The sequence below is a fragment of the Candidatus Pelagibacter sp. PS_31 genome, from assembly GCF_059417865.1.
This window is the reverse complement of the sequence record NZ_CM182069.1, coordinates 521,604-578,171: the sequence shown is the minus strand read 5'-3', so window position 1 is coordinate 578,171 and position 56,568 is coordinate 521,604. Positions and strand designations below refer to the sequence as shown.

Below are 56,568 nucleotides of genomic sequence, written 5' to 3'. Positions count from 1 at the left end.
TGATAATGCAATATTTGGTACTGGTAAATTTTACAAAGAGAAACAAGTTGAAAAAAAAGAGGATATTTATGAAAATATCGATGAGATGTTAGGTGGAACACTAAGTCCAGACGAAGAAAAGTAAAAAGTTACTTTAAAAATAAATTTAAAAGAGGTATAAAATATTATGAGCATTGGAATTTGGCAAATAGCAATCGTAGTTATTCTTGTTGTACTTTTATTTGGTAGAGGCAAGATATCTAGCTTAATGGGCGATGTAGCCAAAGGTATAAAAAGTTTTAAAAAAGGTATGGCTACAGACATTACAGACGAACCTGAGCCTAAAAATGTTTCAGAAAATAATCAAGATAGCAAAGACAAAGAATAGATTAAATGCCCACTATTGGCTGGTTTGAGATTTTAATAGTAGTTGCTGTTGCAATCATTGTTATTGGACCCAAGGACTTCCCCTATATGTTAAAAAAAGTTGGTTCGTGGATTGGAACCACAAAAAGATATATTAGCAATATACAAAATGAGGTAGCTGACCTTGATATCAATTCTAATGAAATAGAAAAACCTATAGAAGAAAAAAAAGATAATGACAAAATCTGAAAATGAAGGCGGTTTTGTAAGCCATCTAACTGAACTTAGAAAAAGATTAATTCATTCTTTTATTTTTTTATTCATTTTTTTTATTGGATGTTATTTTTTTTCAGAACATTTATATGGTTTTTTAGTTGAGCCTTTTGCTAAAGCAGTAAATGAAAGTGGAACTGATAGAAGGTTAATTTTTACAGCTTTGCAGGAAACATTTTTAACATACTTAAAGGTATCTTTTTTTGCAGCATTCTTTGTTACATGTCCCTATATATTGGTACAAATATGGAAATTTATTGCACCAGGACTCTATAAGCATGAAAAAATTGCAATTGTTCCTTATCTAGTTTTAACGCCTATATTATTTTTTCTAGGAGGCATGCTTGTTTATTATTTAATAATGCCACTAGCTATTAAGTTTTTTCTCTCTTTTGAGAGTACAGGAGCTTCAACAGGATTACCCATTCAATTGGAAGCTAAAGTTAGCGAATATCTTTCTCTGGTTATGAAATTAATTTTTGCATTCGGTATAAGTTTTCAGTTACCTGTTGTCCTTAGCTTATTAGCTAGAGTAGGTATTGTTGATGCTGAATTTCTTAGAAAAAAAAGAAAATATGTCGTTGTAATGATTTTTGCTGCAGCTGCACTATTAACACCACCTGATCCCATAACTCAAATTGGACTAGCAATACCATTATTGATTTTATATGAATTATCTATATTTTCTGTAAACATTATTGATAAGAAAAATAAAAAAAATGCATAATATTAAAGAAATTAGAAATGATGTTGAGGCTTTTAAAAAAGCTTTGAATAAAAGATTTATAGAAATAGATGTAGATAAGATTTTATCGTTGGATGAGAATAATAGAGAGTACATCCAACAAAGAGAATTACTTGAAAAAGAAAAAAAAGATATCTCAAAGTCTAAAGATCAATCACTTTTTGAAAAATCAAAAAAGATAACTGTTGAAATAGATAATATTAGTAAATTACAAGCTAGTGTTAAAAATGAATTGGAAACAATTTTGTCATCAATACCAAATATACCTCATCCAGACGTTCCTACAGGTAAAGATGAAAACTCAAATGTAGAAATTTCTAAATCAGGAACAATACCAAATTTTAAATTTAAACCTAAATCACATTATGTATTAGGTGAAGACTTAAACATGCTTGATTTTGATCTAGCAACGAAAACTACTGGTTCAAGATTTGTTTTTGTAAAAGATAAATTGGCCATGCTAGAAAGAGCTTTATCAAATTTTATGCTTGATACACATGTGAATACTAATGGTTATGAAGAAATATCCCCGCCATTAATTGCAACAGATGCTACTATGTATGGTACGGGACAATTACCTAAATTTGATAATGACCAGTTTGAACTTAAATTAGACGACTCTAGTGACAGAAAATTTTTAATTCCAACTGCTGAAGTTATTTTAACCAATATTGTAAAAGACCAAATTATTGATAAAAAAAAACTTCCAATGCGAATGGTTGCCTCAACACCCTGTTTTAGAAAAGAAGCTGGAAGTTATGGTAAAGATACTAAGGGAATGATTAGACAGCACCAATTTTACAAAGTTGAAATGGTGAGTATTGTTGAAATTGATAAGTGCTTACCAGAACTTGATAGAATGACTGATTGTGCAACTAAAATTTTAGATTTACTAAAACTTCCATACCGAAAAATTGTTTTATGTACTGGTGATATGGGTTTTAGTGCTGAAAAAACTTTTGATATTGAGGTGTGGCTTCCATCAGAAGATAAATATAGAGAAATCTCAAGTTGCTCTTCATGTGGATCATTTCAAGCTAGAAGAATGAAAGCCAGATATAAAAACGAAAAAAAAGAAACTGTGCTTGTTGGCACCTTAAACGGCAGTGGTTTAGCAGTTGGTAGAACATTAGTTGCTATATTAGAAAATTATCAACAAGAAGACGGGTCTATTCTAGTGCCAGAAGCTTTAAAGCCTTACATGAATAATATTGAAAAAATCGTTAAGATTTAAAGTTGTTTTAATTAGATAGATGTTGTAAGAATTCACTTTAATTAAGGAGAATTATGGATCAAGGAATAGGCCAATTTATACCACTAATTTTAATTTTTGTTATTTTTTACTTTTTTTTAATAAGACCTCAACAAAAGAAAGTTAAAGAGCATAAAGCCATGGTAGAAAACTTATCAAGAGGAGATAAGGTTGTAACTTCTGCTGGTATTATAGGGACAGTTGAAAGAATTATTGATAATGAAAAAGTTGAAGTGCAAATTGCTGACAACGTTAAAGTAGAAATTATTAAATCTACAGGTATTCAAGGATTACTTAACTCCCCTGAAGTAAAAAAATAACATTTTACTAAAGTGTTATACTTTTCCAAATTAAGAATTACCTTAGTTTCTTTAGTATCAATTTTTTTTATTTTTATTGCTGCATCAAATTTTCAAAACCCTGAAGACAGTTTTATTTCTAAAAAGATAAATCTAGGTTTAGATTTACAAGGCGGATCATATCTTTTGCTAGAAATTGATAATGAACCCGTTGAAATTCAAAAATTACAAAATACAACAACTGTTATTAGAAATTTTTTAAAAGATAAGAAAATATCTTTTAACGATCTAAGAATTGAAGATAAAAAAATAATATTCAGTATACCCAATGATAATATTGAGTTGGTTCAATCTTTTTTTCTTGATAAAGAAAGTGATATTAACCCTTATTATTTTCAATACAAATCACATCAGTTTGATGTAAATATTCAAGATAATGAATTTACGCTAACTCTATCAAAATATGGACTTATTGAAATTAAAACATCTTCACAAGATCAAGCTATAGAAATAGTTAGAAGAAGAGTTGACGAAGTAGGTACAAATGAACCCAATATTCTGAAAAGAGGTAATAATAGAATTCTAGTTGAGCTTCCTGGTCTTGATGATCCCATGCGTATCAAATCACTTTTAGGAAAAACTGCAAATTTAACATTTAGATTTGTCACTCAAAATAATAATGACACTTTTGGTACTGAAATGCTTCAATTTGAAGATGGAACTAGCGAAGCAATGGTTAGCAAAAGAATAATCTTAAATGGTGAGAATTTATTGGATGCTCAACCACAAATGAATAATCAAACCAACGAAACAGTAGTATCATTTACACTTGATAGAGTGGGGGCAAAAAGATTTGGTAAAGCAACTAGTACAGGAATTGGCAAACAATTAGCAATTGTTCTAGATGGTAAAATTGTTAGTGCTCCAGTAATAAGGGATACTATAGCAAGTGGAAATGGTCAGATCAGTGGAAATTTTACATTTCAATCTGCAACAGACTTGGCATTACTTCTAAGATCAGGAGCGTTACCAGCGCCACTTAACATTATCGAAGAAAGAACAGTTGGACCTGACCTTGGTCAAGATTCAATTAATGCAGGAGTTATCGCCCTTATGATTGGTTTCTTATTAGTGATAATTTTTATGTTTGTTAAATATAGAATTTTTGGTCTAATTGCTAACATAACACTATTAATTAACTTATTTTTTTTAGTCGGTATTTTAACTTTATTTGAAGCAACATTAACACTTCCTGGAATAGCAGGTATCATTTTAACGGTTGGTATGGCAGTTGACGCTAACGTGTTAATTTTTGAAAGAATTAAAGAAGAATGCAAGAAAGAAAAAAATAATATTATAGCCTTTGATACAGGTTATGTGAAATCAAAAACTGCAATTATAGACGCAAATATAACTACATTAATTGCAGCTGTAATCTTATTCTTTATGGGCTCTGGACCAGTTAAAGGTTTCTCTGTGACTTTAGCTGTAGGAATTTTTACAACACTGTTTTCAGTTTATTTTATTGCAAGAATGCTTACTGGCCTTTATGTCGTTAGAAATAAAGAAAAGACTAAACTAATATAATGATTAATTTTAATAAATTTTATAAACTATTTAATCTAATTTCTTTAAGTTTAGTTATTGCATCTGTTCTATTATTATTTTTTAAAGGACTTAATTTTGGCGTAGATTTTAAAGGTGGAACTTTAATAGAACTAAGGTCTAACGATAAAAATATTAACGTTACTTCTTTAAGGCAATCTTTTAACAAAATGAAATTAGGAGATTTTAATATTAAAAAATTTGGCAATGAAAATGATTTTTTAATCAAAATAGAGAAAAAAGATACAAGTGCAAATGCTATAGAAGTTATTAAAAAAGATTTAACATCTTCATTGGGGAGTTCTTTTAATTTCAGAAGAGTTGAAAATGTAGGTCCAAAAGTTAGTTCTGAATTATTAAAGTCTGGTATTATTGCAATTGCACTATCTCTAGCTGCAATGTTATTTTACATATGGATAAGATTTGAATGGCAATTTAGCTTAGGTGCTATTTTAGCCCTATTTCATGATGTCATTATAACACTTGGTCTTTTTTCACTATTTAGTTTGGAAATAAATCTATCAATAGTTGCCGCCGTTTTAACTATAGTTGGTTATTCAATGAATGATACCGTTGTCATTTATGACAGAGTTAGAGAAAATTTAAGAAAGTTTTCTGATATCAAGATTTATGAACTTACAAATATCTCAATCAATGAAACACTTTCTAGAACTATAATTACATCAGTCACGACATTGCTTGCTTTAGTTTCAATTTATTTATTTGGTGGAGAAATATTAAAAGGTTTTTCACTAGCTATGATAATGGGTGTAGTATTTGGAACTTATTCTTCAATTTATATAGCTAATCCTATACTTGTGAAACTTAGAGTGTCCCAAAAAACAATCCTAAAAGAAGATACAGAATAGATTTAATAAAGATTTTGAGCTGCTACCATTGAAAGTAACATTGGTAACGATAAAAGAGTATTTGTTCTTGAAAACAACATTGCTGTTCTAGCTGATTTTGCTTTAACATCAGGTTCGCACTCAACAATACCTAGTGCTCTTTTTTGATTTGGCCAAATTATAAACCAGACATTAAAAGCCATGTATAAGCCAAGCCACATTCCAATACCAATAGCTGTACTTTTTCCACCACCTAAAGTCATAGCATCATGCAAATAACCATTTAAATAAGCTAAAATTAATCCAGACAATACTGTTAGTAAAGCTGCCCATCTAAAATAAAACAAAGCTGCTGGCGCAATAACTTTACCTATAGCAGGTTTTTGTTCGTCAGGAATTTTAGGCATGTTTGGAATTTGTACAAAGTTAAAATACCAAAGAAGTCCAATCCACATAATAGCAACCGTTACGTGAATAAATCTTGTTAACCAGCTCCAAAAAATTGTATCAAAATCAAAACCACCATTATCAAAAAATAATCCTAGAAAAAGGATAATAGCTAAAGCTAATGATGCATGAATTGTCCTTGGAAGAGATGATAGTAAATTACCCATAATTAGAATCACTATACACTAATTTTTTAAATCTTTAACTTCTTTTTAAATTTTTCTTCCAGCATAGGTTTTAAGAATTCCCCAGTGTAACTACCTTTTATTTTTATAATATCCTCAGGTTTACCTTCTGCGATAATATTTCCTCCTTTGACACCACCCTCAGGACCCATATCAACAATATAATCAGCCGTTTTAATCACATCTAAATTATGCTCAATAACAACAACAGTATTTCCTAGAGCCACAAACGTATGTAGTATTTCTAATAATTTTTTAATATCATGTTGGTGAAGTCCAGTAGTTGGTTCATCTAAAATATACATAGTTCTTCCTGTAGATCTTTTCGATAGTTCCTTGGCCAACTTAATACGCTGAGCCTCTCCACCAGATAATGTTGTAGCCTGTTGTCCAATCTTTATATAACCAAGCCCAACTTTTTTTAATGTTAATAGTTTGGTTTTTATATTTGAAATATTTTCAAAGTATTCACATCCTTCATCAACAGACATATTTAATACATCGGCTATACTTTTGTCCTTAAACTTTATTTCAAGAGTTTCTCTATTATACCTAGTTCCCTTACATTCATCACATTGTATATAAACATCAGGTAAGAAATGCATCTCGTATGTAATTACGCCATCGCCTTCACAAGCTTCACATCTTCCACCTTTAACATTAAATGAAAATCTTCCAGGTTTATATCCTCTTGTTTTTGACTCAGGTAGTGCCGTAAACCAATCTCTAATAGGCCCAAAGGCTCCGGTATAGGTTGCTGGATTTGATCTTGGTGTTCTTCCAATTGGTGATTGATCTATATCAATTATCTTATCTATAAGTTCAACACCCTTATAACCTTTAAATGCTTTTGGAACTTTTCTAGCTTTGTTATTTAAGGTTAAATTTAATGCATGATATAATGTTTGCAATATCAATGTAGATTTACCACTGCCAGAAACTCCAGTAACACAAGTAAAGCTTCCTGTTGGAATTTTAAGATTAACGTTATTCAAATTATTTCCACTAGCTCCATTAATTTCTACAAATCTACCATTCTTAGCAAGTCTTCTAATTCTTGGAATTTCTATATATTTTTTATGAGATAGGTATTGACCAGTGATGCTATTTTTATTTTTAAGTATCTCGTTATAAGTTCCTTGTGCAATGATCTCACCACCGTTAGTACCAGCTTCTGGTCCTAAATCTATTATGTGGTCAGCATTTTCCATAGTTTCAGTGTCATGCTCAACAACGATTACTGTGTTTCCAAGATCTCTTAGTCTTTTCAATGCATTAATTAGTTTAACATTATCTTTTTGGTGCAAACCTATAGAAGGTTCGTCAAGAACATATAATACTCCTGTCAATCCTGAACCAATTTGCGAAGCAAGCCTAATTCTTTGTGCTTCTCCACCGGAAAGAGTCCCGGACTCTCTTGATAAAGTTAAATACTCAAGCCCAACATTTAAAAGAAACGTTAACCTCTCATTAATTTCTTTTAGAATATGTTCTGCTATTTTAAATTGTCTTTTATCAAGATTTTGTTCCAACCCTTTAAACCAGTTAGCAGCATCTAAAATAGATTTTTTTGTAACATCGCTTATATTTTGATTATCAATTTTAACACATAAAGCTTCCTCTTTTAGTCTATTACCATTACAACCTTCACATGCAGAATCCGATTGATATTCCGCTATAGCTTCTCTCTTCCACTCACTGTCAGATTCAAGAAATCTTCTTTCAAGATTGTTTATGACACCTTCAAAAGTTTTTTTATGAGAGTATTTTTCATATCCATCATCATAGACAAATTTTATTTCTTCCTCGTCTGATCCAAATAAAATCACATCTTTAAATTTTTTGGGTAATTTTTTCCATTTTTCATCTAAAGAAAATCCATAGTGCTTAGCAATAGAGGCTAATGTTTGAGCATAATATAGTGTGGTTGATTTAGCCCACGGTTCTATAGCACCATCAGCTATACTTTTTTTTTCATCAGGAACTACTAAATTTGGATCTACATTTAATTTAATACCAATACCTTCACATTCAGCACACGCCCCATATGGACTATTAAAAGAAAAAAGTCTTGGTTCAATTTCTTCGATTGTAAAACCACTTTCTGGACATGCAAATTTCGTTGAGTAAATTAATTTTTCAATTTTTCTAAATTTTTGAGGTAAAGTTTCGTCTTCGTACTCAACAAATACAAGACCATTTGATAAATTTACAGCTGTTTCAATACTTTCAGCTAAACGATTTCCTAGATTTGAGTTCAAAACAATTCTGTCAATTAAAACAGATATATCATGCTTAAGTTTTTTATCTAATTCAGGTGCTTTATCTATGTCATAAAGAACCTCATCAATTTTAATTTTTCTAAAGCCTCTTCTTTTATAGCTTAAAATATCTTTTCTATATTCACCTTTACGGCCACGGACCACTGGCGCATATATATAAATTGTAGATTTTTTGGGAAGTTTTTTTATTAAATCGACAATCTGTGTAATTGTTTGTGATGTTATTGGTTTTCCAGTAAAGGGTGAATAGGGCACACCAGCTCTCGCATAGAGCACTCGCATATAATCATAAATTTCTGTAACTGTAGCAACAGTTGATCTTGGGTTCTTTGATGTATTTTTTTGTTCAATAGCTATCGCTGGACTTAATCCTTCAATAAGATCAACGTTAGGTTTTTTCATTTTATCTAAAAATTGACGAGCATAAGCAGATAAACTTTCAACATATCTTCTTTGTCCCTCTGCGTAGATAGTGTCAAACGCTAATGAAGATTTTCCAGAACCGGAAAGTCCAGTAATAACAACAAATTGATCTTTGGGTATTTCTACAGAAACATTCTTTAAATTATGCTCCTTTGCACCCTTGATAACTATCTTTTTGATCATAATTTTAGTTGCTTTAAATTAATTAAATTAATATTGAGTTTATATTGTGATATAAAAACTAAATAAATAAATAAACACTTATAAAATATTATGGCTGGAAGTTTAAATAAAGTATTATTAATTGGGCGTTTAGGCGCAGACCCTGAGATTAAACAAATGGTAAACGGCAAAAGCGTTGCAAGATTGAGTTTAGCAACAAGTCAATCATGGAAAGACAAGACAACAGGTGAAAAAAAAGAAAAGACGGAGTGGCACCGAATAGTTGTATTCAATGATGGGTTAGTAAATGTTGTTCAACAATATTTAAAAAAAGGAGCTCAAATTTATGTTGAAGGACAAATAGCTACTAGAAAATGGAAAGATGAACAATCTGGACAAGACAAATATTCTACAGAAATTGTAATTCAAGGATATAACTCCTCACTAACAATGTTAGGTGGAGGCAATACAGGTGGTGGAATCCAAAATGATAACACACAAGCACCTGCTAATAATTTTGAAGATAGTCCACAAACTTCAAATGATATGGATGACGAAATTCCATTTTAGTTTCTATGAAAGACACAGAAATACCTAAAGATAAAAATATTAAACTTATCTCAATGCATGATGAGATGAGTTCATCGTATTTGTCATATGCGATGAGTGTAATTGTGAGTAGGGCTCTTCCTGATGTTAGGGACGGACTTAAACCTGTTCATAGAAGAATATTATTTGCCATGTATAAAGGTGGTTACGATTGGTCAAAACAATTTAGAAAATCTGCAAGAATAGTTGGAGATGTAATTGGTAAATATCACCCACATGGAGATCAGTCTGTTTATGACGCTCTAGTTAGAATGGTTCAGGATTTTTCTATGAGTTTACCTCTTGTTCAGGGCCAAGGTAACTTTGGATCTATTGATGGAGATCCAGCTGCGGCTATGAGATATACTGAGACTAGATTGGCTAAAGTTTCGCAATACTTAATAGACGATATTGAAAAAGATACCATCGAATACAAGAGTAACTACGATGAAACAGAAAAAGAACCATCAGTTTTACCCGCTCAATATCCCAATTTATTGGTTAATGGAGCTGGTGGTATAGCAGTTGGAATGGCAACAAGCATACCTCCACATAATTTAGGTGAAATCATTGATGGAACATTAGCCTTAATTGAAAATAAAGATATTAAGATTAAAGAATTAATGAAACACATTCCAGGTCCTGATTTTCCTACAGGTGGTGTCATCATTGGGAAAGAAATTATTAAAGCAGGATATAATGTGGGTCGTGGGTCATTTAAAATTAGAGGTGAAATAAGTGTTGAAGCACAAAAAAATGGTAGAGAAAGACTAGTTATTACATCTGTACCTTATCAAGTAAATAAATCAGTTTTAAATGAAAGAATTGCCCAACTCGTTAGAGAGAAAAAAATTGAAGGAATAAAAGATATTAGGGATGAGTCTAATAGAGAAGGGATTAGAGTAGCAATTGATTTAAGAAATGGTGTTGAGCCAGAAACTATTAAGCGATTACTTTATAAAAATACTTCGATAGAAAGTTCTTTTGGTTTTAATACTTTAGCAATCGTTGATGGCAAACCTAAAATATGTAATTTAAAAGAGTTTTTAACAAATTTTTTAACGTTTCGTGAAGATGTTGTTATTAAGAAAACTAAATTTGACTTAAAAAAAGCAGAGGACAGAGCTCATATTTTGATTGGGTTATCTGTATCTGTTGAGAATTTAGATAAGATTATAAAAATTATACGGTCTTCAAAAACTCCTGATGATGCTAAAAAATCATTATTAAACACTAAGTGGAAAATTAATAAATCTTTAAAGTTAATTTCACTTGTCGAAGACAAGAAGGGGAAAAATTTATACTCATTATCTGACCCTCAAGTAATTGCTATTTTAGAACTTAGACTTCAAAAACTTACAGCTCTTGGTATTAATGAAATAGAAGTCGAAATCAAAAAATTAGCTGATTTAATTAAGGGATATAAGAAAATAATTAATTCCAAAAAAGAACTTTTAAACGTAATAAGTGAAGAGCTTAAAACTATTAAAGAAAAATTTGCTGTACCACGAAGAACTAAAATTATAGATGCTATTTTAAACTATGATATTGAAGAAACTATTCAAAAAGAGTCTGTTATTATTACAGTTACACTTCAGGGATATATTAAAAGAGGAGCATTAAGCAGTGTTAAACAACAAAAAAGAGGTGGCAAGGGTAAATCTGGGATTACAACGAGAGATGAAGATTCTGTAGTACAAACTTTATCAGTTAACACACACACTTCTGTTCTTTTCTTTTCGACAGAAGGACTTGTCTACAAAATTAAAGCTTGGAAGATACCTGAGGGTTCAACTACATCAAAAGGTAAATCTTTATTTAATATCTTACCTTTAAAAAATCATCAATCAATCAGTTCAATTATGCCATTCCCTGATGATGAAAGTGATACGAAAAATCTTCAAATTGTTTTTGCAACTGCAAAGGGCAAGGTTAGAAAAAACAGTCTAGAAGACTTTTCTTCCATTAATTCAGCTGGAAAAATTGCAATAAAATTAGATCCCAATGATAAAATCGTAGGAGTTGAAATTTGTAAAGATGATCAAGATGTAATGCTAAGTACAAAAAATGGTAAATGCATTAGATTTGAATCAAAAAAACTAAGAATATTTAAGGGTAGATCCTCAAAAGGTATAAAGGGTATAGAGCTATCTCCTAATGATGAGATTGTTTCTCTTTCAATAACAAATAAAGAAAAAATAAAAAAAGATACTAAACCTGATGGAAGATTTGTTTTATCAATTACAGAAAATGGATACGGCAAAAAAACTTTAAACAATGAATATAGAGTTACCAATAGAGGTGGTAAAGGCATAATTGGAATTGTTAATTCACCTAGAAATGGCAGTATATGTTCGTCATTTCCTGTTATAGAGGGAGATGATGTGATGATTTCAACAAATAAAGGTAGAGTGATTAGAGTTGCCGTTAAAGAAATCAGAACAGCGGGAAGAAATACTCAAGGTGTAAGAATTATTAAATTATCTGGTGATGAAAAAGTTGTTTCAGCAATAAAAATTGATGATAACTTGGAGTAATGAAAAAGGTTGCCGTATATCCAGGAACATTTGACCCAATTACCTTTGGTCATATTGATGTTATAAATAAAGCTTTAAAATTATTTGATAAAGTTATTATTGCTGCTTCTGATGGTGCTAATAAAAATTATCTTTTCAATTCACTTGAAAGAGTACAATTAATTAAAAAAGCCTTATTTGTTGATTTAAAGTTTGATAAAAAGAAGATTGAAGTTATTTCATTTACATCATTAACAACTGATTTATGCAAAAAATACAAATCTAATATTATTTTAAGAGGTTTAAGAGCAGTATCTGATTTCGAATATGAATTTCAACTAGCTGGAATGAATAGAAAATTGAACAATAATATAGAAACAATTTTTTTAATGTCTGATGTTGAAAATCAAATCATTTCATCAAGATTTGTTAAAGAAATAGTTAGACTAAAAGGCGATATCAAAAAATTTACTACAAAAAGCACAATAAAATCTTTAAAAGAAAAATATGAATAAACTTATAACAAAATTTTTAATTTTATTTTTTATACTAACCAACAATACAATCGCAGAGGAGAATATTATGATTTTAAAGCTTAAAGATGGAGACGTTAAAATAGAACTTTTTGAAGATGTGGCACCTAATCATGTCAAAAGAATTAAGCAATTAGCAAAAGATGGTAAATACGATGGTGTTGTATTTCACAGAGTGATTGATGGCTTTATGGCGCAAACTGGTGATGTTCAGTTTGGTAACTCTTCTAATGATCAATTTGATTTAAGAAGAGCTGGAATGGGTGGCTCTGATTTACCTGATCTTAAAGAGGAATTTAGTGATTTACCTCATGAAAGAGGAACACTATCTATGGCTAGATCACAAGATCCAAATAGTGCAAACAGCCAATTTTTTATATGTTTTAAAGAAGCGTCTTTTTTAGATAGACAATATACGGTATTTGGTAAAGTTATTGAAGGCATGGATCTTGTTGATAAAATCAAAAGAGGAGATCAAAACAATAACGGTTCTGTTTCTAACCCAGATAAAATCATTAGCTTTAAATAATTTTAGTTCACAAATTTCATGGCGTTAAAGAATTTCAAATTTAATGTCATACAGAGCGATAAATTTGCTAGAGTTGGAGTAATCGAAACTCATAGAGGCAATATTCAAACACCTGCTTTTATGCCTGTTGGAACACAGGCAACTGTAAAAGCTTGCCTTATTGACGATGTTATTAAAACAGGATCTGAAATAATTTTATCAAATACCTATCACTTAATGATCAGACCAGGTGTTGATAGAATTATTTCTGCTGGTGGTCTACATAAATTTATGAATTGCAAACTTCCCATACTTACTGATTCTGGTGGGTTTCAAGTTATGTCTCTTTCTAAATTAAACAAAGTAGACAGAGAAAAGGGTGCAATATTTAACTCTCATGTAGATGGTAAAAAATTTATATTAAGTCCAGAAGAAAGCATAAGAGTTCAAAAGGGTTTAGACTCTGATATTGTTATGATCATGGATGAGTGTCCTAAGAAAACTACTGACTATAAAGTAATTAATAAATCCATGGAACTATCCATATATTGGGCCGAAAGATCTAAAATAGCTTTTGGATTAAATCCACATAAAGCTTTATTTGGAATAGTCCAGGGTGGTCTATTCAAAAATCTAAGAACAAAATCTCTTAATAACTTAATTAAAATTGGCTTCGATGGATATGCTATTGGAGGACTTGCTGTAGGAGAAAGTCAAAATGAAATGTTTAGTGTTTTAGATGATTTAAAAAATATTATGCCTGATGATAAACCAAGATATTTAATGGGTGTAGGGACGCCAGCCGATATTCTTGGAGCTGTTAAGAGAGGTGTTGATATGTTTGACTGTGTAATGCCTACGAGATCTGGAAGAACCGGTTTAGCTTTTACTTGGAATGGTCGTGTGAATATCAAAAATAATAAATATAAAAATGATAATGAACCTCTTGATCCAAATTGTTCAAATTTAAATCTTAACAAGTATTCAAAAAACTATATAAATCATCTCTTCAATACGAATGAAATCTTAGGTTCTACACTTTTAACCCTACATAACATCAACTTTTATCAAGAATTAATGTCTTCTATTAGAGAAAATATTAAAAAAGGTACATTTGATAAATTTCATGATGAATACATTGATAAGTTGTAATTTAAATATTTGCAATTTCTGATGTTATGGAATAAATAATTGTTTTTTGGTAATAAAAATTATTCAAGTTTGATATTTTTTTATTGTTTAAGTTTTTAAGTGTAAAGAAATTTAAAAATTTTAAAGAAGACTTCACCAAAAGTTTTTTTTTAAAATTAAATAAAAAAAAACATTTATCTCATCTTTAATAATTTATATGTGGGCCCTTAGCTCAGTTGGTAGAGCAATTCCCTTTTAAGGAATGGGTCGATGGTTCGAGTCCATCAGGGCTCACCACTAAAATAATCTTTGAAATATTAGCTAATTGTAATCGGTGGATAGTCTAAAATAATACTATTTTCCCATTCTGATAAATCTTTTATCCTTTTTGAGGATGATGGATGTGTACTCATAAATTGAGGAGGCTCTTTGCCTTTATTTGCCTCTTTCATTCTTTCCCATAATTTTTTAGTTTCTCTAATATCATATCCTGATAATGAAGCAAAAATCATACCCAAATAATCAGCCTCACTTTCTTGTGTTCTAGAAAAGGGATTCATTATTCCTATTTGTGAAAGTAAACCAACAGTATTCATTCCTGTTATTCTGTTTACTTGTGACAACTTCCCACCAGAAAATATATCAATAAGTTGCGTGCTTGTATTTAATAAAACTCCTCTGCTAGCTCTTTCAACAGAGTGTTTTGCAACAGCGTGTGCAATCTCATGACCCATAACTGAGGCAAGACCGTTTGTATTTTTTGTAACATCAAGTATTCCTGTGTACACAGCTATTTTACCACCTGGCATGCACCAAGCATTTTTTACTTTTTTATTATCTATTAAAATATACTCCCAATCAAAATTAACAGTTGGATCATTTTGACCCGCTCTATAAAAATACTCAGATATTGCGTCTTCCATTCTTTTTCCAATATCTTTAATTTCATTGAGTGTTTTAGTGTCATCACTCATTTTTTCTTTTTCTTTAACTTTTTCAAAAATTTGAGCTGCCTGAGCATTTAATTTTGATTCAGGTATAATTTTCAATTGTCTTCTGTCTGTTATTGGGGTCGTAGAACAAGCGCTGAGCATTAAGCCCGAACATCCACATCCAATATAATTTAAAAATTTTCTTCTATTCATTTTATTAAAATTTTGATAATCATATAAATATATACTTTTATGAATTTAAACAATAAAATCTTAGTTGTACTTTTTGTTATAGCTGTATCTTTTGTAATTTATTCTAGCTATCATTAAATTTTTATGTCTAATAAAAAGAAAAAATCATTTGCTTTAAGATTAAGAAATTATTTTTTTACAGGTGTAATTGTTTTAATTCCAATTGGTTTTACCCTTTATTTAAGTAAATTTTTAATTAATTTTTCTACTAAATTAGTACCATCAGGTCTAAATCCTAATACTTATCTTCCTTATGCGATACCAGGTATTGAAATAATTTTAACAATTATTTTTATCACAGTTGTTGGTGGTCTTTCTTTAACTTTTATAGGTAAAAAATTTTTACAAATAATTGATGATTTGTTTAAAAGAATGCCAATATTAAGAACAATCTATTCTGCCATTGGACAAATGACAGATTCCTTTCGTGAGCAAGAAGGCAATAAAAAAAGTGTTGTACTAGTCGAGTATCCAAGAAAAGGTTCTTGGGCCGTAGGTTTTGCTACGAAAGAAAATTCAGGTGAAATTAAAGCTAAAACAAATATTAACTTAGTTAATGTTTTTGTTCCAACAACTCCAAACCCAACAAGTGGCTTTTTATTAATGATACCAAAAGATGATTTAATCTATTTAGATATGACATTTGAAGAAGCATCAAAATTTATAGTCTCGGCTGGAACTTCTAAGCCTAAAAGCTAAACCATATCATTAATTATATCTGCTTGATCATATAACTTGAGTAAAGCTTTATATTTTTTAATATCAGTATTCTCTAATTCTATCTTTTTTATTTGTTTCTCTGCCATTAAAAATAAATCTTCATTTTGAATGGGGTCTGCTAACCTAAAATTTTTAATTCCACTTTGTTTAAAACCAAGTAAATCACCAAAACCTCTTAATTTCATATCTTCTTCTGAAATTTCAAAACCATCATTAGAGTTTTTTAAAATATTAATTCTTTTTTTTGCATTCACACTTAGATTTGACTTAAACATCAATATACAACTTGCTTGTTTTGTTCCACGTCCAACTCTTCCTCTTAACTGATGTAACTGAGACAATCCAAATTTATTTGCATTTTCTATTATGATTACATTAGCATTAGGAAAATCAATACCAACTTCTATAATTGTCGTTGAAACTAAAATTGAATATTTTTTATTAAGAAATTTATTTAATATTTCTTCCTTCTCTTCATTGTCAATTTTTCCATGTAGTAGTGCAACTTTATTTGGGAAAATTTCATTAAGAAATTTGTATTTCGTAACTGATGATTGGTGGTCTAATTTTTTTGATTCCTCTATCAAAGGACACACCCAGAAGATTTGGTTTCCTTCTTTTATTTCTTTTTTTACAAAGTTGATAACATCATCTATTTTACTTTCTAATTTGCTATAAGTTTTAACTTCTTTTCTATTACTTGGTTTTTCTTTAATAATAGAAACATCCATATCACCATAAACTGACATAGTTAGAGTTCTCGGAATTGGTGTCGCTGACATTAAAAGAACATCACAATTATCACCCCCTTTATCTGATAAAAGTTTTCTTTGTCTAACACCGAATTTGTGCTGTTCATCAATTATAATATAACCAAGGTTTGCAAAAATTATTTTTTTTTGAAAAATTGCATGCGTGCCAAATACCATTTGAATTTCATTGTTTTGCAAGTTTTTTATAATTCTCTTTTTTTCACTATTTTCACTCTTACTAGAAAGTAATTCAATTTTTATATCTTTAGAAAATAGTTTTTTTGCTAAAGTATAATGCTGTCTTGCCAATATTTCAGTAGGAGCCATTAATGCAACTTGGAACCTTGCACTAATGACATTCAACGAAGAAATCAATGCGACAATAGTTTTACCACTCCCAACGTCACCTTGTAAAAGTCTAAACATTTTACTTTTAGAATTTAGATCCTTATTAATATCATCCAATGAATTTTTTTGATCATCGGTAAGTGTAAAGTTTAATTTATTAACTATATTCTTATGAGCTTTTTCACTGAAGTTTTTAGAAATTTTTTTAATTTTCTTAATTTTTTTTCGAATTTCTGAATTAACTAAAAAAGATGCTAATATTTCATCATAAGCAAGTCTTTTATAAAAGTCGGATTTATAATTTTCAATATTTTTTGGATCATGTAATTTTATTATAGATTCATTCCAACTTTCATTATTAAAAATTTTTAGAATATCTTTATCGTGCCACTCTGGTAAAATAGGCAAGTTTTTTAAAATTTGATTTATAATTTTATTATAGGTTTTTTCAGTAATACCTTCTGTTAATGAGTATTTATTATCAATATTTTCAATTAATGAACTGTCTTGTGAAATATATGTGGGATTTGTTATTTGATATCGTCCTTTATAATTGCCTATCTTCCCACTAATTGTCACTTCTTCATTTAGTGGTAAAATTTTTCTTACATATCCTTCATGACTATTAAAAAATATACAATCAATCTTTCCAGTTTCATCAATACAATTAACTCTATTAGGTAAGTTTCTAACTCTTGGAAATTGATATTTTAATGGAACAATCCTGATAGTTTGGATTACACCTATTTGAAGATCGCAAACTTTACTAACAAGCGTTCTGTCTGTATATGATTTAGGCAGTCTCCAGAGCAAGTCAAAAATATTATTTATTTTTTTTTTCTTCAAAATTTCCATGGTTTTTTTACCCACACCATTTAATTTTGTTAGATCAGCTAATAAATAATCAAAATTATTCTTATTTTTCATATTAGTTGTAATATATTAAATATTATGACCATTAATATAAAGGATTTAAAAAATAAAATAACTTATAGAGCTAACTATAGAGGCACTAAAGAAATGGATAAGTTGTTAGGTTCATTTACTAAAAAATATATTGATCAGTTTAATGAACAAGAGCTAACCCTTTTGTGTGATTTGTTAGACTTTGATGATGAGAATCTTTATAAATTTAATCAAGGTCAAAATCTAACAATTCAAATTGAATTAAACAAAGTTTCAGAGATGTTTAAAAATTATAATTATGCAAATGAATAGTGGCGGAGAGACTGAGATTCGAACTCAGGAAAGAGTTGCCCCTTTGCCGGTTTTCAAGACCGGTGCATTCAACCACTCTGCCATCTCTCCGTTAGCAACGTTTTATTATTATAAATTTTTAATTCAACAATAAAATTGATAAATTAAACAGATAATCATTTAATAGGTATAAATTTATTACTGTGGAAAAGCAAAAATTCAATACAGGTATAGGATTAACTGCACTAGGTTCTTTTTGGTGGGGTGTTATTGGTGTTATTTACTTCAAATATATTTCATTTGCAGGTTCTATAGAGGTAGTGATCCATCGTTGTGTGTGGACATCTGTAGCTTTAATAATAACTACCTTTTATTTTTCTAAATGGGATATTTTTTTTGAAATTATAAAAAATAAAAGAAATATAATTTATTTATTTTTTTCAAGCTTACTAATTTTTATAAATTGGGCAACCTGGATTTATGCAGTGGGTACAGAAAAAATTATTGATGCAAGCTTTGGTTATTTTATTATGCCAATCTTAAGCGTATTTCTAGGATATATCTTTTATGGTGAAAAAATTAATAAAAAAAGAGGTCTTTCCATACTTCTTGTTTTGCTGTCTATATCATTTCTTTTGTTTAAAAGTTTTCATTCAATACCATGGGTTGGAATAATTGTAGCTCTAAGTTGGGGTTTTTACAATCTTCTTAGAAAAAAAGTAAATGTCGATACCGATGTTGGACTTTTAATAGAAAGTCTTTTTATATTACCATTTGCATTATTTGCTTTTTTTTTACTTTTTAAAAATAATTTAAATATTTTTAGTATTAACGAGCCTTCATTAATGTTTATACTAATGTTAGCTGGACCAATGACTGTTATACCTCTATTTCTATATGTAAGAGGTGTTGAGTTGTGTGGCCTTGGACCCACTGGAATGATTTTCTACATAACCCCAACATTTCAATTTTTATTGGGCTTTTTTTATTATGATGAGGCTTTTTCTTTCGATAAATCATTAAGTTTCATTTTAATATGGATTGCTGTAATTATTTATTTAAAAGATTTATATGAACATAATTAAATATTTTATAATTATATTTTTCACATTTATTCACGGAACACTAAATGCCAATGAAAAAGAATTTAAGGAGTGGTTGGTTAATTTCAAAGCCCATGCTTTAGAAAAAAAAATTTCAGAAAAGACATTCAATTTAGCAATGTCTGATGTTGTATTTTTACCTGATGTAATAAAATATGACCGTTTTCAACCTGAGTTTTATGAAGATACTAAAACTTACATATCCAAAAGAACTTCTAAACAAAAAGTAAGTGCGGGCATTAAACTTTATGAATTAAATAAAAATTTCATAAATTCGGTAGATAATAAATTTTTTGTTGAGAAAGAGTTGCTTTTAGCATTAATGGGAATAGAGACTAATTTTGGAACTTATGTTGGAAAAATGGATATATTATCATCACTTGCAACTTTAAGTTATGATCAACGTAGATCTGATTTCTTTACCAAAGAATTAATTACTATTCTTCAATTAATAGATGAGGGGAAAATAGACCATAACATTTTATATGGATCATGGGCAGGTGCCTTTGGTTTTTTTCAATTTATGCCATCAACAATAGACAACTATGCAATAGACTATGATAAAAATAACATTATTGAGCTTAAATCAACTAAAGATTCATTTGCATCTGCAGCAAACTACATAAATAAAATAGGATGGAAAAAAAACCAACCTTGTTTCATTAAAGTAAAATTAAAAGAGAATATACCTAGCAATATATTAAACACATCTGCAAAAAAACTTCACCATAAAATTAAATTCAAACTTTTAAAGAAATATATAATTAATGAAGATGGTTTTAATTCTATTAATGAAAATTTGATTGCATCAATAATAACGCCAGACAAAGATATAATACCAGATGCACAAAACTTAGATCCGGCCTACATAGTTTTTGATAATTATGAAAAAATACTACAATGGAATAGATCTTTAAGATTCAGTCTCGCAGTATGCACATTAAAAGAAAAGTTTGAAAATGCTTTATAAAAAACTATTAACTCTATGCTGTTTAATTTTATTAAATAACTGCACAGCAACTACCTCAACCAAAAATAAAAATCTTAATTCATTGGAAAATCCATTTACAAATAAAGGATTTAGCCTTATTTATAATGATAAGTTTTATTATGATAAGGTTATTTCCAAAAAAATTGATGAACGAAGCTTAGTTATTTTTCAAAAAAATTTAAAAAAAAATACAATTGTAAAAATTACCAATATTTTAAATAACAAATCAATTATAGGCACTGTTGGTAGTAATGCTGATTATCCTTTATTTAATAATGCAGTATTATCATTTAGAATAGCAGATGAAATTGGTTTGAATGAAAATGAGCCTTATGTAGAGATTTTAGAAGTCCTTGAAGACTCAATATTTGTTGCAAAAAGAGCAAAGACGTTTGAAGAAGAAAAAAAAGTTGCAAACAAGGCACCAGTTAACAATATTAATATTAGTGACCTTAATACTAAAAAAACAAATACTAAAAATGAATTAAGTAAAAAATTTTCTTATGAAATAAAAATAGCCGATTTTTATTTTAATAATACAGCATCATTGCTACTTGATAGAATCGTAAAAGAAACCATGATTAAAAATGTTAAAATCAAAAAAATTAATGAAAAAAAATATAGAGTATATGCTGGTCCTTTTAATAACATTAACTCTCTACAAAAATCATTTAATGATATAAGCATACTTGAATTTGAAAATGTTGAGATTATAAAAAATGATTAAATTAAGACTTATAACAGTTTTATTGACGCTCTTACTAACAACTAATGCAAATGCAGCATTTGATGTAAAGGCTAGAACAGCAATATTACAAGATTATCTTTCTGGTGAAATATTATTTGAAAAAGATGCCGATAAATCAATTTATCCTGCATCAATGACAAAAATTATGACAGCAATTATTGCGTTTGATTTAATTAGAAGTGGTGATCTAAATTTAGATGAGAAATTTTTAGTATCAGAGAATGCCTGGAGACTTTCATCAGCTGGCTATTCTTCAATGTTTATAATGGTTGGTGATGAAGTTAGTGTGGAAAATTTACTTAGGGGAATAATTGTTGCATCTGGAAATGATGCATGTGTTGCGTTAGCTGAAGGTATAGCTGGATCAGAGGATGAATTTGCAGTGATGATGACAGCGAAAGCTAAAGAAATAGGAATGAATAATACTAATTTTGCTAATTCATCAGGTATTAATGATACTGAAAACCTATCAACTGTAAGAGATATTATGCTTATGTCTAATTATCTTATTAAAGAGTATCCTGAAGAATATAAGTATTTTGCAGAAAAAGAATTTACCTGGGATAGAACAGGAGGTGACCCCATTACTCAAGGCAATAGAAATCCATTATTATATAAAAGCCTTGGGGCAGATGGAATTAAAACTGGTTATTTAGCTGTTGAAAAATATTCACTGGCTTCATCTGTTGAAAGAAATGGAAGACGACTAATAGCTGTAGGTAGTGGCTTTAATACTAAAAATGATAGATCTCGTGAAAGTGCCAAACTTTTAACATGGGGTTTAACTAATTTTGACCTGGTTGAAATTACAAAAGCAAACACACCAATAGAAGACATTGATGTTTGGTTGGGTAAAAAGGATACTGTTAAAACTTATATAAAAAATGATATCTACAAAACTATTCCTAAAGCAAAAAAAAGACTATTGAAGGTATCATTGAATTATAATGGTCCAATTCAAGCACCTATTAAAAAAGATGATATCTTAGGAAAATTAAAGCTAATCTTTGATGGTGAACTTATCGAAGAATATGATTTACTTGCTTATGAAGATGTTAAGAAATTAAATGTTTTTTCAAGGATAATGAAATCAATTAATTTTTTAATTTGGGGCGATGTCTAAAAAACCAATAATTGTATTTGAAGGTATAGAGGGGACAGGTAAATCTCATCATATTAAAAATGTTGCTAACTACTTAACACGTAAAAAGATTAAATTTATTCAGATTAGAGAACCTGGTGGCAGTGCAAATTCAGAAAAAATAAGAAATCTTATTCTTAATAACAAATCAACATTTAATAAAGAAACTGATTTACTACTTTATCTTTCAGCAAGAAGTGAAAATATGGAAATTATAAGAAAAAATGTTGGTAAAAAAATAATATTGATAGATAGGTTTTCAGACTCAACTATTGCCTACCAACACTATGGTATGGGTGTAAACCTTAAGTTTATACAAAATATTAACGATCATCTTTTAAAAAATATTAAAATTGATTTTACTTTTTTAAATATAGTAAATTTATCAAATATGAAAAAAAGGCTTAAGCTAAGAAAAAAGCTTAACAGATATGATAAATTTAACAGTAAATTTTATGAAAAAGTACAAAATGGTTTTATAAAGATATTAAAAAAAAATCCTAAAAAATATATTAGAATAAATTCAAATCTAGATATAGATCTTAATGAAAATATAATATTAAATAAAATTAACGACTTAATTTAGATTTATGAATTTAAAACCATCTGAAAACACTAAAATTTATGGTATGGAAAATTTTTTTCATGAATTAAGTGGACTATATAAGCGCAAAAAATTGCCTAATAAAATTTTACTGTCTGGAAAAAAAGGATCAGGAAAATCAACATTAGCCTATCATTTAATCAATTATATTTTGTCCGAAAATGAGGATTATAAATATAATTTAGAAAATTTTTGCATCAATAAGGACAATAAATCCTATAAACTTTTGCAAAATAACTCCCATCCAAATTTCTATTTAATAGATTTATTAACAGAAAAAAAAAGCATTGATGTAGGTCAAATACGTGAAATGATTAGTTACACAAATAAGTCAACATTTAATAATATGGCAAGATTTATTTTAATAGATAATGTTGAAAATCTAAATAAGAATTCTATTAACGCATTACTTAAAATTATTGAAGAACCAAATGAAAATGTTTTTTTTATCTTAATAAATAACAGTGAAAAAAATATACTACCCACACTTAAATCAAGATGTTTAACATTCAAAATTAATTTTACATTTAATGAGTCCTTAAGTATTTCAAACTTAATACTGGATAAAAATGTACTTGATTTTATTAACTATGACCTACTAAGTTTTTATAATTCACCTGGTGAAATCATTAGTTTGTTTAATTTTGCTGAAGAAAAATCAATTAATTTAAAAAATCACACTATTTCAAGTTTTATAAGTTCGATAATAGAAAATAATTATTATAAGAAAAATAAATCTGTCAAAATTTTATTAATAAATCTAATCCAGCTATTCTTTTTGAAAAAGTATCTGATAACAAATTCTAAGGTTACATTAATTAATTTTTATCAAAAATTTATAAAAAAAATTTATGATACGGAAAAATTTAATCTAGATGAAGAAAGTTTATTTTTAGAATTTAAATCAAAATTGTTATAAATGGATAAAAATTACTATATAACTACGCCAATTTATTATCCTTCAGCGAGACCCCATATGGGTCATGCATACTCTAGTATCGTTGCTGATTTTTTTGCAAGATTTAAACGTATAGATGGGTTTAATGTTCATTTTTTAACAGGAACTGATGAACATGGTTTAAAAATACAACGAGCAGCAGAGAAAAAAAAAATTGATCCTCAGACTTTTTGTGATGAAATTAGTCAAACGTTTAGAGATCTTTCAAAAACATTAAATTTATCTAATACTGATTTCATTAGAACTACTGAAGAAAGACACAAAAAAACAGTTCAACATCTATGGAATGAGCTTGAAAAAAATGATGATATTTATTTATCAAAATATTCTGGTTGGTATTCTGTTTCTGATGAAGCTTATTACAGTGATGAAGAAATTAGTGAAAAAGAAAACGTTAAAATTGCCATTTCATCTGGTTCTCTGGTCGAATGGATAGAGGAAGAGTCTTATTTTTTTAGATTATCTAAGTGGCAAGATGAACTACTAAATCATTATGAAAAAAATCCAGACTTTATTTCACCAAAATCCAGAAAAAATGAAGTAATTAGTTTTGTAAAAGGTGGGTTAAAAGACTTATCCATAAGCCGTAAAGCGTTTTCTTGGGGCATCAAAGTTCCTAATAGTCAAGATCATGTAATTTATGTTTGGCTTGATGCTCTAACCAATTACATAAGTGCTTTAAACTACCCAGATACAAATGATGAGCTGTTTAAAAAATTTTGGCCTGCATCTGTTCATTTAATAGGTAAGGATATATTAAGATTTCATTCTGTTTATTGGCCTGCATTTTTAATGGCTGCAAAAATACCTTTACCTAAGAAAGTATATGGTCATGGCTGGATTTTATCTGGTGATGAAAAGATGTCAAAATCAAAAGGAAATATTCTTGATCCCTTAGATATTATCGAAATTTATGGACTTGATCCATTAAGATATTATTTGATTAAAGAAGTTTCATTTGGAAATGATGGTAATATTTCACAAGATAGATTAGAGGATTGTATCAATAGTGATTTAGCTAATAATTATGGTAATTTATGTCAAAGAGTGACTGCATTTGCTGAGAAAAATTGCTCTTCATTAGTTCCTGGTAATGTAAAATTTAATGATGAAGATTTAGTGATGCTAAATAAATTTACTGATAATTTAGATCTAATACGAACTGAAATTGATAATCAAAATATTAATTATTATATTAATTTCATTGTTAGCTCTTTATTTGAAGCAAATAAATATTTTAATGATCAAGAACCTTGGAAAAAAAAAGATGATAAAGATAGATTAAATACCATTGTCTATACGTCTTTAGAAATGATTAGAAAAATTTCATTTATGCTTTATCCAATAATTCCAAGCTCAATAGAAAAAGCCTTAAAGATTTTTAATTTAAATATTGATGCAATTAATTTTGAATCTATCGCAAAACATGACTATCTAATATCTGGAAAACCAATTAACAAAATAGATATTATGTTTAAAAAAATTGAAAAGAAACATGATTGATTCTCATTGTCATTTAGATCATGAACCTTTACTTGAAAATTTAAATGAAGTTATAAAAAGATCTAAAGAAGTCGGAATCTCAAAATTATTAACCATATGCACTACACCTGAAAGTTTTGATAGGATAAAAAAAATTATTATAACCGACCCGATGATTTATGGAACTTTTGGTATTCACCCTCATGAGACTGAGAAAAGTCATTTAATTGATAAAAATTATATAACAAATCAAGTAAATAAAAATGAACGAATTATTGGTATTGGTGAAACAGGCTTAGATTTTTTTTATAATCATAGTAATAAAGAAAGGCAAATTGATAGCTTTAAAGCTCATATAGAGGCTTCTATAGAGCTTGATATGCCTATTATCATACATTCTAGAAATGCAGAGGATGAAACGTATGAAATTTTAAAATCATATAAATCAGAAAAACTTAAAATTTTGATGCACTGTTTTACTGGTTCGTTAAATTTTGCAAATAAATTAATAGAATTAAATGCCTTTTTTTCAGCAAGCGGAATAATTACTTTTAAAAATAGTTTAGAGCTTCAGGAAACTTTTAAAAATATTCCCTTAGATAAACTGCTTGTTGAAACAGATAGTCCATTTTTAGCGCCCATACCAATGAGAGGAAAAAAAAATGAACCAAGTTTTATTAAATATACTTTAGAAAAATTATCTATTTTAAAAGAAAAAACTGATCAAGAAATGTCAGATTTAACTACTCAAAATTTTAATAAACTTTTTAATCTATAATGTCTCTTAAATTTGTTATTTTAGGTAGTGGTAGCTCAATGGGTGTACCTAGAGCAGATGGATATTCTGGAGATTGTGATTTAAATAATAAAAAGAATTTTAGAACAAGGTGTTCTGCTCTAATTAAATTTAATGATCAAAATATTTTAATAGATACATCGCCAGATTTGAGATCACAACTTCTAAAAAATGAAATTAAATCTATTAGTAAAGTTTTTTATACCCATCTTCATGCTGACCAGACACATGGTATTAATGACCTTCGACCATTTTTTTTGATAAACAAGAAACAAATTCCAGTCTATGCAGACCCTAATACTAAGAAATATTTGCTTTCAACTTTTAAATATTGTTTTAAATCATCCTATAGTTATCCATCAACATTGAATATTAATAGCCTTAAAAAAAAACATGAATTTATAATTAAAGATAAAAAAATTAAAATTGAATCAATACCTGTTCAACATGGTAAGATTAAAAGTATTTGCTATTTAATTAACAATAAATTAGCCTATGCAAGTGATATTAGTCTATTCTTTAAAAAAGATTACAAAAAATTAAAAAATTTAGAATATCTAATTATTGATTGTCTGTGGTACCGTAATCATTCAGCTCATTTCAATTTAAATCAGGTTTTAGAAATAGTTAAAATCCTTACTCCTAAAAAAACTATATTAACAAATATGCATAGCGATTTAGATTATGTAAAACTTAAGAAAAAATTACCCAAAAATATTATTCCTGGTTTTGATGGTTTGACTGTTAGTTTAAAGAATTAAATCTATTTGTTTTGTTATCTTATCTGACATTGGTGTAATAAAAGAATTGAACGTGTCCTGTATTTTTCCTTCTTTATTAATCAATATTTTATGAAAATTCCACTTAGGAACAGTTGAATTACCATAATTTTTTTTTGCCCATTTATATAAGTCATGGGCATTATTACCTTTAACATCAGTTTTGTCTGTTATTGGAAAAGTAATATTAAAATTAGTTTCACAAAAATCTTTAATTTCTGAATTAGTGCCTGGTTCTTGACCACCAAATTGATTTGATGGAACGCCAATTACATAGAAGCCTCTGTCTTTATACTTTTCATAAAGTTCTTGCAGGCCTGTATATTGCTTAGTAAATCCACACTTACTAGCAACATTTACCAAAAGTATAGTTTTTCCTTTGTATTGATTTAAATCAATAGTTTCATTATTTATATTTTTTATCGAATGATCAAAAAATAGCTTTTCGTATTTAGCATCAACTTTTTCAAAAAATGTAAACATAGATAGGATTAATAGAATTAATAAATTATTTTTATAAACCATTACTTATTTTTTAGAAGCATACAATAATATAAAATATCCAAATACAGTAGACAGTAAGGATCCAGCAAGAACACCAATTTTTACTCCATCAATATACTGAATATTTTCGGCAAAGGCTAAGTTTCCAACAAATAAACTCATAGTAAAACCAACCCCTGTTAAAATTGAAACTCCATATAAGCTTAGCCAGCTAGATTTATCTGGCATTTGAGCCACACCAAATTTAACAGCAATGAAAGAAACAACCATAACCCCAATTTGTTTACCCACAAATAACCCTAAAAGAATACCTAATGGAACAGGTTCTAATAATGAAGTTAATGATAGTCCCTCCAAAGACACGCCAGCATTAGCAAATGCAAATATAGGCATTATCATAAAAGCAACGTAAGGACTGATTGCATGTTCTAATTTAATTAATAAAGAGAAATCTTTTTCTTTAATTCTGTGAGGTATGGTTGAAGCTAAAAGAACACCTGCTATTGTTGCGTGAATTCCAGACTTATATGTGAAGAACCACATGAAGGCACCAATTATCAAATAGGGAATAAACTTTTTAACACCAAATTTATTTAAGGTAAGTAACAAAATATATGAAATTAAGATTAAACTTAAATAACTTATACTTAAGTCACCAGAGTAGAAAAAAGCTATAATTAATATTGCACCAAGATCATCGATTATAGCAAGAGCCGTTAAAAAAACTTTTAAAGAAATTGGAACTCTTGAACCAAGTAAGGATAAAATTCCCAATGAAAATGCTATGTCTGTAGCAGATGGAATTGCCCAACCATTTAATGTTTCAGAATTACCAAGGTTTATAAAAACATAGACTAGAGCAGGGACGACCATTCCTCCAACAGCACCTATAATTGGCAGCAATGCTTTTTTTAAATTAGAAAGCTCACCTTGAATGAACTCTCGTTTTATTTCTAGTGTTACAAAGAAAAAAAAAATTGCCATTAATAAGTCATTAATCCAGTGATGTACGGAAAGTTTTAAACCGAAATCATTAATACCTATAAATAGGTATTGATTTAATGTATCAAAATATAAATTACTTAAACTAGAATTACTTATTACCAGAGCAATAATTGCTGCAATTAATAATACAAGACCACTTGCCGCTTCTAATTGAAAAAACCATTTAAAAGGCTTTGAAAGATTTTTAATCATAATTTTATATTAAATCTCTAATAAATAATGAGATATCTTTAATACTTTCATACAGATTATAAAGTATAAATTCGACATTTGGGACAATTTTCCCAATAGGATATTTAAACGTGTCCACAATAATTATAAAAGCTACGAATGAAATAATTGATACAACAAAAATATTTAATATTTTAAAATTTTTTTGTTTTTTTGGCTGTATATTTACTTGTGTGCTTTCAACTTTATTTATCTCAATTTTTTCTTTAGTTTTTTCTTCTAAGTTAACTTCTACTTCGTCAATAGACGCATCTGATACATTTTCTACATCATTGATCGGTGAATTATTTTGTTCAAAAATATTAACATTATCATCACTAATATCTTCATCAGTTGGACTTACAGTATTTTCAGGAACTACTTTTTTAAAAAACCATTTATGATCACAGCTAGCACACTGCAATAAACGACCCAGGTCAGGAATTAAACTTGAGTCTACATCGAATTTTTTATTACAATTATTGCAAGTGATGATCATAATTGATGTATATCTGATTCTTGTAAAAAAGCCTTATTTTTGATGTTCTTTATTCTTTGAAATTATCAATATCTAATGTATTAGTACCTCAATCGGGGCGTAGCGCAGCCTGGTAGCGCATCTGGTTTGGGACCAGAGGGTCGCAGGTTCAAATCCTGCCGCCCCGACCATTTTATGAAAAAAGCAAAGATTTATATACCCACTAAAAATTCAATGCAGTCTGGTCTAGGTAAATCAGACAAATGGTTAATTGAATTTGAAACTGAAGATACAGGAATTAATCCTTTAATGGGTTGGGAAACTAACTCTAATACTCTTTCAGAATTAAATTTAGAATTTTCTTCTAAAGAATTAGCAATAGAATACGCAAAAAAAAATAAAATTGACTTTAAAATCATTGAACCTCAAAAAAGAAAAACGGTCAAAAAATCCTACGCAGATAATTTTTTAAAATAAAAATGTTTAAATTTTTTACTCAAAAAGAATGGCGATTATGGTCATGGGTTGGTTCATTTATTATTCTTTCATCGCTTTGGGTTCAGGTACAAATTGATGTTAAAATAAATGAATGGTTTGGTCAGTTCTATGACATGATACAAAAAGCCTTAGCAGCCCCAAACTCAATCACAATTGGAGAGTACTGGGCAAGCTTATTATCATTTATTACATTAGCAGGTATTTATGTGGCTTTGGCTACGGTTGTTGCTTTCTTTACCTCACATTATTTATTCAGATGGAGAACTGCAATGATTGATTGGTATCACAGTGTCTATGATAAGGCCCGAACTATTGAAGGGGCTTCACAAAGGGTTCAGGAAGACACAATAAAGTTTTCAAGAATTATGGAAGGACTTGGTACTAGCTTTATAGAAGCAATAATGATGCTTGTTGAGTTCACCCCTATATTATTTGGTTTAAGTATTGGAATACCTATTTTATTTTTTGGGGATTGGAGTTATGGTTTGGTAACAGGTGCATTTATATGGACTGTAGGTGGAACTCTTTTCTTAATTATATTAGGTTCAATTTTAAGATTAGTTGGAGTAGAATACGATCTTCAAAAAAATGAAGCCTCTTATAGAAAATTACTTGTTATAGCTGAAGATGATATAACAGTAAGACCAAAGAACTTAGATGAATTATTTAATGATGTAAGAAAAATTCATTTTAAGTCTTACTTAAGATATTTTTATTTTAATCTAGGTCGTATAACTTATCTTCAAGCTAATGTTCTCTCGGCCTATGTTTTTTTAGCCCCTGCAATAGTTGCTGGCGTTGTGACATTAGGGGTAATGCAGCAAATTATAAGAGCTTTTGGAAGAGTAGAGGGGTCTATGCAATATATTTTTAGATCATGGCCTACAATCATTGAGTTAGCCAGTGTTTATAAAAGATTAAAAGAATTTGAATCTAAGATCAATGCTACTGAATCAATCACTCAAAAAGATTAATGGCTATCGATAAAAAATATGTTGATCAAATTTTAAAAGTTTCTGAAAAAGCAGCTCTAGCTTCTTCTTATTTGGTTGGCAAAAAGGACAAGATTGCAGCAGATCAAGCAGCTGTTGACGCAATGCGATCAGAATTAAATAAAATAGATATGAATGGTGAAGTTGTTATTGGCGAAGGTTCACTCGATGAGGCACCCATGCTTTATACAGGTGAAAAACTTGGAAATAAAAATGGACCCTATTTTGATATTGCTGTTGATCCTTTAGAGGGTACAAATTTTGCAGCAAATAATTTACCTGGAGCAACATCTGTTATTGCAATTGCAGAAAAAGGAAATCTTTTTAATGCACCAGAAACTTATATGGATAAAATTGCAACCGGACCAATTGAAAAAGGATTAGTTGATTTAGACTTTCCATTGAAGAAAAATGTAACAAATCTTGCGCACTTTCTAAACAAAGATATTTCATCACTGACAGCTTGTGTAATGGATAGACCAAGACACAAAAAAATAATTGATGAATTAAAGCAACTAAATATAAATATTAAATTAATTACTGATGGTGATGTTCTTGGTGCATTGTATGTGACAAATCCAAAATATAATGTTGATATATTTTTGGGTATTGGCGGTGGTCCAGAAGGAGTGTTAGCGGCATCAGCCCTTGATGCTTTTGGCTGTCATTTTCAAGGGAGATTTATATTTGATAACGATAAAGATATTAAAGATGCAAAAAACATGGGAATAACTGATTTGAACAGAAAATATGAATTAAATGAAATTATAAGAGGAGACTCTATATTTTGCTCTACAGGAATCACTACAAGCGAGATGTTAGGTAGTGTAAAAATCAATAATAACAAATATACAACCGAAACATTAGTTACGCATAAAAGTTTAAAATTTACAAAAATCTTAAAGAGAACAAATCTTATTTCAGAATGATTTCTGTCTCAGGTAAGAAGTGGGAACAAAAAAAAATTAATCAAAATATTGCTGATAAATTAAAACAAGAATATAATTTTAGTGAAATTTTATCTAGATTAATTATTTCAAGAAGATTTGATAATGATGAAATAGCAACAATCAATACAGATTTAGATTTAAACAACGTTTTTTTAAATAATAAAGATTTCAGTCAATCTATTAACCTTGTTCTAAATTCTATCAATAATAATGAAAAAATATGTATTTTAGGTGATTATGACGTTGATGGCTCTGCAGCTACATCTTTATTTGTTAAATTTTTTGAAAATATAAATCATCCATTTTTTTATTATATACCTGATAGAGAAAAAGATGGTTATGGAGCTACCAAAAAACTATTCCAAAAGCTGATCTTAGAAAAGCCTAAATTAATTATTATGGTGGATTGTGGCTCAACATCTAATGAAGCAATAGATTTTTTAAATGAGAATGAAATAAAATCTTTAATCATTGATCATCACGAAATTAATAAGCCTTTTCCAAATGCAAATTCAATTATAAACCCAAAAAAAGATAATGGTTATAAAGAGTACGATTATTTATGTGCAACAACACTTACATATTTTTTTTTAGATTTACTGATTAAAAAAATCAAAACTAAAATAAATATGTCTGATTATTTGATATATGTTTTATTAGCTACTGTCTGTGATGTTATGCCTTTAAGAAAACTCAATAGATTAATTGCATTAAATGCTCTTAAAAATTTTGATATAACAAAAAATTTACCACTAAGTACTTTGTTTGAATTAAATGAAAAAAAAAATAAAATTAATATTAATGATCTAGGATTTCTAATTGGTCCTATATTGAATGCTGGTGGTAGGTTGGGAAAGTCACAATATGCCACAGAATTATTATCTTCTAATAATGATTTAGTTGTAAATGATAGATCAAAATCCCTAATTAAACTAAATGATAAAAGAAAAGAAATTGAAAATTTAATATTAGAAGAAATTGACTTTAAAAAGATTGAAATAGAAAATAAGGATGTAATTATTTACTATAATCCAAATATTAATGAAGGTTTAATAGGGATTATTGCAGCTAGATTAAAGGATTACTTTAATAAACCCTCTATTGTTATTACCGCTTCTAATGAATTATTAAAGGGATCTGCAAGATCAGTTTATAATTATAATATTGGTTGTGTAATTAAAAATTCACTAGATCAAGGTATAATTTTAAAAGGTGGTGGCCATAATATGGCTGCTGGATTTACACTAAATAAATCCAACCTAAAAGATTTTAAAAACTACATCTTAAAAGATTTTTTAAAATCTAATACAGTAAATCATAATAATTTCTCATACGAATCAGAAATTTCATCACTTGCATTTAACAAAGGTTTTTATGACCATATAAGGAAATTAGAACCTTTTGGGACAGGCAACCCAGTACCAACATTTCTTATAAAGGACTTAAAAATAATTAAACCTGTATTATTAAATAACAAGCACATATCTACAATGCTAAAATCAAAAACAGGGTATTCGATTAAATCAATATCATTTAATTCTATTAACACTAAGATTGGTGAATACTTAATGAGTTATAAAAATAGCATTAATGTAATAGGTCAAATCAATGAAAATATCTGGAATAATAAAAAAACTCTTCAATTAACAATTAGAGACCTTATCTTGTAGCTTAATTGCGCTTGATAAATAATAACTTTTAAAATAAAAGATCACAACGTGGTCCCTTCGTCTATCGGTTAGGACAGCTGGTTTTCATCCTGCAAAGGGGGGTTCGATTCCCCCAGGGACCGCCATAATCTTCATGTATTATTTTACATATATGCTTAAATCAATCACTCCAGGGACTAAAAAGAGTTATGTTGGATATACTATAGATATTGATAAAAGATTAAATAAACACAATTCCAATAAAGGCGCAAAATCTACCAAAGGTTACAAGTGGAAATTAATTTATAAAAAAAAATTTAAAAGTAAAAATGAAGCAATGTCATTTGAATATAAATTAAAACACAATAAAGTATTAAGAAAAGAGATTTTAGAAAAATATAATAAATGAAAATTTCTATATTATTGCCTTATAAAGAAAATTATTCACCTCAATATGCAGGTGCTGTATCACTATTTGTAAACGATATTACAAAGATAAGTTCTTTTAACAAAGATATTCTTATTTTTGGTAACACCCAATCTAAAAAAAAATTATCAAAAAATTATATTAACTTAGAGTTAAATAAAAAAATATTTCAAAGTACTAGTAAAATTTATGTTGAAACTTTTCTTAAGGCTCAAAAGAAATTAGATACAGAACTTATAGAAGTTCACAATAGACCAAATTATATAAAAATAATTAAACAAAAATATATAAATAAATTATTTTTAATCTTTCATAATGATCCTCTAACAATGAATGGTTCCAAAACTATAAAAGAGCGAATTTTTCTACTAAATAACGTTGATAAGATTATTTTTAATAGTCAATGGTCACAAAATCGTTTCTTTTTAAATATTAAAAATAAACATGATTTATTGCTCAAAACATCTGTGTGTTACCAATCTTCCTCTAAAACAAAAATTAATTTTGATAATAAAAAAAAAATAATTTCTTTTGTAGGAAAGCTTAATAAAGCTAAAGGCTACGATTTATTTGGAGATGCTATAGTTAAGATATTAGATAAATATCCTGATTGGTCAGCTAAAGTTTTTGGAGATGAGCCAAGAGAAAAGTTATTATTTAAACACAAAAATTTAAAAATATTAGGTTTTAAAAAAAATGAATATATATTGAAAACTCTGAAAGAAATAAGCATATCTGTAGTTTGCTCCAGATGGAATGAACCTTTTGGCAGAACCAGTTTAGAAGCTTCAAGCAGGGGAAGTGCTGTTATAATTAGTGATAGGGGTGGTCTTCCAGAAACGGCTAAATCTGCAATAATATTAAAAAATCTCAATAGTCAAACTTTATTTAATGAAATTGAAAAACTTATACTTAATAAGAAAAGATTATTATCTATTCAAAAAGATAATTATAAAAATTTTATTTTAACTCATGCCTATGTATCAAAGATCTTTGACATATTGAGAGATTCCCATTTGACAAAAAAAAAGATTAATATTTTTAATATAAATAAAAATATTATTTATAAAATTATCCATATCACAAATTTCAACCAGCGTTTTGACGGACGCCTTCATTATAATACTGGTAAAAGATTACAAAATGGTTTTGTTAGATTGGGACATAATGTTTTAGCTATAAGTGATAGGGACATAATAAGTAGGAACAAATCTATAAATGATTTTGATGGGAAAAAAACCTTACAAAAAACAATAATTGATACCTATGGAAATTTTAAAGCAGATTGTATAATTTTAGGTCACGCTGACTCCGTTGATAGTGAAACATTACAAAAATTAAAAAATCTAAATAAAAATTTAAAAATTGCTCAATGGTTTTTAGATCCTTTAGGTAAATATGGACCAGATTATATTAAGAATAATGAAAGAATTAATAAACATGGAAACCTTTTAGATTCAACATTTGTAACTACCGATCCTAATTCTATAACAAAAAAAATTAATAATTCTTTTTATATACCAAATCCTAGTGACCAATCTTTTGAGATTTTAAAAAATTATGAAAGTGATTGTGAAAATGATTTATTTTTTGCAATGAGTCATGGTGTTCATCGTGGATCTTTAAAAAAAGGTAAATATGATAATAGAGAATTATTTATCAATAAACTTAAGAAAAAAAATAAAAAAATTAAATTTGACGTATATGGCATGAACAATGTTCAGCCCGTTTGGGGAGATAACTTCTTAAAAAAAATATCTAATTCATCAATGGGTTTAAATCTAAGCCGAGGAAAGCCTATTAAATATTATAGTAGTGATAGAATTGCTCAATTATTTGGTAATGGATTATTAACATTTATTGATGAGGAGATATCTTTTAATGATTTTATACCAGAAAATTGTTTTATCAATTACAGCAACATTAATGATTTAAGTTATAAATTAAGTAAATATCAAAAAGATAAAGATGAAAGAAAAAAAATTTCACAGTCTGGACAAAAATTTTATTTAAAGTTTTTAAACTCAACCTTAGTTGCTGATTTTATACTTTCTAAAACATTTGACTATAAAAGCAAAAATACTTTTGTTTGGGATAAATAGATGTTTTCAATTATAATACCCACATTTAATAATCTAGATTATTTAAAAAAATGTATTGAAAGTATAAAAAAAAATTCCACATATAATACACATGAAATAATTCCTCATGTAAATGATGGATCGGATGGTACGCTTAATTTTTTAAAAGAAAATTCTTTTACCTATACTCATACAGTGCATAATTCTGGAATATGCACTGGTATGAATATGGCTGCTAAAAGATCTAAAACAAATTATCTACTTTATGCTCATGATGATTTTTACTTCTGCCCTAATTGGGATTATGTTTTGAAAAATGAACTTGATAAAATTGGTCATAACAAATTTTATTTATCAGGGACGATGGTTAATAATGGTCAAATTGATTTAGATTGTGGTAGTGATTTAAAATCATTTGATGAAGACAAACTACTTAATGAAATTGATGATGCTAATTATTATGATTTTCAAGGTTCTACATGGGCTCCTCATTTAATTCATAAAGAAATGTGGGAAAAAGTTGGTGGGTTTAGTGAGGAGTTTTTTCCTGGTACTGGTTCAGATCCAGATTTAAATATGAAATTATGGTGTGAGGGGGTTAGAATTTTCAAAGGAATAAATGATTTTAAAGTTTATCATTTCGGTTCAATAGTAACCAGAAAATACAAAAATCATCCCTCAATAAAAACTGAGTCTGGGAGTAGGGGTGCTAAGATTTTTTTATTAAAATGGGGCATTAGTATTAAGTTTTTTAAAAAATACATTTTAAAATCTGATATTAAATATCAAGGACCACTCAATAAACCTAATAAAAATCTTAATTACTTTATAAATTATATAATAGATAAGTTTAATTATTGTTATATTAAATATATTTATAATTTTGGAAATAAGCACAATTTAAATATTAATGAAATTAATAAAAACTAAAATACCCGGACCTTTACTAATCAAATCTACAATTTTTAGAGATAGTAGGGGATATTTAAGAGAGACATTTAGAAATAATTTATTGAATAATATTAAATTTCCTTTTGACGTAATGTCATTTTCTAAAAAAAACGTTCTTAGAGGTTTACACATTCAAACCAACAAATCACAGGCAAAAATAATTACTGTTACACATGGAAAAATATATGATGTTGCTGTTGATTTAAGAAAAAAATCTAAATCTTTTGGTAAGTATGTAGGCATTATTATTTCAGATAAATCTGATTTTTCATTTTATATACCAGCTGGATTTGCCCATGGTTTTATGTGTCTGTCTAAAACTTGCACAGTAAACTACAAATGTTCTAACTATCGAGACGCCAATTCTGAAAAAACACTTAATTGGAATGATAAAAAAATTAAGATTAAATGGCCAAGAAAAAATCCAATATTATCAAAAAAAGATAAAGTAGGTTTAGATTTAGATTTTTTTAAATAATTATGAATAAGTTTTTTTTAGATCTAGGTGTTCAGCCATTAGCAAACAATTTTTTAAAAAAATATTCTGCAAAACAACCTAAATATAATTTAAAACTTTATTTTAATACTAAATCGAAAATGGTATCTATTTCGAAGAGAATACCTTCATTTGTAATGTTTAATTCAAAATATCCATATAGATCGTCCATGTCATCAACAATGAGAACATCTTTTAGACAACTATCTAACGAAATTAAAAAAAAATTTAACCCTAAACTATTATTAGAAATTGGTAGTAACGATGGTGCATTGTTAACTCATTTTAATAAAGATAAAGCTATTGGAGTAGAGCCTTGCAAAAATTTAGCTAAAATAACTAAAGCAAAAAGATATTATACATATGATGATTATTGGAATTTAGAACTTTCTTCTAAAATAAAAAAAAAATTTAAAGAAGTGGATCTAATATATTCTGCAAACACTTTAACACATATTAACAATCTCAATGATGTTTTTAAGTCTATAAACTTAATATTGTCAGAAGATGGTGTTCTCATTGTAGAAGATCCATCATTACTAGAGTGTATTAAAAATAATGCTTATGATCAATTTTACAATGAGCATATTTATGTTTTTTCTGCGATTGCATTAAAAAACTTGTTAAAAAAATTTAATTTAGAAATTTTTGATGTAAAAGATTTACCTACGCATGGTGGATCCTTAAGATACTTTATTAAAAAAAGAAATAATAAAAAATATTATGTAAAACCCTCAGTAAAAAAACAAATTGATAAAGAAATAAAAAATGGATTAGAAAAATTTAAAACTTATAAAGACTTTGCTATTAAATCAATTAAATCGAAAAAACTTTTTATCAAAATTTTAAATAAGATAAGAAAGAATAATAAAAAGATTATTGGATATGGGGCTACCGCAAAAGCTGTAACTGTTTTAAATTATTGTAATATAGATTATGATCTTATTAAAAATTTTACTGATACCACGCCTGAAAAAGTAAATACATTCTTACCAGGAAAAAACATTAAAATTTTAGGATACAAAAAAGATATTCTTAAAAAATACGACTATGCTTTTTTGGGTGCTTGGAATTTTAAAAAAGAGATTTTTAAAAAAGAAAAAACTTATATTAATAATGGCGGTAAATTTATAACACACCTACCATTCCCAAGAATAATTAATAAATAAAATAAAAGTTTAATGAACAAAAAAAATTTGGTATGTTTCTTATTTACTAAATTTGATAATATATATCAATTAATAAATTTTACTAAATATTACAAAAAATATTCATCTGGAGCATCACATAGATTATTAATTTGTTTTAAACTAATAGATAGCAAAAGAATTATTTACATAAGAAAATATTTAAAAAATATTAAATATATAGAATTTGTTGATCCATCTACGGTAAATGATTATGATTTTGGAAGCTACAAAAGAGTTGCTAAACTTTATCGAAACTACAATATTCTTTTTTTAAATAGTCATTCATATCCAAATACAAATTCATGGCTTGGTAAATTATTAAAACATTTCAATGATAAAACGTTAATAGCAACATCCGCTTCATATGAAAGTTTGTATACATCTCTAAAATTAAAAAAATTTTATAAGTTTTTCTCACATCTTATAAAAAAAAATTTCTACAAAAAATATTTTTATTCTTTTCCTAATCCTCATATAAGGACAGCTAATTTTTTAATTAAAGGTTCAGTTTTTTTAAGATTTATTGAAAATAAAATAATAAATAATAAGCTAGATGCATGGAAAATTGAGAGTGGAAAAAATAATTTAACAAATTTTCTTAAACATAAGAATTATAAAATTTTTATCATAAACTCAGATGGTCATAAATTTACTCTAAACAATTGTAAATTTAGTGAAACATTCAATTACAGAAATCAAAATAAATGTATTATTTCTGATAAGCATACTAGAAAATATATTAAATTAACTAATTCTAAAAAAAAATTATTTGAATTTAATACTTGGGGTCATAATATTTAAAAATTTAAGGTCGTAGACTTGATTTATTTCCTTTTATTGAATTTATTAAACCATCATATCTGATTTTATATCTGTTCAGTTGTTTTTTATTTTTTATTATTTTATTTAAAGAAATCTTAAAAATTATCCTAATCATTGTTGGCAAAAAAACTAATAAAGATATCAATTTTCCATATTTTTTTTTGTTAAAATAAAAATTCGACCATATAAAATGCCAATGTAAAATATTAGAAATTTTTTCATCATCATTACTTAAGTCGACTGACCGACCTTTAGATCGCACTTTTGATTTATTTACTTGATATGATTTATATCCAAGTTTTTTACCCCTATAACAATAATCTGTTTCTTCAAAATATAAAAAATAATTTTCATCAAAACCACCGATTTTATTATAACATTCTTTATTTATAAACATGCATGATCCATGAATAGAATCTATTGAGTCATACTCAACGTTTTCAGATATCTGTTTGTGACCCTTCTTTTTGACATCTAAAAATTTTGGGCCAATTGCAGCAAATCTATCATTAAGTTTTTTAGCAAAATCAGTAAAAATTAAAATATCGTTAAAATCAAAGTTAATGTCTGGACTAATTTGTAGGAAGTATTTAGTTTTTATTTTTTTAACTGCATAATTTAAAGCTGAGCCAACTCCGTTATTTTCTTTTAAGTAAACATCTATATTTGAATACCTTTTTTCAATATCTTTTTTCATTTTATGATTGTTTGAATTCTCAATTATAATTACACGAAAATTACGAGGAATTTTTTTTATAAATTCAAAGAGAAATACATCACTTTTATAGGTTATTAATATTATTGTAGTATAAAACATTAATATGTTAGATAAATAAATATTGATAAGATTAATGAATTTTTCATATTATAAATATATTCTATATTTAAAATTATTAAGATATAAAATTAATTATTTTATACCAAATAATACAATAGAATTTATAGTTGCTCATTATAATGAAAGCTTTGATTACTTGAAATATCTTCCATGTAATCAAAAAATCACAATATATATTAAAGGCAACATAGACTTTGATATAACTTTAAATAAAAAAAATATTAAGATAATTTACCTGAAAAATATTGGAAAAGAATATCAAACATATCTATTTCATATTATCAAAAATTATGAAAATTTATCTAAAATTAATTTTTTTTTCAGTGCTTCTTTTTTAAACATCAAGGATAGAACTAGAAATTTTACAAAAGTTTTTGATAAAATTGCATCTATTAACAAGAAAAAATTTAAAGGTTTTTACTCATCGAGTGATAGTTATTTTTTATTTAAATATGAAAAACCAAAAATAATTGATCCTAAAATGAGAATATTTGAGCATATTACTTCTCAAAATATTAAACACAAACTTATATTATCAAAAATTTATCCATTAAATAATTTTTTTAATTACTATTTTAAAAATAAAAAACTTAACAAATATATAACAAGTTTAAATGGAATATTTGCTACTAATAAAGAAAATATTTTATCAGTTAAAAAAGACATATATAAAGATATTATCAACGAGTATAAGGATGTTGGTAGTGATTATGAGTCTGGGCATTTTTTGGAACGAATTTATCCATCAATTTTTGAATTAGATATAAATGAAAAAAAATCTTGATATATTAATAATAGGTGCGGGATCAGTGGGCTGCGTTTTGACCGAAAGACTTAGTTCTCAACTTAATCTTAAATGTGCAATAATAAAAAATAGAAATCATATTGCTGGTAATTGTTACGACAAATATAATAAAGAGTGTTTATTATACTACTAATATGGTCCTCATTATCTTAGATTTAAAAATAAAAAAATTAGTTTTAAACTTTAAATTTATTCAATGCATTATTTTTAAACAAATTAGCATCTTTAATGTACCTTCTTACCATTTCTCTCGACTTATGTCCGGTCATTGCCATAATACTTCTTTCCTCAACACCAAACTCGGCCGCTGATGTGGCAAACCCTGATCTTAAGCTATGACCAGAGTAATTTTTACTGTCTATACCAGCTAACATTAAATATTCCTTGATTAATAAAGCAACTGTTTGATCAGTTAATCGGTTTTCTGACAATTTTGATCCTTTTGTAAATCTTCTAAATAAAGGACCTGAGTTAATTTTTGATATCTCTATCCATTTTTGCAACGAATTTACTGGACAATATTTTGATTTATCAAAGTAGGGTAGTGCTTTTACAAAGCCTTCACCAAATTGGTCTGTTTTAGACCTTCTGATATTGATTTTTAGGCCTTCTGAAACAAAATCTAGATCATCATAGTTCAATGAGATTATTTCATTTCTTCTAAATCCACCTGAAAAACCAATTAAGATAATTGTTTTGTCTCTAATTTTTTTTATTTCTTGTTTATCTTGATCATCTATTACATTAATTATTTGTTTTAAACTATTGATTAGTAATGGTTTTTTACTTTTTTGATTACTACCTTTCCTTCGTTTTATCCCCATAATATTTTCAATAATAGAAGGGTGTTTAGTATCCAGATAATGACCTTTAAGCCTATGTATCACTCCTATTGATACCAACCTTCTTTTTATGGTGCTGATTTTAAAGTCTTTAGTTGACAACTGCGTCAAATATAAAGAGATTATTTTTGGTTCTGACGGTAAAGATTTGAATCCGTTTTGAGTGCAAAACAATCCAAAATCATTAAAATCTGACTTATAAGCTCTTATTGTATTCTTAGCTTTAGAGCTTTTAAGATTTAATAATGTTTCATCTTGTAATGCTTTTATGTCAGTTATTATATCATTCATATATATATTACTATTGATAACCTTTAATTATCGTTAGTAATATATTAAGTGATTTCTTATGTCAATAGCTATAATTTAAGACAATGAAAAAAGAATATCTTATTATCTTATCCATACTTTTTGGTTCGATCATTGTCGCTACAGCGGCATATATGGGAACTACTTATGAATTTAGAGCCAAATTAAAAGTTTGCGAAGAACATTATAAGCCATATATAAAAAAAATTGAAAAATGTAAAAAGGCTGCAAGATTTGGAAATTTGGGTAATTAGTTTATAGATATCAATAATTTAAAGTTGTTATTTAAAGCAAATGATTAGAAAATTAGTGAAAAAAGATAAGGAAAATTGGGCTAAATTATACAATAGTTATGCTAATTTTTACAAAGTCCCAATGAATACAGGGATTTTAGACATTTTATGGGGATGGATTCATGATAAAAGTCATGATGTTAATGCTATTTGCTATGAATTAGAGGGTAAAATCGTTGGAATTGCTCATTACAGAACAATGCCAAGACCGATTAAGGGCCAATATATTGGTTTTTTAGATGATTTGTTTGTAGAGCCAGAATTTAGAGGTCAAAAAATAGCTCAAAAACTTATTAGTCACCTAAAATCATTATCTAAAGCCAATAATTGGGATGGAATTCGTTGGATCACCCACTCTTCCAATGAAAATGCAAAGAAATTATACGATAAAATAGCTAATAACACTGGGTTTGAACTCTATGAACTTAAAGGGAACTAAGTTTCAGCTAAAAGTTTGGAATTACCTAAAGAAAATACCCAAAGGTAAAGTTAAAACCTACTTGGAAGTTGCTAAAGCTATTGGAAAACCTAAGGCATTCAGAGCTGTTGCTAATGCAGTGGGTAAAAACCCCTATCCACCTAAAATACCCTGCCATCGAGTCATCAGATCAGATGGACGTCTCGGTGGATACTCTGGAAAGGGTGGAATTCAACAAAAACGACGTTTATTGAAATCAGAAAAAGTCTTGATAAAATAGTACTTTTAACCCAAAAAAACATTAAAAACCATTGGTATTAAATACTTTTTAGCTATTTAGCCATATTTTTGTCTAATTACTCTAATGCATCCTTCAGTTGTACTGCAAATGGACTTTTAGCTAAAATAGACCATCCTATGGACGTTTAAACAGTATATTCTCATACTGCATTGCTCTACTTGTCAACAATAGCAACGATTATAGAAGTGGTAAAAAAGAGGATTTTAAAGGCTTTTTTAGCCACCTAATCTACTCCATAAATAATCTAATTTTTACCAAAGACCCCATTAATTGAAATAAGTATTTAATATCAATACTAAATCACCATATTAACTAGCTATAAAACTATATTTAATTTCTTAAAAATTAAAATTTCTCAATTCTCACTTTTTCAACTATAGAAAAACAAATTTATGCTACATTTATTTGTTTTTAGGCGTATTTTAGTAACTATAATTTAACTATTTGTTAAAAATTATAATATTTTATCTATTATTTCATAAATTTATAATATTATATTTAAATCAATAATTACAGTTATTTAATATATACTATTAATGTATAATATTAAGTATTAGTAAACAAGTTATACCTAATTAATTAGATTTAATATAAGACTCTCTTCTAGAAATATAAATTCCACTCATAATAATAATGGATAAACCTAAAAATGTCCAATTATCAGGAAAGTCACTAAAGAAATAATACCCAATAATAATATTAGTAATGATTTCAAAGTAGCTAAATGGAGCTAATTTGGAAGCATCAGCATATTTAAGGGATAATATAAGAAATAAGTGCCCAATGCAGGCAAATACGCCTATAGAAGCCATCATAGACCATTGAGAGGCACTTGGATTAACCCAAACGAATGGCATTAATCCTGAAACAGCAACTAATCCAACTAATCCAGTTAGTAATAAGGTTAATAAAGGGTTATCTGAAGTGCTCAATTTACGTGTAATTATTAAATAGAACCCATACATTATACCTGTTCCTAATGCAGCTAGACTAGCTAAGTTAATTTCTACAAAACCTGGCCTTATAACGACCAGAGAGCCAATAAATCCTATGATAACAGCAGTCCACCTCCTTATACCCACCTTCTCACCTAAAAAAATAGGTGAGAATGCTGTAACAATTAAGGGTGCAACAAAAGCAAGCGTTAAAGCTTTAGCTAAAGAGATAACAGATATTGCGTAGAAAAAACAAATATTAGCAGAAAGTAGTATTAACCCTCTTATTATTTGTAACTTGGGCTTATCTGTCCAAACAAGCTGCTTATTATAAAACAAGAACATTATTGGAAGAGTGAACGCGACCGTAAAAAAATATCTAGCCCACGTGATCTGTAAAACGGGCATATCGGCACTTAAATATTTTGCAAAACCATCCATGATTGGAAGCATTACCCAGGCTAAAAGGTTAAATATGATGGCTTTCATAAGCCAATAGATACAGTTTAATTAAAGTATTTTAAAGCAAAGAATACGACTACAGGAATAGTAAAAAAAGACATGACTGTTGAAACAACAATGGTACTAGCAACACTATCTACAATCTTTTTCGGTGAATAAATTGATGCCACAAGATAATTTAAAACAGCACTGGGCATTGAACATTGAATTAATAGAACACCGGCTGCAAAACCTGAAAGGTTAAAATATTTTATTATTGAAAAACCAATTATTGGGCCAAGTATTACCCTTCCTATTGATGATATAAATGCTTTTTTGAATGAAAAAACCTTAAAACGAGTAAGAGCAATTCCTAAAGACATTAATATTAAAAAAATCGTAGCGTACATTAGCAGAAAAGTTGTATTTTCAATAAAGAGAGGAAGTTCTATTCTAAAGTATAGAAAAATTACTGAAATTATAATCGCATAAAAAGGTGGGTTTTTAAGAATTACACTTAAATCAAATTTTCTATCAGCAAGAAATACTCCAAGAGTAAAATGGCATAGCACTATTAAGGCTGAAATTGCAGCAGCGACACCCAAACCTTGAGTGCCGTAAGCGAATAAACATATTGGTAAACCCATATTACCAGTATTAGGCATAACAAAAGGGGGTAACTCACGAATAATATCTTTAGTATTTAAAAAAAATAAAAAAACTATACCTACTATTGTAAAAATAAAAATTGCTATCAAATAGTACCAAAAATAATTTTTAAAAATGTCAAAAGACATTCCAGTTGATGTTAAAGAATATATTATCATTGCTGGAGTACCAATATTTGCTGCAAAGGTAGTAATAAAAGATGTATCTAATTTCGGATTATTTTTGCCAAGATAATAACCAATACCAACAACAAAAAAGACAGGAAATAAAACCTCAAACAGTTTTAGATATATTTCCATTAATTATAAATTCTAATCAATGTTGGGTATCTTAGAATATTTTTGTCTTTATTAAAAACAGAAAGACAGTTCTTAGAATTAAGTTCATTAGTTTTATGAGTAATAATAACAATTGTAGCTTTATTATTTTTTTTATCAGGTGTTTGAATTAATCTTTTTACTGAAATTTTATACTTAGCTAATCTGTTAGTAATTGTTGATAAAACTCCAGGTTTGTCTTTAACTTCAAATCTCAAATATAGTGAATTTACATAATTATTAACGTTGTAACATTTTATTAATTTACGTTTAGTGCCTGGAATGCCAAATGGCTTCTTAATATTACCTCTTAAAATTGAAAGTAAATCTGATAATAAAGATGAAGAAGTAGGTCCAGGGCCAGCTCCCTCCCCTTGCAATATACTTTCACCCACAGGTTTTCCTTCGAGAATAACAGCATTCATAACACCACCAACGTTACCAATATAAGAATTTTTACTAACTAAGCATGGGTGTACAGTTTCAAAAAGTTGGCCATTAATTAGTTCTGAAATGCCAAGAAGTTTTATTCGTAAATTTAATTGATTGGAAATTTCTATGTCTTTTAATTCAATTTTTTCAACACCCTCCATTAAGCATTTATGTTTTGAAATTTTAGTATTAAAAGCTAGAGCAGACAAAATTCTTACTTTAGCAAATGCATCAAAACCATTTAAATCTAATTTAGGGTTACCTGGTTCAGCGTATCCCAATTGCTGAGCTTTTTTTAATACGCTAGAAAAACTATCATTAGAATTTTCCATTTCTGAAAGAATATAGTTAGAAGTACCATTTAAAATTCCATAAACTTTAGAAATTTTGTTAGTTGCAAGACCCTCTTTAATGGTTCTTAATATTGGAATACCACCAGCAACAGATGCTTCAAATTCTAAATTAACATTATTTTCCTCTGCTAATTTTCCTAAAAAATCACCATGTTTAGAGATAAGTGCTTTATTAGGAGTGATTACATGTATTTTATTTTTTAATGCAGTTTCCACAACTTTTTTTGAAATCCCATCTGACATACCTATAGCTTCAAATAAAATATCTACTTTGGTCTTTTTAAAAATTTCTAATGGGTTTTTAAAAAATATTTTCTTATTAACTTTAAATCTTCTTTTTTTAGAAATGCTTCTTGCTGAAACAGCTACTACGTTAATTTTTTTTCCTGTCTTAAGTTCAATATCTTTTTTTTTAGTATTAAGTTCATTTAACAAATAAATACCAACTTGTCCTAGACCAACTACAGCAATGTTGATTATATTTTTCATCTATTGGTTAATATCTGGGTATTCTGCATTTTTTGAATAATCTTTAAGAAAGAGGTTAAATTCATCAAAAGTCATAGATTTGTAATCACCGGTTTTTTTTAATATTTGAGAAAGTTTTTTGACATCATTAGACTTTTTAATAGGATCTTCATTCCAATAAGTAGACTCTTTGTTTAATGAGCACGAAGTTAAAAATACAATCAAAGATAAAAATAAGTATTTCAAATTAATCCTTTTGTTTCATTAAAACCATATTTGATATTCATATTTTGTATTGCTTGACCTGCCCCACCTTTAATCAAATTATCAATAACAGATAAAATAATAACTCTATTTTTATACTTAGTTTTACAAATTACTATAGAGCAATTATTTGTGTTAATTACGTCATTTGTACTTAACAATGAATTTGTTTTTAAAATTTTAACGAATCTGTTTTTTGAATATTGACTCTTTAAAGTATTTTCTAAATTTTTAATACTTACACCTTTGTTAAGGTCTAGATAAATTGTGCTAAGTATCCCTCTAAACATTGGTGCTAAATGGGGTGTGAATGTAAAAGAAAATTTCTTTTTAGTGTAGTTTTTGATTTCTTGTTGAATTTCAGAGTTATGTCTATGGAAACCCACACCATAAGCGCTTAAGGATTCATAAAGATTTTTATCCTTATATTTTTTATGTACACCTCTCCCAGCACCAGAGTAACCAGATTTTGAATCTATAATAACATTATCTGTTTTTATTAAATTTTTCTTAACTAAAGGAATAAGTGGTAAAAGTATTGATGTTGGGTAGCAACCAGGACATCCAATAATATTAAATTTCTGTAATTTGTCACCATTGATTTCTGGTAATGAATAAATTGATTTTTTAATATTTTTGACAGATCTATGTTTTTGTTTGTACCATTTTAGATAATTTGATGCTTTATTAAGTCTAAAGTCTGCAGCTAAATCAATTAATATATTGTGTTTTAATAAATCATTTGAAATATCTTGTGCTTCACCATTAGGTAGAGCTGTAAAAACAAGGTCTATGTTTTTTAAAAGTTCTTTATTGTATCTAATAATTTTAGGTAATTTTTTTGAACTTAATGATTTTTCATAACTAGAGATATTTTTTCCAACAGAGGTATTACCACAAAGATATTTAATGTTAACATTGCTGTGTTTAACTAATAATTTAATTAATTGAACACCAATATAACCAGTTGATCCAGCAACTAAAACATTAAGCTTAGGCATTTTTTTATTATAACAGTTTAGAGTTAAAAAAGAATTATCTTTTCGAGAATTGGAAGCTTCTTCTTGCTTTTCTACGACCAGGTTTTTTTCTTTCAACCGATCTAGAGTCTCTAGTATTAAGCTTTTCTGTCTTAAGTACTGCTCTATTCTCTGAATCAAATAAGATTAATGCTTTAGCAATACCATGAACCATTGCACCAGCTTGACCAGTATGTCCACCACCTGCTACACTACATCTTACATCATAATCAGTGGCTTGGTTTATAATCTCAAATGGTCTTGTGATTTGCATTTTGTGACTTCCGCTAGTGAAATACTCATCCATAGTTCTGCCATTAACGTAAATTTTGCCAGTACCTTTTTTCACCCAAATTTTTGCAATAGATTTTTTTCTTCTACCAGTTGCGTATTTACTATCTTTAAAATCTAATTTAATTTTAGGTTTTTTTGTAGATACTTTATTTGGTGTAGCTGCTGTTTCCATATTAATTTCTTATTAGATTTTTACTGTTTAATTTACCTAGGTCTAAAAGTTTTGGGTTTTGTGATGCATGAGGGTGTTCTTCACCAGCATAAATTTTTACTTTAGTTAATTGTTTTCTTCCTAGAACTCCACCAGGTAACATTCTTTTAATAGCTAATTTTAATGTCTCGCCAGGTTTATTTTTTTCTAATAATTTTTCAGGAGTAATTTCTTTAATTCCACCTGGGTGACCAGTATGTCTATAATATTTTTTATCTTTAAATTTTTTTCCTGTGAACTTTGCTTGTTCAACATTTTTAACAACAACAAAATCACCATCATCCATATGAGGTGTAAAAGTTGTTTTATTTTTTCCTCTAACAATCATAGCGATAATAGAAGCTAATCTGCCAACTACAGCATTTTTAGCATCAATCTCAAACCAGTTACTGTTTAAATCACCACTTTTTAGAAATTTTGTCATTGTGCGAGGATTAATACTATTATTAGATATAATGTCAATTTTATATTTCCCTTGCAATATCTTGCTTAAATGATATTTCTATATAGCCGATTTGTTCCTATTGCAGGCTAGTTATTGCTAAAAAGGATTTTTTACCCACATTATCGGTAGGCGCATTTGAACTGTATTGTACGCCTTGCATAAAGCAAAAGTACTAAAAAAGGAGTATTAAGATGAGTACAAAAAGACAAAACCCTGAGACTATAGCTATACATGGTGGTGATTATAGAAGCGATCCAACAACCAAAGCAGTAGCAGTTCCAATTTATAGAACAACATCGTATCAATTTGATAGTACTGAACATGCTGCGAATTTGTTTGCTCTTAAGGAATTTGGAAATATTTATACAAGAATAATGAATCCAACAAATGATGCTCTTGAAAAAAGAGTTGCTTCATTAGAAGGAGGATTAGCCTGTTTAACAGTAGCATCTGGACAAACCGCATCAACTTTTGCAATTTTAAACGTTGCACAAGCCGGAGATAATATAGTCAGCTCTACGGATTTATATGGAGGTACTATTTCGTTATTCACGCATACATTAAGTAAACTTGGTATTGAGGTTAGATATGCAGACCCTTCTGACCCAAAAAACTTTGAAAAAGCTGTTGATGATAAAACTAGAGCTTTTTATGGTGAGACTTTACCAAATCCTTATTTGAGAGTTTTTCCAATTAAAGAAGTTTCTGATATTGGTAAAAAATACAATATACCATTAATAATGGACAACACAGCTGCCCCTGTAATTTGCAAACCTTTAGAACATGGTGCTGCTGTAGTAGTTTATTCATTAACAAAATATATAGGTGGTCACGGTACAGTTGTAGGTGGAGCTTTAGTTGATGGAGGTAATTTTGATTGGACAGCTGATCCCAAAAGACAACCTTTATTTAACGAACCTGACGCAAGTTACGGTGGAGCTATATGGGGAAAAGTGGTTCCAGAATTAACTGGGGCTAATGTTTCTTTTGCAGTAAGAGCGCGGGTTACATTGCTAAGAGATCTTGGTTCTGCCCTATCACCTGACAATGCATTTGGAATTATTCAAGGGCTTGAAACAGTTGCTCTTAGAATGAAACAACACTGCTCAAATGCATCAAAAGTTGTTGACTATTTAAAGAAAAATAAAGAAGTAACAAGAGTAATCTATCCAACAGAACATGAGGGTAAAATTGCTGATCGTGCTAAAAAATACCTAAATGAAGGAAATGGTGGTTTAGTTGGTATAGAGCTCAAAGGTGGTATTGAAGCAGGTAAGAGATTTATCGAGTCTTTAAAAATGTTTTATCATGTTGCAAATATTGGAGATGCAAGAAGTTTAGCAATTCATCCTGCAACAACAACTCATAGTCAGTTAACAGAAAAAGAATTGTTAGCCTCAGGTGTAACTCCTGGATACGTAAGATTATGTATTGGTATTGAGCATATAGATGACATTATTGAGGATTTAGACCAAGCTTTAAATAAATCTTCTAAAGGGAATTTGAAAGCAGTTAGTTAGAGTTTTTATATAATATCAAAAAATAAGAACTCAAAACTAATATTGAACCTAGCTGGTGTAGTGAAGCGTATGTAATCTCTACACCAGAAATCAAAGTTATAATTCCTAAAAAAATTTGAAACAAGATAGCAACATCAAAAAATAATACATATTTAAAATCATATTGTTTTTTAAAATAGATAAAATTTAAAATAATTATAAAAAATAAAAGCAAATATGCAGTTGATCTATGCAAAAATTGAATAATTGATGGGTTGTTAAATAATTGAGTAGTAATTAAATCACCATAACTAACATCATTTGGAAAAAAACCACCATTCATATCAGGCCATGAATTATAGATGAGACCACCATCTAAACCTGATAAAAAAGCACCCAATACAATCTGCAAAACTATCAATTTAAGTATAAATAATAAAAATAAATTTGGAATTTTATTTTCAAATTTTTTAATTTTATGAATATCTAAAATATACCAAAAAATTAAACATAAAATAAATAAAGCCAAAGATAAATGAATGCTAAGTCTAAAGTGACTAACGTCATTATTTTCAATTAATCCGCTAGATACCATATACCAACCAATGAACCCCTGAAGACACACAAGAAAAAAAATCCAATAATATTTATTAGAATAATGCAGGGTTTTTTTAAAATAGAGAGTGAAGAAAAGCAAAGGCACTAAAGTAAACAAACCTACAAATCTTGCTAACAATCTATGAGCATACTCCCAATAAAAAATCACTTTAAATTCATCTAAGGACATGCCGTAGTTAATATTTTTATATTCAGGAATTTTTTTGTACTCTGAGAAATAAAAATTCCACTCATTAATATTCATAGGTGGGAGTATTCCAGTAAAGAGCTCCCAGGCTGTGATTGATAAACCAGAGTCTGTTAGTCTAGTAAGACCACCGACAGCTACCATAAGAACAATTAATGAAAATAAAGTTATTAACCACAATTTCAAATATTTTATATAGTTGTCGCTATTTACAAACATAAATTATACTTATAATAATTATCTTAATAACCAATTGAATAAATGTCGCCTACAAATAAAAAAAAACTAAATCAGATTAGAATTAAGCTTGATAAACTTGATAATGATTTACTTAAATTAATCAAAAAAAGATCTTCTCTAGTCAATGAAGTGCTAAAAGTAAAAATACATAAAAAAGAAATAATTGATCAAAAAAGGATCAATTTTATACTTAAAAAAATTAAAAAAAAATCAATACAAACTAATATTGACCCAAAAATCACTAATAGAATTTGGAAAAATATGATTTGGTCTTTTATTGATTACGAAAAAAGAAATTTTAGAAAAAAATAATACTATTTACTGTGTGGAGGTAATTTTTTTTCCACAAACATTTCATGTTTTCTTGTAGAAGGGTTATATTTCTTTGCAGACAATTTAACTTTAGCTTTTTCACCACCCGCAGGTTTTTTAACATAATAAAAAAAAGGACTATCAGGTTTAGCCTCTGGTACTAATCTAACTTTAACGTGCGTTTTTTTTGCCATTTTATTTTAAACTTTTTATTTTTTTTATTAAATCAGAAATCTTCTTAAGTTTATTTTTTAAATTATAATCAGCATTTATAGAATTATTTGGTAATTCGTCAAGTTTTAATGATTTATCAGAATTAAGAACTTTTTTAACACCAATAATTGTCATTCCTTGATCTTTGAGTAGATATTTAACTTTTTTTAAAACCTCAATAGTATCATTATTATAATATCTTCTATTACCATTTAAAATTTTTGGCTTAATTTGCTTAAATTCCTTCTCCCAAAATCGAATAGTATGAGTATTCAAGGTTCCTTTTTTTTTGTTTACAAGACCAAGAATTTTAGCTACCTCACCTATTGACTTATAAGCGTCATTATTTTTATGAATCATTCTTAGAATTTACCAAATCTTTAAATTCCTTAGAAGCTTTAAATAAAACGACATCTCTATTAGATATAGTTGTTTGTTCTTTTGTTTTGGGGTTTCGTCCAATTCTACTTTTCTTTGCTCTTATAGAAAAAGTACCAAATTTAGAAAGCTTTAATTTTTTTTCTATTTTTAAATTGTCTACTATTGTGATTAGAAAATCATCAATCAAATTTTCAGATATATTTTTTGAAAAACCAATTTGCATATAAATTGAATTTATAAGATCTTTTTTTGTTAAGTTGGTTCTTTGCATTAACTTATGTTGTTTCTTATCTTTTCTATTAAATTTCCAGTGACAATTCTAGTGCAAACACTTAATGAGTTTGAAAAGCCTATATAATCTGTTCCACCATGGCTTTTAATAACAGGAGAATCTAAACCTATGAAAATTGCACCATTATAAAGTCTTGGATCTAATCTTTCTTTAAATTTTTTTAAATTTGAAATATTTAGTAAAGATGAAATTTTACCAATAATATTACCTGTCATGGCTTTCTTTAATTCACTTGTAATAAAATTTGCAGTACCTTCGGCTGTCTTCAAAGCAATATTTCCAGTAAATCCATCAGCAACGATAACATTTACATCGCCATTCATTAACTGATTACCTTCTATATAACCCTTAAACTCAAAGTCAGTGTTATTTCTTTGATTTAATTGTTGGTAAGTTTCTTTGATAATCTCATTACCTTTAATTTCTTCAGAACCTATATTTAATAAAGCAACTTTAGCGGTATCATCAGGATATAACGATTTAAATAACGAAGATCCCATTATAGAAAAATCAATTAAATTTTTTGGACTACATTCGATATTAGCTCCCAAATCTAGCACAACACTCATATTCTTTTTATTTGGCCATAAAGCAGAAAGAGCTGGTTTATCAATGTTTTCAATCATATTTAGATTAAGTTTTGAAATAACAAGTAATGCTCCAGTGTTACCAGCAGAAATAACTATGTCAGATTTTTTTTCTTTAACACTTTGTATGGCTAACCACATACTAGTGTTTTTTCCTCTTTTGGCTCCTTCTAAAGGACTATCAGTTCCTTTAACCAAATCTTTAGTGTGAATTATTTCATATGAAGATGTGGGTAATTGATCATTTATATAATTTCTGATTTTTTCCTTATCACCAAAAATTTGATAAAAAGTATTAGTGTTACTTTTATAATGATGATTAATTCCATCAATAATTTTTTTTGGTGAATTATCTCCACCCATTGCATCAACTGCAATTTTTATTATTTTGCTCATTTAATTTTGGACTTTTATTCCTTAGAATCTAAAACTTGTCTACCTCTATACATGCCTGTTTTTAGGTCTAAGTGATGAGATAATCTGTATTCTCCAGATTTCTTGTCCTCAACAATATTGGTAGATTTGAACTTCATATTCTGAGCTCTTCTCATTCCAGTTCTTGACGGTGATTGTTTTCGTTTAGGTACAGCCATAATAAAATTACTGCTTAACTACACCTTTTATATAAGAATTTAAAGTATTATTTTTTAAATTTAACCTATAATCTTCAAAATATTTAACTAAATACTCAATATTAGATGAATTATCTAAAAAATTTACCAAAATAGAGTTTCGAGATTCAATATCTAATTCATCCCAACTGTGAATTTTGTCTATCATTCCATAAAATAAGTTTAGGTAATCTTTCATTTTTTTATTAATTGATTGGTCACCATAACCAATTTCCCTGATGCTTAATTCAACTTGTCTGAAGGTAAAATCATAAATCTCTTGTAGTATTTTTTTATCATTATTTTTCTTATAAACATTCAAAAAGAAAGCAAAATGCAGTAAAAAAAAAATCAATCTATCAGAAAAAGTATCCTGATTTTTAAAATCCCTATACAAATCTTTATTTCTAGTTAATTTAACTAAATTGTTGTAAATATTTAAATATTCTCTGCTCATGAAAAATTATTTTTATTTAATTGTTATTTTTTTATTTATTTCAAATTGTACATTAAATAAAGTTATAAAACATCACGGAGTACATTTTTTAGATAAGAAGAATGAAAAACTTATAATTGGTAAAACAAATAAAAACGATATAATTGAACTTTTAGGGCCCCCTTCAACAAAAGGGGCTTTTAATCAGGAATTATGGATTTATATGGAAATACAAACTAGCTCCTCAAAACTATCAAATTTAGGGAAAAAAGAATTGTTAAAAAATAACATCTTACTATTGGATATTGATAACAGAGGAGTTTTATCAAAAAATGTTTTTTTTACTAAAGAAGACATGAACTATATAAAATTTTCTGAAGACACAACTCAAATGAGTTATTCTAAAAATAATTTTATATATGAATTTTTGTACTCAGTAAGACAAAAAATAAACGACCCTCTTGGTAAAAAAAAAATAAATTAATTTAACCAGCAATCACCGCCAACAATAGCAAAGCCACAATATTTGTAATTTTAATCATTGGATTAACAGCAGGACCGGCAGTATCTTTGTAAGGATCTCCAACAGTGTCACCTGTTACGGCAGCTTTGTGTGCTTCAGAACCTTTTCCACCGTGATTTCCGTCCTCAATATACTTTTTTGCATTATCCCAAGCACCACCACCCGCAGTCATTGAAACAGCTACAAATAAACCTGTAATAATTACACCTAACAACATTGCACCTACAGCAGCTAGAGCAGCAACTTGACCGCCTATAGCTAGTATTACAAAGTATAAAACAATAGGAGAAAGAACTGGCAATAACGAAGGTATAATCATTTCTCTAATTGCAGCTAAAGTTAATAAATCTACTAATTTAGCATAATCAGGTTTTTGTTTACCCTTCATGATACCTGGATATTTTTTAAATTGTCTTCTTACTTCAACAACCACTGCACCACCTGCTCTACCAACAGCTTGCATACCCATTGATCCAAATAAATATGGAAGCATTCCACCAATTAATAAACCAACTACAACGTAAGGATTTGATAAATCAAAAGTTACAACAATTCCTTCAAGCTTTGAACCTGCTACACCTGAAAAGTGCTTGATGTCCTCAACATAAGCTGCAAATAATACTAGAGCACCTAAGCCTGCTGAACCTATAGCATAACCTTTAGTAACAGCTTTAGTCGTATTACCTACTGCATCTAATGCATCAGTAGTTTTTCTAACACTATTTGGTAATTTAGCCATTTCAGCAATACCACCAGCATTATCTGTTACAGGACCATAAGCATCAAGCGCAACAACCATACCTGCTAATGCAAGCATTGTAGTTACTGAAATAGCGATACCATAAAGACCTGCGATTGAATTTGTTGCTAATATGCCCGCAACAATAATTAAAGCTGGTACTGCAGTAGCTTCCATAGAAACAGCTAAGCCTTGAATAACATTTGTTCCATGACCAGTTGTAGAAGATTTAGCAATACTTCTTACTGGTCTGTATTCAGTACCAGTGTAGTATTCAGTAATCCAAATTAATAGTCCAGTAATAACTAAACCAATTATTCCACAATAATACAAACTCATACCAGTAAAGCTTTTACCATTAACAGTATATTCGCTTGCAAATCCAATTACATAATCAGTAACAGGGTATAAAATTATTAATGAAGAAACAGCAGAAACTACAAACCCTTTATATAAAGCATTCATAACATTTTTACTTTTTCCAAGTTTAACAAAGAAAGTTCCTAAGATTGATGTTAAAATACAAGCACCACCAATAGTTAGAGGATAGATCATCATATTTAAATCACCATAAAAAAATATCGAAGAAAGAACCATTGTTGCAACAATTGTTACAGCATAAGTTTCAAATAAATCTGCTGCCATACCAGCACAATCACCAACGTTATCTCCAACATTGTCAGCAATTACAGCTGGATTTCTAGGATCATCTTCTGGAATACCTGCTTCAACTTTACCAACTAAGTCAGCACCAACATCAGCACCTTTTGTAAAAATTCCACCACCTAATCTTGCAAAAATTGATATTAAAGAAGCACCAAAGCCTAATGCAACTAATGCATTAACAACTTCTCTGTCATCAATACCTACTTTTAATAAAAAATAGTAATAAACTGCAATTGCAAGCAAAGCTAATCCAGCAACTAACATTCCAGTTACAGCACCTGATTTAAATGCAACAGCAAGACCGCTTGCTAAACCTTTTCTTGATGCTTCAGCAGTTCTAACGTTAGCTTGAACAGAAACTAACATTCCAACATAACCAGCTATACCTGATAATGTAGCACCAATAAAATAA

At 28.1% G+C, this 56,568-nt stretch carries 66 protein-coding genes, 4 tRNA genes and 1 riboswitch (2 of these 71 running past the window's edge); of the genes, 45 read left to right on the top strand and 25 right to left on the bottom strand.

What is annotated here, in order from left to right:
* The 8 genes in view from scpB to secF are tightly spaced (at most 50 nt apart) and all read left to right on the top strand, a layout consistent with a single transcriptional unit that may run on beyond the window.
* A protein-coding gene (gene scpB, locus AC5SLN_RS03210; RefSeq protein WP_011282077.1) for an SMC-Scp complex subunit ScpB crosses the window boundary here: on the top strand, positions 1-124 show its 3' portion. The gene continues 578 nt to the left of window position 1, outside the view; the window shows 124 of its 702 coding nt (coding positions 579-702); its start codon lies beyond the left edge, outside the window; the stop codon is at positions 122-124.
* Between the two features lie 42 nt (positions 125-166).
* Entirely contained in the window at positions 167-367 is a 201-nt protein-coding gene (gene tatA, locus AC5SLN_RS03205) for a twin-arginine translocase TatA/TatE family subunit (RefSeq protein WP_006996943.1), read from the top strand.
* Positions 368-372: 5 nt separating this feature from the next.
* Positions 373-594, top strand: a complete 222-nt coding sequence (gene tatB / locus AC5SLN_RS03200) for a Sec-independent protein translocase protein TatB (protein ID WP_020169402.1) — start codon at positions 373-375, stop codon at positions 592-594.
* Entirely contained in the window at positions 581-1,345 is a 765-nt protein-coding gene (gene tatC / locus AC5SLN_RS03195) for a twin-arginine translocase subunit TatC (protein ID WP_006996941.1), read from the top strand. The genes tatB and tatC overlap by 14 nt, the downstream gene beginning before the upstream one ends.
* Complete coding sequence (gene serS, locus AC5SLN_RS03190) at positions 1,338-2,597, top strand: serine--tRNA ligase (RefSeq protein WP_494594131.1); 1,260 nt, start codon at positions 1,338-1,340, stop codon at positions 2,595-2,597. The genes tatC and serS overlap by 8 nt, the downstream gene beginning before the upstream one ends.
* A 50-nt stretch (positions 2,598-2,647) precedes the next feature.
* Positions 2,648-2,935 carry a preprotein translocase subunit YajC gene (yajC, locus tag AC5SLN_RS03185; RefSeq protein ID WP_420887231.1) on the top strand — a complete coding sequence of 96 codons (288 nt, stop codon included), beginning with the start codon at positions 2,648-2,650 and terminating at the stop codon, positions 2,933-2,935.
* Positions 2,936-2,947: 12 nt separating this feature from the next.
* Positions 2,948-4,501 (top strand): protein translocase subunit SecD, encoded by a 1,554-nt coding sequence (gene secD, locus AC5SLN_RS03180; protein WP_494594129.1) that lies wholly within the window; start codon positions 2,948-2,950, stop codon positions 4,499-4,501.
* Positions 4,501-5,388 (top strand): protein translocase subunit SecF, encoded by an 888-nt coding sequence (gene secF / locus AC5SLN_RS03175; RefSeq protein ID WP_494594127.1) that lies wholly within the window; start codon positions 4,501-4,503, stop codon positions 5,386-5,388. Before secD ends, secF begins: the two co-directional genes overlap by 1 nt.
* Positions 5,389-5,390: 2 nt before the next feature.
* On the opposite strand, the gene AC5SLN_RS03170 is transcribed toward secF, so the two are convergent.
* Entirely contained in the window at positions 5,391-5,981 is a 591-nt protein-coding gene (locus AC5SLN_RS03170; RefSeq protein ID WP_494594125.1) for a urate hydroxylase PuuD, read from the bottom strand.
* A gap of 26 nt (positions 5,982-6,007) precedes the next feature.
* Complete coding sequence (uvrA, locus tag AC5SLN_RS03165) at positions 6,008-8,887, bottom strand: excinuclease ABC subunit UvrA (protein ID WP_494594123.1); 2,880 nt, start codon at positions 8,885-8,887, stop codon at positions 6,008-6,010.
* A 90-nt stretch (positions 8,888-8,977) separates the two neighbouring features.
* Between uvrA and ssb the strand changes: the two genes are divergently transcribed.
* From ssb to AC5SLN_RS03135, 6 genes are all read left to right on the top strand, one after another.
* Positions 8,978-9,436, top strand: a complete 459-nt coding sequence (gene ssb, locus AC5SLN_RS03160) for a single-stranded DNA-binding protein (protein ID WP_006996934.1) — start codon at positions 8,978-8,980, stop codon at positions 9,434-9,436.
* 5 nt (positions 9,437-9,441) lie between these two features.
* Positions 9,442-11,991: a DNA gyrase subunit A gene (gene gyrA, locus AC5SLN_RS03155; protein ID WP_494594121.1), complete on the top strand. Its 2,550-nt coding sequence runs from the start codon at positions 9,442-9,444 to the stop codon at positions 11,989-11,991.
* On the top strand, positions 11,991-12,485 hold the full coding sequence (gene coaD, locus AC5SLN_RS03150; RefSeq protein ID WP_011282085.1) for a pantetheine-phosphate adenylyltransferase: 495 nt from the start codon (positions 11,991-11,993) through the stop codon (positions 12,483-12,485). Before gyrA ends, coaD begins: the two co-directional genes overlap by 1 nt.
* Positions 12,478-13,032 carry a peptidylprolyl isomerase gene (locus tag AC5SLN_RS03145; protein WP_011282086.1) on the top strand — a complete coding sequence of 185 codons (555 nt, stop codon included), beginning with the start codon at positions 12,478-12,480 and terminating at the stop codon, positions 13,030-13,032. The genes coaD and AC5SLN_RS03145 overlap by 8 nt, the downstream gene beginning before the upstream one ends.
* 18 nt (positions 13,033-13,050) lie before the next feature.
* Positions 13,051-14,163 carry a tRNA guanosine(34) transglycosylase Tgt gene (tgt, locus tag AC5SLN_RS03140; RefSeq protein ID WP_494594119.1) on the top strand — a complete coding sequence of 371 codons (1,113 nt, stop codon included), beginning with the start codon at positions 13,051-13,053 and terminating at the stop codon, positions 14,161-14,163.
* Positions 14,164-14,363: 200 nt separating this feature from the next.
* Positions 14,364-14,439: transfer RNA gene (locus tag AC5SLN_RS03135), tRNA-Lys, on the top strand.
* Positions 14,440-14,459: 20 nt separating this feature from the next.
* Here the strand turns inward: AC5SLN_RS03135 and AC5SLN_RS03130 are convergent.
* Positions 14,460-15,287 (bottom strand): M48 family metallopeptidase, encoded by an 828-nt coding sequence (locus AC5SLN_RS03130; RefSeq protein WP_494594117.1) that lies wholly within the window; start codon positions 15,285-15,287, stop codon positions 14,460-14,462.
* A 123-nt stretch (positions 15,288-15,410) separates the two neighbouring features.
* On the opposite strand from AC5SLN_RS03130, the gene AC5SLN_RS03125 reads away from it, so the two are divergent.
* Positions 15,411-16,025 (top strand): DUF502 domain-containing protein, encoded by a 615-nt coding sequence (locus AC5SLN_RS03125; protein ID WP_494594115.1) that lies wholly within the window; start codon positions 15,411-15,413, stop codon positions 16,023-16,025.
* Here AC5SLN_RS03125 and AC5SLN_RS03120 read toward each other — a convergent pair.
* Positions 16,022-18,073 carry an ATP-dependent DNA helicase RecG gene (locus AC5SLN_RS03120; protein ID WP_494594113.1) on the bottom strand — a complete coding sequence of 684 codons (2,052 nt, stop codon included), beginning with the start codon at positions 18,071-18,073 and terminating at the stop codon, positions 16,022-16,024. The genes AC5SLN_RS03125 and AC5SLN_RS03120 overlap by 4 nt on opposite strands.
* A 24-nt stretch (positions 18,074-18,097) precedes the next feature.
* On the opposite strand from AC5SLN_RS03120, the gene AC5SLN_RS03115 reads away from it, so the two are divergent.
* Positions 18,098-18,364 carry a succinate dehydrogenase assembly factor 2 gene (locus AC5SLN_RS03115; RefSeq protein ID WP_494594111.1) on the top strand — a complete coding sequence of 89 codons (267 nt, stop codon included), beginning with the start codon at positions 18,098-18,100 and terminating at the stop codon, positions 18,362-18,364.
* Here AC5SLN_RS03115 and AC5SLN_RS03110 read toward each other — a convergent pair.
* Positions 18,365-18,454: transfer RNA gene (locus AC5SLN_RS03110), tRNA-Ser, on the bottom strand. It abuts the gene before it with no gap.
* Positions 18,455-18,546: 92 nt separating this feature from the next.
* On the opposite strand from AC5SLN_RS03110, the gene rarD reads away from it, so the two are divergent.
* From rarD to AC5SLN_RS03065, 9 genes are read left to right on the top strand one after another with little or no spacing between them, the layout of a single operon-like run.
* Positions 18,547-19,428 carry an EamA family transporter RarD gene (gene rarD / locus AC5SLN_RS03105; protein ID WP_494594109.1) on the top strand — a complete coding sequence of 294 codons (882 nt, stop codon included), beginning with the start codon at positions 18,547-18,549 and terminating at the stop codon, positions 19,426-19,428.
* Complete coding sequence (locus AC5SLN_RS03100; RefSeq protein ID WP_494594107.1) at positions 19,415-20,416, top strand: lytic murein transglycosylase; 1,002 nt, start codon at positions 19,415-19,417, stop codon at positions 20,414-20,416. Before rarD ends, AC5SLN_RS03100 begins: the two co-directional genes overlap by 14 nt.
* Positions 20,406-21,164: a hypothetical protein gene (locus AC5SLN_RS03095; protein WP_494594105.1), complete on the top strand. Its 759-nt coding sequence runs from the start codon at positions 20,406-20,408 to the stop codon at positions 21,162-21,164. Before AC5SLN_RS03100 ends, AC5SLN_RS03095 begins: the two co-directional genes overlap by 11 nt.
* Complete coding sequence (locus AC5SLN_RS03090; protein WP_494594103.1) at positions 21,157-22,308, top strand: D-alanyl-D-alanine carboxypeptidase family protein; 1,152 nt, start codon at positions 21,157-21,159, stop codon at positions 22,306-22,308. Before AC5SLN_RS03095 ends, AC5SLN_RS03090 begins: the two co-directional genes overlap by 8 nt.
* Positions 22,301-22,912 (top strand): dTMP kinase, encoded by a 612-nt coding sequence (gene tmk, locus AC5SLN_RS03085; RefSeq protein WP_494594101.1) that lies wholly within the window; start codon positions 22,301-22,303, stop codon positions 22,910-22,912. Before AC5SLN_RS03090 ends, tmk begins: the two co-directional genes overlap by 8 nt.
* A gap of 4 nt (positions 22,913-22,916) precedes the next feature.
* Positions 22,917-23,849 carry a DNA polymerase III delta subunit-related protein gene (locus AC5SLN_RS03080; RefSeq protein WP_494594099.1) on the top strand — a complete coding sequence of 311 codons (933 nt, stop codon included), beginning with the start codon at positions 22,917-22,919 and terminating at the stop codon, positions 23,847-23,849.
* A complete protein-coding gene (gene metG / locus AC5SLN_RS03075) occupies positions 23,850-25,391 on the top strand; it encodes a methionine--tRNA ligase (RefSeq protein WP_494594097.1) in 1,542 nt (513 codons plus the stop codon). It begins immediately after the preceding gene.
* Positions 25,384-26,148 (top strand): TatD family hydrolase, encoded by a 765-nt coding sequence (locus AC5SLN_RS03070; RefSeq protein ID WP_494594095.1) that lies wholly within the window; start codon positions 25,384-25,386, stop codon positions 26,146-26,148. The genes metG and AC5SLN_RS03070 overlap by 8 nt, the downstream gene beginning before the upstream one ends.
* Positions 26,148-26,927 (top strand): MBL fold metallo-hydrolase, encoded by a 780-nt coding sequence (locus AC5SLN_RS03065; RefSeq protein WP_494594093.1) that lies wholly within the window; start codon positions 26,148-26,150, stop codon positions 26,925-26,927. Before AC5SLN_RS03070 ends, AC5SLN_RS03065 begins: the two co-directional genes overlap by 1 nt.
* Here AC5SLN_RS03065 and AC5SLN_RS03060 read toward each other — a convergent pair.
* Genes AC5SLN_RS03060 through AC5SLN_RS03050 form a run of 3 tightly spaced genes read right to left on the bottom strand, consistent with a single transcriptional unit; the run spans position 26,916 to position 29,163 of the window.
* On the bottom strand, positions 26,916-27,428 hold the full coding sequence (locus AC5SLN_RS03060) for a glutathione peroxidase (RefSeq protein ID WP_006996916.1): 513 nt from the start codon (positions 27,426-27,428) through the stop codon (positions 26,916-26,918). The genes AC5SLN_RS03065 and AC5SLN_RS03060 overlap by 12 nt on opposite strands.
* A 45-nt stretch (positions 27,429-27,473) precedes the next feature.
* Positions 27,474-28,646, bottom strand: coding sequence for a Na+/H+ antiporter NhaA (gene nhaA / locus AC5SLN_RS03055; RefSeq protein WP_494594091.1), 1,173 nt, complete (start codon positions 28,644-28,646; stop codon positions 27,474-27,476).
* A gap of 4 nt (positions 28,647-28,650) precedes the next feature.
* On the bottom strand, positions 28,651-29,163 hold the full coding sequence (locus AC5SLN_RS03050; RefSeq protein ID WP_494594089.1) for a zinc-ribbon domain-containing protein: 513 nt from the start codon (positions 29,161-29,163) through the stop codon (positions 28,651-28,653).
* A gap of 93 nt (positions 29,164-29,256) precedes the next feature.
* On the opposite strand from AC5SLN_RS03050, the gene AC5SLN_RS03045 reads away from it, so the two are divergent.
* The 12 genes from AC5SLN_RS03045 (at position 29,257) to AC5SLN_RS02990 (ending at position 39,177) form a co-directional block, all read left to right on the top strand.
* A tRNA-Pro gene (locus AC5SLN_RS03045) sits at positions 29,257-29,333 on the top strand.
* 4 nt (positions 29,334-29,337) lie between these two features.
* On the top strand, positions 29,338-29,619 hold the full coding sequence (locus AC5SLN_RS03040) for an ETC complex I subunit (RefSeq protein ID WP_494594087.1): 282 nt from the start codon (positions 29,338-29,340) through the stop codon (positions 29,617-29,619).
* A gap of 2 nt (positions 29,620-29,621) precedes the next feature.
* Positions 29,622-30,614 carry a putative transporter gene (locus AC5SLN_RS03035; protein WP_494594085.1) on the top strand — a complete coding sequence of 331 codons (993 nt, stop codon included), beginning with the start codon at positions 29,622-29,624 and terminating at the stop codon, positions 30,612-30,614.
* Complete coding sequence (gene glpX / locus AC5SLN_RS03030) at positions 30,614-31,561, top strand: class II fructose-bisphosphatase (protein ID WP_494594083.1); 948 nt, start codon at positions 30,614-30,616, stop codon at positions 31,559-31,561. The genes AC5SLN_RS03035 and glpX overlap by 1 nt, the downstream gene beginning before the upstream one ends.
* Positions 31,558-33,252 (top strand): single-stranded-DNA-specific exonuclease RecJ, encoded by a 1,695-nt coding sequence (gene recJ, locus AC5SLN_RS03025; protein WP_494594081.1) that lies wholly within the window; start codon positions 31,558-31,560, stop codon positions 33,250-33,252. Before glpX ends, recJ begins: the two co-directional genes overlap by 4 nt.
* Positions 33,253-33,302: 50 nt before the next feature.
* Positions 33,303-33,377 (top strand) — tRNA-Glu (locus tag AC5SLN_RS03020).
* 26 nt (positions 33,378-33,403) lie between these two features.
* Positions 33,404-33,640 carry a GIY-YIG nuclease family protein gene (locus AC5SLN_RS03015; protein WP_494578734.1) on the top strand — a complete coding sequence of 79 codons (237 nt, stop codon included), beginning with the start codon at positions 33,404-33,406 and terminating at the stop codon, positions 33,638-33,640.
* Positions 33,637-35,760 carry a glycosyltransferase gene (locus AC5SLN_RS03010; RefSeq protein WP_494594079.1) on the top strand — a complete coding sequence of 708 codons (2,124 nt, stop codon included), beginning with the start codon at positions 33,637-33,639 and terminating at the stop codon, positions 35,758-35,760. Before AC5SLN_RS03015 ends, AC5SLN_RS03010 begins: the two co-directional genes overlap by 4 nt.
* Positions 35,761-36,669, top strand: a complete 909-nt coding sequence (locus AC5SLN_RS03005; protein ID WP_494594078.1) for a glycosyltransferase family 2 protein — start codon at positions 35,761-35,763, stop codon at positions 36,667-36,669.
* Complete coding sequence (rfbC, locus tag AC5SLN_RS03000) at positions 36,650-37,168, top strand: dTDP-4-dehydrorhamnose 3,5-epimerase (RefSeq protein ID WP_494594076.1); 519 nt, start codon at positions 36,650-36,652, stop codon at positions 37,166-37,168. The genes AC5SLN_RS03005 and rfbC overlap by 20 nt, the downstream gene beginning before the upstream one ends.
* A gap of 2 nt (positions 37,169-37,170) precedes the next feature.
* On the top strand, positions 37,171-38,355 hold the full coding sequence (locus AC5SLN_RS02995) for a class I SAM-dependent methyltransferase (RefSeq protein WP_494594074.1): 1,185 nt from the start codon (positions 37,171-37,173) through the stop codon (positions 38,353-38,355).
* Between the two features lie 12 nt (positions 38,356-38,367).
* A complete protein-coding gene (locus AC5SLN_RS02990; RefSeq protein WP_494594072.1) occupies positions 38,368-39,177 on the top strand; it encodes a hypothetical protein in 810 nt (269 codons plus the stop codon).
* A gap of 4 nt (positions 39,178-39,181) precedes the next feature.
* Here the strand turns inward: AC5SLN_RS02990 and AC5SLN_RS02985 are convergent, their stop codons facing one another.
* Positions 39,182-40,015 (bottom strand): glycosyltransferase, encoded by an 834-nt coding sequence (locus tag AC5SLN_RS02985; protein WP_494594070.1) that lies wholly within the window; start codon positions 40,013-40,015, stop codon positions 39,182-39,184.
* Positions 40,016-40,049: 34 nt separating this feature from the next.
* Here AC5SLN_RS02985 and AC5SLN_RS02980 point away from each other — a divergent pair, with 34 nt between their 5' ends.
* Together AC5SLN_RS02980 and AC5SLN_RS02975 are read left to right on the top strand one after the other, a co-directional pair.
* Positions 40,050-40,820, top strand: coding sequence for a DUF3431 domain-containing protein (locus AC5SLN_RS02980; protein ID WP_494594068.1), 771 nt, complete (start codon positions 40,050-40,052; stop codon positions 40,818-40,820).
* A complete protein-coding gene (locus AC5SLN_RS02975) occupies positions 40,804-40,974 on the top strand; it encodes an NAD(P)-binding protein (protein ID WP_494594066.1) in 171 nt (56 codons plus the stop codon). The genes AC5SLN_RS02980 and AC5SLN_RS02975 overlap by 17 nt, the downstream gene beginning before the upstream one ends.
* 43 nt (positions 40,975-41,017) lie before the next feature.
* On the opposite strand, the gene AC5SLN_RS02970 is transcribed toward AC5SLN_RS02975, so the two are convergent.
* On the bottom strand, positions 41,018-41,974 hold the full coding sequence (locus tag AC5SLN_RS02970) for a site-specific integrase (protein ID WP_494594064.1): 957 nt from the start codon (positions 41,972-41,974) through the stop codon (positions 41,018-41,020).
* Positions 41,975-42,057: 83 nt separating this feature from the next.
* On the opposite strand from AC5SLN_RS02970, the gene AC5SLN_RS02965 reads away from it, so the two are divergent.
* Genes AC5SLN_RS02965 through AC5SLN_RS02955 form a run of 3 tightly spaced genes read left to right on the top strand, consistent with a single transcriptional unit; the run spans position 42,058 to position 42,983 of the window.
* A complete protein-coding gene (locus AC5SLN_RS02965; RefSeq protein ID WP_494594062.1) occupies positions 42,058-42,246 on the top strand; it encodes a hypothetical protein in 189 nt (62 codons plus the stop codon).
* Positions 42,247-42,286: 40 nt separating this feature from the next.
* Positions 42,287-42,724: a GNAT family N-acetyltransferase gene (locus AC5SLN_RS02960; protein ID WP_018414140.1), complete on the top strand. Its 438-nt coding sequence runs from the start codon at positions 42,287-42,289 to the stop codon at positions 42,722-42,724.
* The gene (locus AC5SLN_RS02955) at positions 42,705-42,983 is read left to right on the top strand and encodes a methylated-DNA--[protein]-cysteine S-methyltransferase (RefSeq protein ID WP_494594060.1); all 279 of its coding nucleotides are present in this window, start codon (positions 42,705-42,707) and stop codon (positions 42,981-42,983) included. Before AC5SLN_RS02960 ends, AC5SLN_RS02955 begins: the two co-directional genes overlap by 20 nt.
* A 596-nt stretch (positions 42,984-43,579) precedes the next feature.
* On the opposite strand, the gene AC5SLN_RS02950 is transcribed toward AC5SLN_RS02955, so the two are convergent.
* Genes AC5SLN_RS02950 through rplM form a run of 7 tightly spaced genes read right to left on the bottom strand, consistent with a single transcriptional unit; the run spans position 43,580 to position 48,831 of the window.
* The gene (locus tag AC5SLN_RS02950) at positions 43,580-44,428 is read right to left on the bottom strand and encodes a DMT family transporter (protein WP_494594058.1); all 849 of its coding nucleotides are present in this window, start codon (positions 44,426-44,428) and stop codon (positions 43,580-43,582) included.
* A 17-nt stretch (positions 44,429-44,445) separates the two neighbouring features.
* Positions 44,446-45,348 (bottom strand): AEC family transporter, encoded by a 903-nt coding sequence (locus AC5SLN_RS02945; protein ID WP_494594056.1) that lies wholly within the window; start codon positions 45,346-45,348, stop codon positions 44,446-44,448.
* The gene (locus tag AC5SLN_RS02940; protein WP_494594054.1) at positions 45,348-46,640 is read right to left on the bottom strand and encodes a homoserine dehydrogenase; all 1,293 of its coding nucleotides are present in this window, start codon (positions 46,638-46,640) and stop codon (positions 45,348-45,350) included. The genes AC5SLN_RS02945 and AC5SLN_RS02940 overlap by 1 nt, the downstream gene beginning before the upstream one ends.
* On the bottom strand, positions 46,641-46,865 hold the full coding sequence (locus AC5SLN_RS02935) for a hypothetical protein (RefSeq protein ID WP_494594052.1): 225 nt from the start codon (positions 46,863-46,865) through the stop codon (positions 46,641-46,643).
* Positions 46,862-47,884, bottom strand: coding sequence for an N-acetyl-gamma-glutamyl-phosphate reductase (gene argC / locus AC5SLN_RS02930; RefSeq protein WP_494594050.1), 1,023 nt, complete (start codon positions 47,882-47,884; stop codon positions 46,862-46,864). The genes AC5SLN_RS02935 and argC overlap by 4 nt, the downstream gene beginning before the upstream one ends.
* Positions 47,885-47,918: 34 nt before the next feature.
* On the bottom strand, positions 47,919-48,368 hold the full coding sequence (gene rpsI / locus AC5SLN_RS02925) for a 30S ribosomal protein S9 (RefSeq protein ID WP_271766878.1): 450 nt from the start codon (positions 48,366-48,368) through the stop codon (positions 47,919-47,921).
* A 1-nt stretch (position 48,369) separates the two neighbouring features.
* A complete protein-coding gene (gene rplM / locus AC5SLN_RS02920; protein ID WP_494594047.1) occupies positions 48,370-48,831 on the bottom strand; it encodes a 50S ribosomal protein L13 in 462 nt (153 codons plus the stop codon).
* 139 nt (positions 48,832-48,970) lie between these two features.
* Positions 48,971-49,039: riboswitch (SAM riboswitch) on the top strand.
* Between the two features lie 4 nt (positions 49,040-49,043).
* On the opposite strand from rplM, the gene AC5SLN_RS02915 reads away from it, so the two are divergent.
* Positions 49,044-50,372: an O-acetylhomoserine aminocarboxypropyltransferase/cysteine synthase family protein gene (locus AC5SLN_RS02915; protein ID WP_006996895.1), complete on the top strand. Its 1,329-nt coding sequence runs from the start codon at positions 49,044-49,046 to the stop codon at positions 50,370-50,372.
* Here the strand turns inward: AC5SLN_RS02915 and AC5SLN_RS02910 are convergent.
* The gene (locus AC5SLN_RS02910) at positions 50,365-51,375 is read right to left on the bottom strand and encodes a COX15/CtaA family protein (RefSeq protein WP_494594045.1); all 1,011 of its coding nucleotides are present in this window, start codon (positions 51,373-51,375) and stop codon (positions 50,365-50,367) included. The genes AC5SLN_RS02915 and AC5SLN_RS02910 overlap by 8 nt on opposite strands.
* Before the next feature lie 42 nt (positions 51,376-51,417).
* On the opposite strand from AC5SLN_RS02910, the gene AC5SLN_RS02905 reads away from it, so the two are divergent.
* Positions 51,418-51,708 carry a chorismate mutase gene (locus tag AC5SLN_RS02905; protein WP_006996893.1) on the top strand — a complete coding sequence of 97 codons (291 nt, stop codon included), beginning with the start codon at positions 51,418-51,420 and terminating at the stop codon, positions 51,706-51,708.
* A 2-nt stretch (positions 51,709-51,710) separates the two neighbouring features.
* On the opposite strand, the gene AC5SLN_RS02900 is transcribed toward AC5SLN_RS02905, so the two are convergent.
* The 6 genes from AC5SLN_RS02900 to AC5SLN_RS02875 are packed head-to-tail and all read right to left on the bottom strand — an operon-like array spanning position 51,711 to position 54,249.
* Positions 51,711-51,902, bottom strand: coding sequence for a 50S ribosomal protein L33 (locus AC5SLN_RS02900; RefSeq protein WP_006996892.1), 192 nt, complete (start codon positions 51,900-51,902; stop codon positions 51,711-51,713).
* Between the two features lies 1 nt (position 51,903).
* Positions 51,904-52,281 carry a MerR family transcriptional regulator gene (locus tag AC5SLN_RS02895; protein ID WP_494577334.1) on the bottom strand — a complete coding sequence of 126 codons (378 nt, stop codon included), beginning with the start codon at positions 52,279-52,281 and terminating at the stop codon, positions 51,904-51,906.
* On the bottom strand, positions 52,271-52,573 hold the full coding sequence (locus AC5SLN_RS02890) for an integration host factor subunit alpha (RefSeq protein WP_027306977.1): 303 nt from the start codon (positions 52,571-52,573) through the stop codon (positions 52,271-52,273). Before AC5SLN_RS02890 ends, AC5SLN_RS02895 begins: the two co-directional genes overlap by 11 nt.
* On the bottom strand, positions 52,573-53,577 hold the full coding sequence (plsX, locus tag AC5SLN_RS02885; RefSeq protein ID WP_494594042.1) for a phosphate acyltransferase PlsX: 1,005 nt from the start codon (positions 53,575-53,577) through the stop codon (positions 52,573-52,575). Before plsX ends, AC5SLN_RS02890 begins: the two co-directional genes overlap by 1 nt.
* 14 nt (positions 53,578-53,591) lie before the next feature.
* A complete protein-coding gene (gene rpmF / locus AC5SLN_RS02880) occupies positions 53,592-53,774 on the bottom strand; it encodes a 50S ribosomal protein L32 (RefSeq protein WP_494594040.1) in 183 nt (60 codons plus the stop codon).
* Positions 53,775-53,781: 7 nt separating this feature from the next.
* Positions 53,782-54,249 carry a ubiquinol-cytochrome C chaperone family protein gene (locus AC5SLN_RS02875; protein ID WP_494594038.1) on the bottom strand — a complete coding sequence of 156 codons (468 nt, stop codon included), beginning with the start codon at positions 54,247-54,249 and terminating at the stop codon, positions 53,782-53,784.
* On the opposite strand from AC5SLN_RS02875, the gene AC5SLN_RS02870 reads away from it, so the two are divergent.
* Positions 54,248-54,712 (top strand): hypothetical protein, encoded by a 465-nt coding sequence (locus AC5SLN_RS02870; RefSeq protein ID WP_494594036.1) that lies wholly within the window; start codon positions 54,248-54,250, stop codon positions 54,710-54,712. The two genes, AC5SLN_RS02875 and AC5SLN_RS02870, sit on opposite strands and share 2 nt — an antisense overlap.
* A 1-nt stretch (position 54,713) precedes the next feature.
* Here AC5SLN_RS02870 and AC5SLN_RS02865 read toward each other — a convergent pair whose 3' ends face one another.
* A protein-coding gene (locus AC5SLN_RS02865) for a sodium-translocating pyrophosphatase (RefSeq protein ID WP_494594034.1) crosses the window boundary here: on the bottom strand, positions 54,714-56,568 show its 3' portion. 251 nt of this gene lie beyond the right edge of the window; 1,855 of the gene's 2,106 nt are visible here — the last part of the coding sequence; its start codon lies beyond the right edge, outside the window — the gene reads right to left on this strand; the stop codon is at positions 54,714-54,716.

Coding starts and splice junctions, on each gene's coding strand:
- tatA (WP_006996943.1), top strand. CDS start 167: ATGAGCATTGGAATTTGGCAAATAGCAATCGTAGTTATTCTTGTTGTA.
- tatB (WP_020169402.1), top strand. CDS start 373: ATGCCCACTATTGGCTGGTTTGAGATTTTAATAGTAGTTGCTGTTGCA.
- tatC (WP_006996941.1), top strand. CDS start 581: ATGACAAAATCTGAAAATGAAGGCGGTTTTGTAAGCCATCTAACTGAA.
- serS (WP_494594131.1), top strand. CDS start 1,338: ATGCATAATATTAAAGAAATTAGAAATGATGTTGAGGCTTTTAAAAAA.
- secF (WP_494594127.1), top strand. CDS start 4,501: ATGATTAATTTTAATAAATTTTATAAACTATTTAATCTAATTTCTTTA.
- AC5SLN_RS03170 (WP_494594125.1), bottom strand. CDS start 5,981: ATGGGTAATTTACTATCATCTCTTCCAAGGACAATTCATGCATCATTA.
- uvrA (WP_494594123.1), bottom strand. CDS start 8,887: ATGATCAAAAAGATAGTTATCAAGGGTGCAAAGGAGCATAATTTAAAG.
- ssb (WP_006996934.1), top strand. CDS start 8,978: ATGGCTGGAAGTTTAAATAAAGTATTATTAATTGGGCGTTTAGGCGCA.
- gyrA (WP_494594121.1), top strand. CDS start 9,442: ATGAAAGACACAGAAATACCTAAAGATAAAAATATTAAACTTATCTCA.
- coaD (WP_011282085.1), top strand. CDS start 11,991: ATGAAAAAGGTTGCCGTATATCCAGGAACATTTGACCCAATTACCTTT.
- AC5SLN_RS03145 (WP_011282086.1), top strand. CDS start 12,478: ATGAATAAACTTATAACAAAATTTTTAATTTTATTTTTTATACTAACC.
- tgt (WP_494594119.1), top strand. CDS start 13,051: ATGGCGTTAAAGAATTTCAAATTTAATGTCATACAGAGCGATAAATTT.
- AC5SLN_RS03130 (WP_494594117.1), bottom strand. CDS start 15,287: ATGAATAGAAGAAAATTTTTAAATTATATTGGATGTGGATGTTCGGGC.
- AC5SLN_RS03125 (WP_494594115.1), top strand. CDS start 15,411: ATGTCTAATAAAAAGAAAAAATCATTTGCTTTAAGATTAAGAAATTAT.
- AC5SLN_RS03120 (WP_494594113.1), bottom strand. CDS start 18,073: ATGAAAAATAAGAATAATTTTGATTATTTATTAGCTGATCTAACAAAA.
- AC5SLN_RS03115 (WP_494594111.1), top strand. CDS start 18,098: ATGACCATTAATATAAAGGATTTAAAAAATAAAATAACTTATAGAGCT.
- AC5SLN_RS03100 (WP_494594107.1), top strand. CDS start 19,415: ATGAACATAATTAAATATTTTATAATTATATTTTTCACATTTATTCAC.
- AC5SLN_RS03095 (WP_494594105.1), top strand. CDS start 20,406: ATGCTTTATAAAAAACTATTAACTCTATGCTGTTTAATTTTATTAAAT.
- AC5SLN_RS03090 (WP_494594103.1), top strand. CDS start 21,157: ATGATTAAATTAAGACTTATAACAGTTTTATTGACGCTCTTACTAACA.
- tmk (WP_494594101.1), top strand. CDS start 22,301: ATGTCTAAAAAACCAATAATTGTATTTGAAGGTATAGAGGGGACAGGT.
- AC5SLN_RS03080 (WP_494594099.1), top strand. CDS start 22,917: ATGAATTTAAAACCATCTGAAAACACTAAAATTTATGGTATGGAAAAT.
- metG (WP_494594097.1), top strand. CDS start 23,850: ATGGATAAAAATTACTATATAACTACGCCAATTTATTATCCTTCAGCG.
- AC5SLN_RS03070 (WP_494594095.1), top strand. CDS start 25,384: ATGATTGATTCTCATTGTCATTTAGATCATGAACCTTTACTTGAAAAT.
- AC5SLN_RS03065 (WP_494594093.1), top strand. CDS start 26,148: ATGTCTCTTAAATTTGTTATTTTAGGTAGTGGTAGCTCAATGGGTGTA.
- AC5SLN_RS03060 (WP_006996916.1), bottom strand. CDS start 27,428: ATGTTTACATTTTTTGAAAAAGTTGATGCTAAATACGAAAAGCTATTT.
- nhaA (WP_494594091.1), bottom strand. CDS start 28,646: ATGATTAAAAATCTTTCAAAGCCTTTTAAATGGTTTTTTCAATTAGAA.
- AC5SLN_RS03050 (WP_494594089.1), bottom strand. CDS start 29,163: ATGATCATCACTTGCAATAATTGTAATAAAAAATTCGATGTAGACTCA.
- AC5SLN_RS03040 (WP_494594087.1), top strand. CDS start 29,338: ATGAAAAAAGCAAAGATTTATATACCCACTAAAAATTCAATGCAGTCT.
- AC5SLN_RS03035 (WP_494594085.1), top strand. CDS start 29,622: ATGTTTAAATTTTTTACTCAAAAAGAATGGCGATTATGGTCATGGGTT.
- glpX (WP_494594083.1), top strand. CDS start 30,614: ATGGCTATCGATAAAAAATATGTTGATCAAATTTTAAAAGTTTCTGAA.
- recJ (WP_494594081.1), top strand. CDS start 31,558: ATGATTTCTGTCTCAGGTAAGAAGTGGGAACAAAAAAAAATTAATCAA.
- AC5SLN_RS03015 (WP_494578734.1), top strand. CDS start 33,404: ATGCTTAAATCAATCACTCCAGGGACTAAAAAGAGTTATGTTGGATAT.
- AC5SLN_RS03010 (WP_494594079.1), top strand. CDS start 33,637: ATGAAAATTTCTATATTATTGCCTTATAAAGAAAATTATTCACCTCAA.
- AC5SLN_RS03005 (WP_494594078.1), top strand. CDS start 35,761: ATGTTTTCAATTATAATACCCACATTTAATAATCTAGATTATTTAAAA.
- rfbC (WP_494594076.1), top strand. CDS start 36,650: ATGAAATTAATAAAAACTAAAATACCCGGACCTTTACTAATCAAATCT.
- AC5SLN_RS02995 (WP_494594074.1), top strand. CDS start 37,171: ATGAATAAGTTTTTTTTAGATCTAGGTGTTCAGCCATTAGCAAACAAT.
- AC5SLN_RS02990 (WP_494594072.1), top strand. CDS start 38,368: ATGAACAAAAAAAATTTGGTATGTTTCTTATTTACTAAATTTGATAAT.
- AC5SLN_RS02985 (WP_494594070.1), bottom strand. CDS start 40,015: ATGTTTTATACTACAATAATATTAATAACCTATAAAAGTGATGTATTT.
- AC5SLN_RS02980 (WP_494594068.1), top strand. CDS start 40,050: ATGAATTTTTCATATTATAAATATATTCTATATTTAAAATTATTAAGA.
- AC5SLN_RS02975 (WP_494594066.1), top strand. CDS start 40,804: ATGAAAAAAAATCTTGATATATTAATAATAGGTGCGGGATCAGTGGGC.
- AC5SLN_RS02970 (WP_494594064.1), bottom strand. CDS start 41,974: ATGAATGATATAATAACTGACATAAAAGCATTACAAGATGAAACATTA.
- AC5SLN_RS02965 (WP_494594062.1), top strand. CDS start 42,058: ATGAAAAAAGAATATCTTATTATCTTATCCATACTTTTTGGTTCGATC.
- AC5SLN_RS02960 (WP_018414140.1), top strand. CDS start 42,287: ATGATTAGAAAATTAGTGAAAAAAGATAAGGAAAATTGGGCTAAATTA.
- AC5SLN_RS02955 (WP_494594060.1), top strand. CDS start 42,705: ATGAACTTAAAGGGAACTAAGTTTCAGCTAAAAGTTTGGAATTACCTA.
- AC5SLN_RS02950 (WP_494594058.1), bottom strand. CDS start 44,428: ATGAAAGCCATCATATTTAACCTTTTAGCCTGGGTAATGCTTCCAATC.
- AC5SLN_RS02945 (WP_494594056.1), bottom strand. CDS start 45,348: ATGGAAATATATCTAAAACTGTTTGAGGTTTTATTTCCTGTCTTTTTT.
- AC5SLN_RS02940 (WP_494594054.1), bottom strand. CDS start 46,640: ATGAAAAATATAATCAACATTGCTGTAGTTGGTCTAGGACAAGTTGGT.
- argC (WP_494594050.1), bottom strand. CDS start 47,884: ATGCCTAAGCTTAATGTTTTAGTTGCTGGATCAACTGGTTATATTGGT.
- rpsI (WP_271766878.1), bottom strand. CDS start 48,368: ATGGAAACAGCAGCTACACCAAATAAAGTATCTACAAAAAAACCTAAA.
- rplM (WP_494594047.1), bottom strand. CDS start 48,831: ATGACAAAATTTCTAAAAAGTGGTGATTTAAACAGTAACTGGTTTGAG.
- AC5SLN_RS02915 (WP_006996895.1), top strand. CDS start 49,044: ATGAGTACAAAAAGACAAAACCCTGAGACTATAGCTATACATGGTGGT.
- AC5SLN_RS02910 (WP_494594045.1), bottom strand. CDS start 51,375: ATGTTTGTAAATAGCGACAACTATATAAAATATTTGAAATTGTGGTTA.
- AC5SLN_RS02905 (WP_006996893.1), top strand. CDS start 51,418: ATGTCGCCTACAAATAAAAAAAAACTAAATCAGATTAGAATTAAGCTT.
- AC5SLN_RS02900 (WP_006996892.1), bottom strand. CDS start 51,902: ATGGCAAAAAAAACGCACGTTAAAGTTAGATTAGTACCAGAGGCTAAA.
- AC5SLN_RS02895 (WP_494577334.1), bottom strand. CDS start 52,281: ATGATTCATAAAAATAATGACGCTTATAAGTCAATAGGTGAGGTAGCT.
- AC5SLN_RS02890 (WP_027306977.1), bottom strand. CDS start 52,573: ATGCAAAGAACCAACTTAACAAAAAAAGATCTTATAAATTCAATTTAT.
- plsX (WP_494594042.1), bottom strand. CDS start 53,577: ATGAGCAAAATAATAAAAATTGCAGTTGATGCAATGGGTGGAGATAAT.
- rpmF (WP_494594040.1), bottom strand. CDS start 53,774: ATGGCTGTACCTAAACGAAAACAATCACCGTCAAGAACTGGAATGAGA.
- AC5SLN_RS02870 (WP_494594036.1), top strand. CDS start 54,248: ATGAAAAATTATTTTTATTTAATTGTTATTTTTTTATTTATTTCAAAT.
- AC5SLN_RS02875 (WP_494594038.1), bottom strand. CDS start 54,249: ATGAGCAGAGAATATTTAAATATTTACAACAATTTAGTTAAATTAACT.